Genomic DNA, 54,619 nt, shown 5'->3' with positions numbered 1-54,619 from the left:
CAATTTCACGTCGATGGCGAAACCGTCCTTCCGCCATGCCGCGATCCTTTCATGGATGGCGTTCAGCGGGACGCGATGAACCCGGATGTCCTCGCCCTCCACACCACCGCCTTCGCCGGTTTTCACCAGGTCATGCGCCCGGAACAAGCTGAAGCTCTCCGACACCATGCCGGGCGAGCTGTAATATTCGCCCAGATTTTCCAGACGGCCCGGACGGTAGCCGGTCTCCTCCTCCAGTTCCCGGGTAGCGGCCAGCATGGCTTCCTCGCCTTCTTCCTGGTCGCCCACCAGCCCGGCGGGCAGTTCGATGCAGCGGCGGCCCAGCGGTACGCGGAATTGGTCGACCAGCAGCACGTGCCGTCCATCTGCCGCCTCATCCACGGCCAGGATGACGGCGGCATGGATGCCCCGTGCCCTGCCCACATATTCCCAGCGCCCCCGCCGCTTGGCCGTGATGAATCTCCCCTCCCACATGATCTCTTCGGGGGAGGTTCCGTCATGTTCGCTCATAGTTCGATCAGCCTGTCGGGCAATTCGTTGGGATTGTCGCCGGTCGCGGGAAAATGTTCGGCCAGCACCCGGCCGACCTGCCGTACGGCTTCCGCCATGCCTTCAGCGGCGCGACCTGCCTGTGCACCATCCACTAGCGCGGCCATCGCCTTGCCCCAGACCTCGGGCGCGACCTTTTCATTGATCGCTGCATCCGCGACGAGTTCCGCCCGATGTTCATCCAGCGAGAGATAGATGAGCACGCCGGTCCGCCCGCGCGTTCGTCCCTGCGCAACGGCGCGGAACAGCGTAATGGCGCGGCGGCGCACACGGCGGGCCTTGGTGGCCTTTGGCGTCAGCGCCATGCGCAGCGGCATCCAGGCGAGCGCATAGCGGACGATCAGGAATTTGAGGATCAGCAGGCCCAGCAGGACCGTCAGCAGCTTCCAATCCTCGATCTCATGTTCCCAGCTTTGCAGCAGCCAGGAACAGAGGCGGCGAAATTGCTGCGGGAAGGCTGCCGCCACCGAAAGGGCAAGGAACACCACGCCTATCGCCCAGTGCAGTCCGGCGTCATGATAGGCGTCGGACCGGCGTGCCACGATGGTGACGATCTCACCATCGGTAGCCTTCTCCGCTTCGACGACGGCGGCCGTTACGTGGTCGCGATCGGCTTCGTTCATGATCAGGCGCATCACCAGTCTCCCGAGGCGCCGCCGCCGCCGAAGCTGCCGCCGCCGCCGGAGAAGCCGTCGCTTCCGCCGCCCCAGCCGCCCCCGCCCCAGCCCGATCCGCCCCCGCCGCCCCAGCCGGAATCGCCGGGCCCCCAGAGGATGATCGGTCCTGATCCACCCCGATAGCGGCGTCCTTTGCCTCGTCCGGCAAGCATGGCGACGATGATCATCGCGACGACGATGAGCCAGAATATCAGCATGAATGTCCCGCCATCGTCCGACGCGTCGCGTGCTTTGGCCTCGGCCTGCGCCGCAAGTGCCCTGGCTTCTTCAGGCGGCAGGCTCAGCAGCTTGCCAATCGCATCCACCCCTGCATCGATGCCGCCCGGCAAGTCGCCTGCCTTGAAACGGGGCGTGATGTCGTTCCGGATGATCTGGGAAGAGAGCGCATCGGTCATGATGCTTTCCAGACCGTAGCCGACCTCGATCCGGACCTTGCGCTCCTTGGGGGCAATGATCAGCAGTGCGCCGTCATTCCTGTCCTTGGAGCCGATGCCCCAGGCGCGGCCGAGCTGATAGCCATAATCGGATATGTCATAACCCTGGAGGTCCGGCAGGGTCGCAACCACCAACTGACGCCCGCTCTGCTTTTCCAGCGCAGCAAGCTTGTCGGTCAGGGCCTGTTTCTGCTGCGCGGACAGCAGGGAGGCGTCGTCCACCACCCGCCCTGTCAGCTTGGGAAAGGTCTGGGCCTGCGCGGCAGGCGCAATTCCCGCCATCCCCGCGGCAGGCAGGAAAGCCAGCAGCGCGAGGATCAGGAGCAGGCGGCGGAGCATCACCGGCTCAGTTGCCGAAATCGACCTTCGGCGCCTCTTCCGCGCCTGGCGTCGTGGCCTGGAACGGGGTCATGGGTTTGGCGCCATGGATGATCTTGGCGCCGATCGCATCGGGGAAGGTGCGGATGCGGGTATTATAGGCGCGCACCGCTTCATTATAGTCGCGGATGGCGACAGCGATGCGGTTCTCCGTTCCTTCAAGCTGCGACTGCAGATCAAGGAAATTCTGGTTGGTCTTGAGCTCGGGATAGGCTTCGACCGAAGCGAGCAGACGGCCCAGCCCTTGGCTCAACTGCGCCTGCGCCTGCTGGAACTGCTGCACCTTGGCTGGGTCGGACAGATCGGCCGCAGTGACCTGGACCGAAGTCGCCTTGGCGCGGGCTTCCGTCACCTTTACCAGCGTGTCCTGTTCCTGCTTGCCCGCGGCCTTCACCGTGGCCACGAGATTGCCGACCAGATTGGCCCGGCGCTGATATTGGGCCTGCACGTCGGCCCATTTGGCCTTGGCGACCTCTTCTGCGGCAGGGACGCTGTTGATGCCGCAGGCGCTGAGCGCAAAGGCGCCCAACAGAGGCAGGAGGAAAAGTCGGAACTGGCGCAGGATCGTCATGGAACATCCTCAGGCTTGTTTCGTGTGACGAAATAGGCGGTTGTTGAAGCCTGCGCAACGGTCCATGCTGTCAATATCGCAATCAGGACAAGGGGTTCGCCATGGGGCTGATTTCCGAATTCAAGACGTTCATCAATCGCGGCAATGTCATGGACCTGGCCGTCGGCGTGATCATCGGCGGCGCATTCGCAACCATCACCAAGTCGCTGACGGACGATCTGATCATGCCGGTCGTCGGCTATATCTTCGGGGGCGCCGACTTTTCCGGCTATTTCATCCGGCTGGGAGAGATTCCCGCCGGGTTCAAGGGCAATCCGAACAGCTATGCCGATCTGAAGGCCGCCAATGTCGCCATGTTCGGCTGGGGTGAATTCCTGACGGTCTTCGTCAATTTCCTGATCCTGGCCTTCATCATTTTCCTGCTGGTCAGGGCAGTGAACAAGCTGATGCCCAAGCCCGATGAGGCGCCGGCGGCCACGCCGGAGGACGTGCTGCTGCTGCGCGAAATTCGGGATTCCCTTAAAAAATAAGTCGTTTCTGCGACGAAAGGAGCCCGCGGCGGGAACCATATTTCCCGCGACCAGTTGATGGGCGTCAGGGTTCCGGGCATCCGGTCCCCTTGCCGAATGACGTCAGCCCATGGGGGCGCAACAGGAGAAAACGCCGTGAAAACCTTCGTATCAGTCCTTGGCCTTGCCAGCCTGATCGCACTTGCTGCGTGCGATTCCAAGCAGGAGAACAAGGTCGAGAACGCGTATGAGAATCAGGCGGACGCCATCGACAACCAGGCTGACAATATGGAAGCGATGGCCGACAATCTGAGCGGCAATGCCGAAAACGCCGCTGAAAACGCTGCCGACGCGCTGGAGAACAAGGCGGATGCCACCCGCGAAGCCGGCGAGAAGGCGGCCGACGCGGTTGAGAAGAACCAGGCGCACTGATCCAGGCTTTCTACCCGAGCCGCAGGGGGCGTCGCGACGGTCTGTCGCGGCGCCCCTTTCTTTTGCATTGCGGGATCGGTCCTCTTTAACGGGGATTTAACCACGGCTGCTTCATGGTCCGCCGCCTATCCATGAGGCGGTGGAATGGACGAGTTACTCCAGGAATTCATATCGGAAACGCGCGAGACGTTGGAAGCGTTGGCGGGGGAGGTCGTCGCCTGGGAAGCAGACCCTGGGGACCGCGATCGCCTGGATGCCATTTTCCGCTTCTTCCATACGGTGAAGGGGAGTTGCGGTTTCCTGAACCTGCCGCGCTTCGAACGGTTGAGCCACGCCGCCGAGGATGTTCTTTCGGAAATCCGGGCGGGCAAGCGGATTGCCGATCCTGCTACTGTCAGCGCCGTGCTGGGCATCATGGATCGCATCGCGGAACTTGCCGAGGCGGTGGCCATTGGCGCCGCGTTGCCGCAGGAGAATGACGATTATCTGATCGCGGCCCTGACCGGCAGGCTCGCTGAGACGGAACCCACCGTAACGGACGAGGAGATGTCGGCGCCGATTGTCATGCGGACTTCCGCGGGACAATCGGCGCCGCGTACGATCCGCTTGCCGCTGTCGCTGATCGACCAATTGATGAATGGCGTGTCGGACATGGTGCTGGCGCGGAACGAACTGTCGCGCAAGCTCCGAGAACGGTCGACTGATCCGGAACTGGAAAGCGCCTTCGAACGGCTGTCGACCTGCGTCGCTGACATGCGTGACGCCATTTCCAAGACTCGGATGCAGCGCGTCGATCGATTGTTCACTGCCATCCCGCGCATGGTTCGCGACCTCAGCAGGGAATTGGGCAAGCGCATTGACCTCAGCCTTGAGGGCGGCGATGTCGAAATGGATCGCGAAATGGTCGAGATGGTCGTCGACCCGCTTACCCATATCGTCCGCAACAGCATCGACCATGGCATAGAAGCGCCCGAAAAGCGCCGCGCGCTGGGCAAGCCCGAGGCGGGGCGGCTGAGGCTGGAGGCGCGTCAGTCGGGCAATCAGATCGTCATCGAGATTTCCGACGATGGGCAGGGCATCAATACCGGCCGCCTGGTCGACAAGGCGGTGGCGGCGGGTCGCCTGACGCCGGACGGCGCAGCGCGAATGAGCGAGGCGGAAAGGCTCGACCTGATCTTCCACCCCGGCCTTTCGACCGCGAACCAGGTCACGGCCATTTCCGGACGCGGCGTCGGCATGGACGTGGTCCGCGCGAATGTGGAGCGGATCGGCGGGGTCATCGCGCTCGACAACCGTCCGGGCTGCGGGCTGACCATAACCTTGCGGGTGCCGCTCACGCTGACGATCATTCCGGGACTGATCGTGCGAGCAGGCGACCTGCATTTCGCCATTCCGCGCGCTGCGGTCGTGGAAATATTGCATGACAACAATGAGATGCTGACCATCGCGGAAGTGGGCGGCGCCAAGATCGCGACGATCCGGTCGGTCCGCCATTCCATGATCGACCTGGAAGATGTGCTGGGCATGGAACGGGTCGCGCAGCCCGGACCGCGCGTATTGATGGTGGTGCGTTCCGCAACCGGCGTTCCCTTTGCCATGGGCGTGTCGGCGGTCGAAAATCACGAGGAATTGGTGATCCGTCCTGCCTCGCCGCTTGTGATGGCGTCGGGTGTCTATGCCGGCATGACCTTGCCCGACAATGGTAAGCCGATGCTGTTGCTGGATGCGGCGGGACTGGCCAATGCGGCGCGTTTGCCCAACATCGTCGACGACCAGGCGGAGGGCCGGGTGGGGCAAAAGGAAGAAGCGCAGGGCGTCGAGATGGTGTCCGCCTTGCGGTTCGAGGAATATTCGGGGGAGCGGCGACTGCTCAAGCTTTCGCTGATCGAGCGGGTGGAGGACATCGATGCCCGGCTGTTCGGCCAGTCGGGCGGGCGCGGCTTCGTGCGGCTGGACGGACGGCTGGTGCCGGTGGCCAATGGCCATCACGCCTTTGCCGGGGAGAAGGTCGCCGCGCTCCGCCTGCGCGATGGTACGCGGGAGGCCTGCTACCCGGTCGCCGCGGTTCTGGATATCGTGGAAATGCCTGCCGTGCCGGACATGGTGGCGATGCACGGCTTGTTGAGCGGCGTCGCCGTGATCGATGGCGAGCATCTGGAGGTGATCAACCCGTTCGCCCTCTTCGCTGGACTGCCGGAACAGCCGATGGTGGAGCGGACTGGGGGGCGCTGTCTGCTGGCCGACAGCGAGGATGGCTGGACCCGTGAAATATTGGCGCCGCTGCTTCGCCAGGCCGGGCATGAGGTGGTGATGGGCCTGCCCGCTGGCGAGGCGGTCGACCCGCAGGATGTGGTATTGTTCACCGGATCGGACACGTCGCCGGCCAACGAACTTCTGGGCTGCCGAATTGTCCAGTTGCGCGCGACGCCTCGTCCGACCGGCCCCCAGGACAGCAGCATCTATCGCTACGATCAGGACGCGCTGATGGCTGCGCTCGCTGGATCGGGGCGTCAGGCCGGGAGGACAGCCTAATGAACCAGCTTTACCTCTTCGCCACGTTGGCCGGTACGAGAATCGCGGTAGAGACCCGGGAGGTCGAGGCGGTGGTCAAGCTCACCGACATTTCGCCCGTGCCTGGCATGGGCGCACATGTCGCCGGCCTTTCCGCGCTGCGGAGCCGCGTGTTGACGGTCATCGACGTCGCGGCGCTGGTACGAGGGCGCAAGACACCCGCACAGCAGTGTGGCTTTGCGATCATCGCCGACATCAGTGGCCATAGCTATGGGTTGATGGTCGACGCCGTGCACGACATCTGCCAGGTGCCGGTGGGCGAATTGCCGCTGCGGGGCCAGTTGGACCCTGCCTGGATACCCTATGCTCGCAGCCTGGTGGAGCATGAGGGGCAACCCTATCTGCTCGTGTCGCTGAGCGGCTTCATTGAGGGCGGCTCGGTCACGCAGGCGGCATGATTTCGGATGGGCATGACGATCTCGTGCCGGCGTTTACCAAATCCTCGCCTTTGCTGATTAGGACTTGCACGGATGGGACGCAAAATAAGGGACGCATTATGAAAAACTGCCTGGTGGTGGATGATTCCAAGGTCATCCGCAAAGTCGCCCGCCACATATTGGAATCGCTCGACCTGTCGGTGAGCGAGGCGGTCGACGGCCGTGACGCCCTTACGCAATGCGAGACATCGGTCCCCGACGTGGTGCTGCTGGACTGGAACATGCCCGTGATGAGCGGAATGGAATTCCTCCAGGCGCTGCCGGATGCCAAGCTCTCCTCTCGGCCCAAGATCATCTTCTGCACCACCGAAAATGGCATCAGCCATATCAAGGCCGCGGTCGAAGCGGGCGCAGACGAATATGTCATGAAGCCATTCGATCGCGAAACTCTGGAAAGCAAGCTGACGATCGTCGGCGTCATCTAGGCGTCGCGTCCGGATCCGGTGCCCCCGCCGGCACTTCTTGCTTGTTCAGTTCGCCTTTGTTCAGAAAGACTTGCTTCGATGACCGTTCACGTGCCGATCATGGCCTTCAGCCGGGGTGAGGATGCGCCGCTGCGCACCCTCATCGTCGACGATTCGGTCGTGGTAAGGACGGTCATAGAGCGGATATTGAATGCCGATCGCAGATTTTCCGTCACGCACAAGACCAATAGCGCCGAACATGCGCTCGGCTATTTGCGGGACCATGAGGTCGACCTGATCCTGCTCGACATAGAGCTGCCGGGACAGAGCGGCCTCATGGCACTGCCGGCGATCCTGAAGACCAATCCGCGGGCCAAGGTCGTGATCCTGTCCGGTAATTGCGGGGAGGGGAGCGCCGCGGCAGTCGAAGCTCTGGCCCTGGGTGCCAGCGACATACTGGCAAAGCCAGGTAGCGGCAGTTTTGGCGAGCAGTTTCCGCAGGCGCTGATGGACCGGCTGTCGCGCCTGTTCAGCGGCAACGCCATGGCTGTCGCGGTTCAGCCGCCCCAGCATATCGGCCCGCAGCAGGTGACCCAGCCGCTCGCCTGCCTCGGCATCGGCGCATCGACCGGAGGCATCCACGCGCTGGGACGGCTTTTCGCGGGCCTGACTGATCCATTGGGCGTGCCGATCCTGCTGACCCAGCATCTTCCCGCCAGCTTCACCCATTATTTCGTCGAGCAACTGGGACGCATGACATTCCTGCGCGTCAAGGTGGCGGAACAGGGAGAAATACTGGTCCCTGACGTCGTCTATGTCGCGCCGGGCGACGCCAATCTCCAGCTTCGACCAGGTCTTTATGGCCGGGTTTCCGTGGTGCTGAATGCGCAGCGCACGCCCACCGGCAACCTGCCGGGCGTCGACCCGATGTTCGCCAGCATGGCCCAGGCCTATGGCGCCGGCGCGGCGGGCGTGGTGCTGACGGGCATGGGGCGGGACGGGACGGCGGGTGCGCGCGAAATCGTCGCGGCCGGCGGATGGATCGTGGCGCAGGATGAAGCAAGCAGCGTCGTTTGGGGAATGCCCGGATCGGTCGCCGGAGAAGGATTGAACTGCGCCCTGCTCGAACCCCATGCGATCATGGACTTCGTGGCGCGAAGAGGAAAGAACAGAAACTGATGGCATTGCCCCCTTCGGCCGACTCCCTTTCGTCCGGTGCCGCTTCGCCGGTCCCTGCGGCACGCGGCGCGGCGCGCATTTTTTCCGGCCTGCTGGAGGCGCGCACCGGGCAGGTTTTGTCCGAAAACCGGGCATGGCGGATGGAGACGGCGCTGAAGCCCGTGCTGCGCGCCCACGGCCTGGGTGACATGGATGCGCTGGCGGCCCGGCTGATCGCACATAAGGACGCGGCGCTGGAAAACGACGTGGTCAATGCGCTGCTGAACAATGAAAGCAGTTTTTTCCGCGACCTCCAGATTTTCGACATGATCCACCGCCATATCCTGCCGCGCATTCATGCCCAGCGATCCGACAGGACGCTGCGCATCTGGAGCGCAGGCTGTTCGACAGGGCAGGAAGTCTATTCGCTGGCGATCCAGCTCTGCAACGATATGGCGAAGTGGCGCGGCTGGCGGATAGAGATATTGGCGACCGATATTTCCACTGCGGCCATAGCCCAGGCAAAAGCAGGCATCTTCACCCAGATGGATGTGCAACGCGGCTTGCCGGTGGGCGACCTGCTCAAATGGTTCGATCCTGCGGGCGATGACTGGCGAGCCAATTCGGCTCTGCGGCAGATGATCGATTTTCGAACCGACAACCTGTTCGACGCACGCGCGCCGCTGGGGGAATATGACCTTCTGCTCTGCCGCAACGTGCTCCTCTACTTCACCCCCGAACGCCGGCAGTCCGTACTGCGCCTCCTCGCGCGGCACAGCCATTCCGGCTCGGTCCTGCTGTTGGGCGCGGGCGAGACGGTGATCGGCCACAGCGAGGACTTTGTGCCTCATGCGGAATTTCGCGGCGGCTATGGACGCCGCGCCGAGGCGGCGGGGCAGGGGAATGAAGAGCGGCGGCGGGCGATCTGATCGATCTGATAGCTGCCGCGGGAAAATGCCGCAGCCCGCTTGATTGGCCTGCCGCTGTCGGCCATGGTCTGTTCGCGCCCTATCGAGGCGTTGACGGACGAATGCGAGCGACGGGCCTCTGGCGATGAACGACTTTCCCATGATCGACACGCCATCACCCAATTTCGACGAACGCGGCCTGCCGGTTTCGATGCTGGTGCTGCACTATACCGGGATGGTGGATGCGGCGACGGCGATCAACTGGCTCGTCAGCCCGGAATCCAAGGTTTCCGCCCATTATGTCGTGACCGAGGACGGGCAGGTCATTCGCATGGTGGATGAAGAAAAGCGCGCGTGGCATGCGGGCCGGGCCCATTGGCGCGGCATTGACGATATCAATTCCGCCAGCATCGGGATCGAGATCGTCAATCCAGGCCATGAATGGGGCTATCGGCCCTTTCCGGACGCGCAGATGGGGTCGCTGATCCCGCTGATCCACCAGATCGTGCAGCGCCACAAGATCACCCGCGGCAATATCGTCGGGCACAGTGACGTTGCTCCGGCCCGCAAGCAGGATCCTGGCGAGTTATTTCCCTGGGCCCAGTTGGCGCGGCTGCGGCTGGCCCTGCCGCGCCCCACCAGGAATCTCATGGACCCGCATTGGAGCGACGGGGGCTTCATGCTGGCGCTCGAACGCTTCGGCTATGACATTGCCGAGCCGCGGGCGGCGGTGGTGGCGTTTCAGCGCCGGTTCCGGCCGGAACTGATCGACGGGATCATCGACGGAGAATGTCGCGCCATCCTGTTGGCCCTGCTGTTGCCGAAGCCGCAGGGCGACGATTGAGCGGAATGATGATGCAAAGGGATGACGAGCGCCCCTGACCTGTGTATAGGCGCCTCTGCCAGAGGGCCGGGCGGCCGCGGCGTGGCGGGTAACTTCCACGGCGAGGAAAGTCCGGGCTCCACGAAATGACGGTGCCGGCTAACGGCCGGCTGGAGTGATCCAAGGGACAGTGCAACAGAAAGCAGGTCGCTACAGCTTCGGCTCAGCGAAATTGAAAGGGTGCGGTAAGAGCGCACCGCGCCTCCGGCAACGGAAGGCGGCACGGTAAACCCCACCGGGAGCAAGACCGAATAGGGGCGGCGCGCAGTTTTAGGCTGCTAGGCCTGTTTCGGCTGAGACCGCCCGGGTTGGTTGCTTGAGGGACGGAGCGATCCGCCCCCTAGAGGAATGGTCGCCACCTCTCGCAAGAGGGGGACAGAACCCGGCTTACAGGCCCTCTGGCATTGGGATTCTCGCCATCCGACGATGGGGAGGATTTGAAATGAAGGCAATTTTCATCAGCAGCCGGGGTGGCGTTCCGCCTGCGGCCTGCCTAATTTGGAACCATGGCAAGAAGCAGCCGATCCAATGACTGGGGCTTTCCCCGCTGGCGCAGCTATGGCGCATCGCGTGAGGCGCAGCAGGTGCGCCTGTGCGACCGGCATGGCTGCGACCGGCCTGGCGACTGCCCCGCGCCCAAATCGCCGAACAGCCGCGAGCGCTGGTATTTCTGTACCGATCACGCGGCGGAATATAATCGCAACTGGGATTATTTTCAGGGTCTCGACCAGGAAGAACGCGATCAGCGCGAACGTACCGAGCGGCGTGATGCGGGCGGCTATCAGAACAGCGCCTACCATGGCTGGGGCGGGCCAGGAGACGGCACCCGTTCCCGTGACGAACTGCATGCGCTGCAGGCGCTGGAACTGGAGGACGACGCCGATTTCGATGCCGTGAAGAAAAGCTGGCGGCGTCTGGCCAAGGAATATCATCCCGATGTGAAGCCTGGCGATGCACAGGCCGCCATACGCTTCCAGACGATCCAGGCCGCCTATGAAGTGCTGAGGGCCGCGGAGGAGCGTCGGACATGGAAACCGCGGGGGCGGACGGATTGAAGGATCGCATCGGGTCGAACTGGGATCATGCGGTGCTTGTCTGCCGTAAATGTTCGAAGAAGCTGGACGGCGGCTTCGGTCCTGAGGGTGACGAGCGGCTCGCCAAGGCGTTGCGGCGGCATCTTTCGCTGAAGAAGGGACGCAAGGCGGCGGTGGGGATCGTGGAGGTGAATTGCCTGGGCGTCTGTCCAAAAGGGGCAGTGACGGTCGTCGACGGCGCGCAATCCCGTGACTGGTTGCTGGTGCGGGCTGGCGCTGACCTGAATGAATTGGCCGAGGCGCTGAATCTCGTCCCGGTGGGGGAAGGCTGAGTTCAGCCTCCGCGCATTATCCGGGCCGGTTCGATCAATCCGGCATCGGACAGCAGGGGCATCAGCAATCCTTCTTCCTGGTGCAGCCGATTCATGATGCTGGCCAATATCTCACGGGTTTCGCGACAGAAACCGGTCCATTCGCGTTCGATCCGGTCATCGCTCCATCGTGCCATATAGGCGGCAAAATCGCCGGCGATGGGAGCCATTTCGCTTTCGAGACGGGCGGCCGTGCTTCGCAGCTTTTCATGTCGCTGCCGCTGCATGTTGGGATAGAAAATCCGGTCTTCCAGTGCCAGATGCGCCATCAGCAGCCGCGCGAACTGCCAGCGCAGCGTACCCAGTCTTTGCGGAACATTGTCATCCGCGATCGCCTGACGAAAACGGACGGCCATTGCCTCTATCTCATCATGCTGTTTCTGCAAATTCTGCAAACTTTCGAGGTCCATGCGCTGTTCCCTCATCCCCGTGGGATATTCCCCCAAGCCGGGTTAAGAAACAGTTGTCGGGACTTCAAAGGTTCGAGGAGCGGGAGGCCCGCCGCGCACTGCGAGCGGCGGGCCTTCTCCAATCAGGCCGGCTGGTCGGCGCGGCTGACGCCTTGGCCGTCGAGATTCTGCGCGGCGAAGTCCCAGTTGATCGCTTCCTTGAGGACGCGGTCGGCATAGTTGGGACGTGCGTTGCGATAATCGATATAATAGGCATGCTCCCACACATCGAGGATCAGCAGGGGCTGGTGGCCCTCATGCGCGACGGGCGTGTCCGCATCATGATAGCTGGTGACTTCCAGCTTGCCGTCCTTCAGGATCAACGCAGCCCAGCCGCTGGCGAAATGACCCACCGCCTCGGCCTTCAGCTTTTCGATCAGCGCATCGACCGAACCGAAACCCTCATTGATGAGGTCCAGCAACTGGCCCGACGGCGCGGTCTTGGTGGGAGAGAGCGACTGCCAATAGAAGCTGTGGTTCCAGATCTGGCCAACCTGGTTGAACAGGCCACCCTTGCTGGACTTGATCAGCTCGACCAGCGACTTGCCCTGGAGAGAGGCGTCGGCCGCGACCAGTTCATTGGCCTTCACGACATAGGCATTGTGGTGCTTGCCATGGTGGAAGTCGAAGGTTTCGGCGGTCAGGATGTCGCCAAAGGCATCCTTGGGATAGGGCAGGGGGGGCAAAACAAAGGCCATGTCGGAACTCCTCGGGTTCTTGGATCGGATGGCCGCATAACGATGATGCGGCCGGAAGGCTCCCCGCCCCTAGCAGTGTTATCGATTGACGAAAAACAGGATATTTTCGTCTAAGATACGGAAATATCCATGTGACATCGGCGTAACGATCGCATAGCATCACGGGCCAGGCCGTCAGGAGAATGCGGCGGTCGGAACTTTGGGGGAAGGGTCCATGGCAAAATTCTTCGGCAATCTACATCTTGTCCTGGCTGCGGGGCTGCTGCTCGCGATCATAGTGATGTTCGGCGCGCATGCGGGGATGGTGGACGCGAACACGATCTTTCGATGGCTGCACCTGTTCTTCGGCATCACCTGGATCGGGCTGCTTTATTATTTCAACTTCGTCCAGATCCCCACCATGCCGAAAATTCCGGCGGAACTGAAGCCGGGCGTTTCCAAGCATATCGCGCCTGCGGCCCTGTTCTTCTTCCGCTGGGGCGCGGCCATGACGGTGCTCACGGGTCTGATCGTGGCCTGGCTGGCGGGTTATGTCGTCCAGGCGCTGACCTTGCAGCAGCCTTATCTGCTGATCGGCATCGGCATGTGGCTGGCGCTGATCATGGCGTTCAACGTCTGGTTCGTGATCTGGCCGAACCAGAAAAAGGCGCTCGGCATCGTTCCGGCAGAGGATGACGTGAAAGCGAAGGCGGCGACCACCGCGATGATGTTCAGTCGCATGAACACCCTGCTTTCGCTGGCGATGCTCTATTGCATGGTCAATTTCAGCTGATGCCTGATCAAGGGGGCGGGTGTCTGGTGACGCCTGCCCCAGAGCAGGTTTCGATCTGATCAGATCCACCAACCTTAGAGCGGGTTACGTAAATCCGAATCACGCAGCGCGCTCTATGCTTTTGATGTCGCATCGTTTTTGCGCAAAACCGGTTCCCACTTTTGCGCACGATGCTCTAGAGTATTTTTGTTTTAGTCGAAGGCATATCCTGAGTTTTCGATGTAGTTGCGGCATTCTGTAGGGCTGAAGGCGGGGAGCAAACGACCGATGGTATCCCACAGGGCGTCGCGGGTGCGAGCCGCCGCCTTTCGCAGAAGCGCCTTGAGTTTGGCGAACAATTGCTCAATCGGGTTCAGGTCCGGACTGTAGGGCTGAAGGTACAGGATGCTGGCGCCAACGGCGGTGAGGGCCTCACGAATGCCGGCGACCTTATGAGCCGGCAGGTTGTCGAGGACGACCACGTCGCCCGGCGACAGCGTCGGTGCCAGGAACTGTTCGACATAGGCGCGGAAGGTTTCGCCTGTCATGGGGCCATCGAGGACCATCGGAGCGATGATTCCGGTCGAACGCAGGCTCGCGATGAATGTCGTCGTTCGCCAATGACCGAATGGGGCAGCGTCGATCAGGCGCTCGCCCTTGGGACTCCAGCCATAGCGTCGAGCCATATTGGTGGTCGCGCCGGTTTCATCCAGGAACACAAGCGCGGCTGGGTCCATGAAGCGCTGCCACACCCGCCAGCGCTGACGATGATCGGCAACGTCAGGCCGATCCTGCTCGGCGGCCCTCAGCGACTTTTTTTATGGGACAGGCCAAACCGCTTGAGGGTTGACCAGATCGTCGAGAGCGAACCCGGCTGGATACCTCGTTCGACCAGTTCCGCCCTGATCTCGGCCAGCGTGATACCCTTCCGGGTGGACATCGGTTCACGCAACAAGGCCTCATGATCCGCCAGAAGCGGCCGACGATAACCGCCGATCCGGGCAGGCTCTGTACTACCGGTCTCCCGTGCTCGGCGCACGATGCTCACCGCCGCTGCCGGGCTCACCTGAAACCGGGCCGCTGCCGCGCGGGCAGAACTGCCTTCCGCTACAGCCGCGACAAGCCGTTTGCGCAAATCCTGGGATAAGGGTGCCGTCATCTCAGCCTCGCCGATTAACCGACACCTTCGAATCAGAACATATGACTCGGCGCAACCCGAAAATGCTCTAGCCCTGCGGCGGGGTCGTTTCGCCAACCTCGTCACTGTCGAGCGTTTCGCCCAGGTCGAGGCCGTGGCGCATCAGCATCGGGATGTTTGCGGCGGCGAACAGGACCGACACTATGGTAACGCCCCAGACTTTGACGGCGAGCCAGCTGTCGAAGCTCATCGTCCGGCGCATCACCTCATTGGCGAGCGCCATGGCCACGAAGAAGAAGGCCCAATTGCGCGACAGCTTTCGCCAGCCGGTCTCGGTCAGGCCGTCATAGGCGGCCTGGAGGAGATATTTGAGTAGCGCCTTGCCGCGCATCAACCCGGCAAACAGCATCAGTGCGAAGAAGGCGTAGATGATGGTCGGCTTGATCTGGATGAAGCTCTGGTCGCGGAAATAGATGGTGAGGCCGCCGAAGAAGAGGATCAGCAGAGCCGACAGCCAGAGCATGGGGGAGACCCGGCCGAGCTTCACGCGGGAGATGATCACGGCGATGACGATCGCAGCCATGAAGGCGGCCGTGCCGAACATCATGGCGGTGATCGGATTGCCCGGACCCCAGAGCCAGCCCGCTCCCTTGTAGGTCAGGAAGAAGACGAGGAGCGGGCCGAAGTCGAGCGCGAGGGACAGGTTGCCGTTGTGGGTGGTTTTTTTTCGATTATCCATTGTGCGCTTCCGTGCTCCTGCGAAGACAGGAGCCCAGGCCTGCCGTCTGAACTGGGCCCCTGCCTTCGCAGGAGCACGTTGTTGCCTTGGGAGGGGTCGGTTCACCGCGCATAGGCGGTTCCCGCTATCGCCCGCGCCATGTCGCCTGGATCGAAGGGGCGCAGATCCCCGATCTTCTCACCAACGCCAATGGCATGGATGGGCAGGCGGTATTTCTCCGCCGCCGCGACGAGTACGCCGCCGCGTGCCGTGCCGTCCAGCTTGGTCATGACAAGGCCTGTTACCTGCGCGAATTCCTTGAACACCTCGATCTGGTTCAACGCATTCTGTCCCGTCGTCGCATCCAGCACCAGCACAACGTCATGCGGCGCCGCCGGGTTCAACCGGCCGAGCACGCGGCGAATCTTCGCCAGTTCGTCCATCAGTTCGGTCTTGTTCTGGAGACGGCCCGCCGTGTCGACGATCAGCACGTCGATGCCGGTGGCGGTGGCCTGCTTGACCGCGTCGAAGACGATGCCGGCCGCGTCGCCGCCTTCCTTGCCCGCGACGATGGGAATGCCCAGCCGCTCGGCCCACACCTTGAGCTGGCCGATGGCGGCGGCGCGGAAGGTGTCGCCCGCCGCCAGCATCACGCCATAATCCTGCTCCAGGAAGAGGTTGGCGAGCTTGGCGATGGTGGTGGTCTTGCCCGATCCGTTGACGCCGATGACCAGGATCACCTGCGGACGGGGGAAAGCCTCTATCTCCAGCGGACGGGCAACGGGAGCGAGAACCTTCTCGATTTCCTCCGCGATGATCTCCCGCAGATAATCTTCGGTCAGTTCGCGATTGTAGCGGCCCTCGGACAGGCGGTCGCGCACGCGGGCGGCCATGGCGGGGCCAAGGTCGCTGATAATCAGCGCTTCCTCGATCTCGTCCAGCGTCTGTTCGTCCAGAGCCGCCTTGGTGAAGAGGCCGGTGAGATTTTCGCCGAGCTTGTCGGACGTGCGCTTGAGGCCGCCGAAGAGCCGATCGCGCCAGGATGTTTCAGCCATGTCTATCCACCAGCGTCATCCTCACCTGCGCGGGAATGAACGAAAAATTGTCTTTCACGCCGCCTCTTGCGCGATCAGCGCGCCATTCTCAAGGGCCGTGATGGTCGCAGGGACGATGGAGGAGGGCGATTGCGGCGTCGAAAATCGCACGGGCGCGAAATTTTCGGCATGGCCAGAAAGGCCGTTGCGCTCCACCAGCACGGATTGCCGGCTGCCGATCAGGCTGCGCAGCCAGCGTTCCCGTTGCGCCTCGCATGCCGAACGAAGGCGGGCGGCGCGGGCTTTTATCACGGCCCGGTCAACCTGCGGCATGCGGGCGGCGGGGGTGCCCGCGCGCGGGGAATAGGGAAAGATATGGCCATGGACGACGGCGCATTGCTCGATCAGCCTGACGCTGTTTTCGAACATGGCATCATCCTCTGTCGGAAAGCCGGCGATGATGTCTGCGCCGATGCTGATGTCCGGACGGGCAGCCTTGAGGCGTTCGACGATCGCTATGGCTTCGGCGCGGCTGTGACGGCGCTTCATGCGCTTCAGGACCATGTCGTCCCCGGCCTGGAGCGACAGATGCAGATGCGGCATCATGCGCGGCTCATGGACGAGGAGGTCGAACAGCCGTTCGTCGATCTCCACGCTGTCGAGCGAGGAAAGACGCAGGCGGGATAGGTCGGGCACGCCCTTCAGGATGCGTTCGACAAGCAGGCCGAGCGAGGGCGCGCCGGGCAGGTCCGGGCCATAGCTGGTGACGTCCACGCCGGTAAGCACGATTTCCCTGTACCCCGCGTCGACCAGTTCACGCGCCTTGTCGATCACCGCGCCTGCGGGCACGGAACGGCTGTTTCCCCGGCCAAAGGGGATGATGCAGAAGGTGCAGCGATGATCGCAGCCATTTTGGACTTCAAGGAAGGCGCGGGCATGTTCGGCGAAGGCGCTCGCCATATGCGGCGCGGTTTCGCGTACCGCCATGATGTCGGATACCCGGGCCTTCTCCGACGCGTGGGCCGTGTAGTGGGTGGGGTCCATCTTGTCGCGGTTGCCGATCACCGCATCGACCTCGGCCATTTTCGTGAAGGTTTCCGGCTCCGTCTGCGCGGCGCAGCCGGTCACCATGATTCGCGCATCGGGTCGGTCCCGGTGGGCGCGGCGGATGGTCTGGCGGGTCTGGCGAACCGCCTCGGCCGTCACCGCGCAACTGTTCACGACGATCAGGTCATCCTGTCCGTCCGCCATTTCGCGGCCGATAATCTCTCGAATCGCCTCGCTCTCCGCGATATTGAGGCGGCAGCCGAGCGTGATGATCTGCGGCCCGCTCATCTCAGAAGCGGGCCCAGTCAGCCTCGCCGTCGAAGACATGGGTGGCAGGTCCGGTCATCATGATATGTCCGCCCGGCGCCCAGTCGATCACCAGATCGCCGCCCGGCAGGCTCACCGTGGTCGGCCCGTTCACCAGCCTGCGCCGCACCGCCGCCACCGCCGTCGCGCAGGCGCCGGTACCGCAGGCGCGGGTCAGCCCGGCGCCGCGTTCCCAGACGACCAAGCGGATGTGATTTTCCCCCACGACCTGCGCGAAGTTCACATTCACGCGCGCGGGGAAGAGCGGATCATGTTCGATCAGCGGCCCCAGACGGTCGAAGTTCACACCGTCCAGACGGTCCACGAAGAAGATCACATGCGGATTGCCGACATTGACCGCGGCCGGGGCGGGCAGGTCTTCCCAGCTTGTCGGCATGGTCAGCGTGTCCATGGCATAGGTGAGCGGGATCGCGTCCCATTCCAGCCGCGGGGCGCCCATGTCGACGCTCGCGCCGCCATCGACGCCCTTCGCGTCGAGCAGGCCCGCCTTCGTCTCGATCAGCACGTCCCGGCCGACGAACAAGGGCACGCAACGGGTCGCGTTGCCACAGGCCTCCACCTCGCTGCCGTCGCTGTTGAAGATGCGCATCGATACATCGGCGCATTCGCTGTTGCCGATCAGGATGAGCTGGTCGCAGCCGATCCCGGCATGACGGTCGGCAATGGCCCGCGCGCGCGCAGGCGTCATGTCGATCGCGGCTTCCCGCGCGTCGATCACGACAAAGTCATTGCCCAGTCCATGCATCTTCGAAAAACGGCCCATAGTGCGCGCGCATGTAAGGCCTGCAAGGGCAAAAGGCCAGACTATCCTGCGTTCAGCGCGGCACGCCGGCGCCCATAGAGGAAATAGACCGCCAGACCGACGGCGTTCCAGATCAGGCAGGCGAGGATGGTCTTCACCGGCAGGCTGATGAACAGATAGGCGCAGCCCAGCACCGCGCCCAGACCGACCAGCGTGGCAGCAGGCGTGCGGAAGGGTCGTTTCAGGTCGGGCATCCGCCGCCGCAGGATCAACAGGCATGCACCCACCGCGGTGAAGGCGATCAGCGTTCCCGCATTGGCGAGCGCCGCGATCTCGTCAATGGGCAGCAGGCCGGCGATGATGGCGACGAGCATGGCGGTGACGGCGGTGATCCGGGCGGGCGTGCCGCGCCGGGAGATCAGCGCCAGCCTTTGCGGCAGGAAGCCGTCGCGCGCCATGACAAGGAAGATGCGGCTCTGGCCATAGAGGAAGCCGAGCAGCACCGTGGGCAGCGCGATCACCGCCGCGATGGCGACGATCCGCGCCACCTGCCCCTGGCCCATTTCGCGCAGGATGAGCGCCAGCGGTTCCGGGCTGTCGGCGAAGCGGGTGAAGGGCATCGCGCCGATCGCCGCCGCGGCGACGAGGACGTAGATGAGGGTGCAGACGACCAGCGATCCGACGATGCCGATGGCGAGGTCGCGATCAGGGTTCTTCGCTTCCTCTGCGGCGGTGGAAATGGCGTCGAAGCCGTAAAAGGCGAAGAAGATGATCGCGGCGGCCGCCATGACGCCCCGCTCGACGCCGTCCGGTCCCGTCGACTTGGCGAAGCCGAATGGCATGAAGGGGTGAAGATTCTGCGCGTCGAAGGCGGGCAGGGCGATGGCGACGAACAGGCTGAGCGTCGCGATCTTGATGAGGACGAGCAGGCTGTTCAGACGCGCGCTTTCATGCGTGCCCAGCATCAGCAGGCCCGCGACCACGGCGATGATGAAGATGGCCGGTGCGTTCAGGAGCCCGCCCAGTTCCGGCCCCCTGGTCAGCGACTCCGGAAAGCCCGCCGAGATCAGCAGTGGTGCGGCATAGCCCGACCAGCCCACCGCCACCGTCGACACCACCAGCGAATATTCGAGGATCAGGCTCCATCCGACGATCCATGCAATGCCTTCGCCCAGCACCGCATAGCTGTAGCTGTACGCGCTGCCGGCGGCGGGCATCATGGTGGAAAGCTCCGCATAGGCGAGGGCAGCACAGGCGCAGATCGCGCCCGCAATGGCGAAGGACAGCAGCACGGCGGGACCGGCCCGATCCGCGCCGACGCCGATCAGGGTCAGTATGCCAGTGCCGACGATCGCGCCGACGCCCAATGCCAGCAGATGCGGCCAGGACAGGGTGCGCGCCAGCCGGTGCCCTTCATGGCTGGGCATCATTGCTTCCATCGGCTTGCGGCGTGTCCAGCTCATTGGCCAAATTTCCTTTGTTCTTGGGCTATAGCCGCTCTGGGTGGGCAGCGGACTGAGAGCTTCTGGCTTGTCTTCACGACAAAGCGACGCTCAAGCGGTGTGTCACTTTGCGAGGATTGCGACCCGGATAGCGATAGCAAAGAAAGTCGGCGCAGCTAATATAAGGGCGACTAGAGGGGCACCAAAAGCACCAGGGCCATCATACGGCCCGCCGAGGATCCAATAAGCGCCCACGGCATAGGAGATAACCCACGGCAGCAACCACCTTGAGGGGACTAGTGCCGTCACGACCAGTGGCCCAAAAGCAATTGCTATAATTTTCAGTAATAGCAGGGTTGCAGCTGACATTGATTAGCCTGCCCAATTAGCATGAGTTGAAGTCATGGCTCTTCCGTAGCGAAGGATACTTATCCACAAGCCGAATGTCCGCAAGTGGCCGATTTCGAAGACGCGGTGGATGGTGAAAAATGATCGAAAGCCATCCTCCCCTGCGAAGATCGCGCCGGTTGCATCTCCCCGGTCGTTGCGCTAAAGGCGCCCTGCAATCGGGCGGTTTGCCGTCTGATACCCTGACAGATCCAGGACGCTCAAAATGGGGCATCGGATGGACGCTGGCCGGCGAGGTTTCGCCCGCCGGCGATTTTGTCGTTTGGCAGGGTAGGCACGATTTTCCGGGCCTTTCGGCCCATATGAGGTGATGATGTTCGATTCGCTAAGCGATCGTCTCGGTGGGGTATTCGACAAGCTGCGTGGGCGCGGTGCGCTGACGGAGGACGATGTCCGCGCCGCGATGCGCGAGGTGCGAATCGCGCTGCTGGAGGCCGACGTCGCGCTTCCGGTGGTCCGCCAGTTCGTCGATCAGGCGACGGAACGGGCCGTCGGCAGCGATGTGCTGCGTTCGGTCACGCCGGGGCAGATGGTCGTCAAGATCGTTTCCGACACGCTGACCGAGACGCTGGGCGCCGAAACTTCCGAACTGCTGATCGACGTGACCCCGCCCGCCGTCATCATGATGGTCGGCCTGCAGGGATCGGGCAAGACCACCTCCACCGCGAAGATCGCCAAGCGCCTGAAGGAAAAAGAGCGCAAGAAGGTGCTGATGGCGTCGCTCGACGTTCAGCGCCCGGCGGCGCAGGAGCAGCTGGCGGTGCTGGGTACGCAGACCGACGTTGCGACCCTGCCGATCGTGCCGGGCCAGCAGCCGGTCGATATCGCCAGGCGGGCGCTGCAGTCCGCGAAGCTCCAGGGCTTCGACGTGGTGATGCTCGACACCGCGGGCCGCCTGCACGTCGACCAGGCGCTGATGGACGAGATGAAGGCGGTCGCCGAAGTCTCCAACCCGGCGGAAATCCTGCTGGTGGTGGACTCGCTGACCGGGCAGGACGCGGTCAATGTCGCGACCAGCTTTTCGGCGCAGGTGCCGCTGACCGGCGTGGTGCTGACCCGAATGGATGGCGATGCGCGTGGCGGTGCGGCGCTCTCGATGCGTGCCGTGACGGGCCGTCCGATCAAGTTCGCGGGCACGGGCGAAAAGCTGGACGCGATCGAGCCTTTCCATCCTGCGCGCGTGGCGCAGCGCATCCTGGGCATGGGTGACGTCGTGTCGCTGGTCGAAAAGGCCGCCGAGACGATCGACGCCGAGGAAGCCGACAAGCTGGCCAAGAAAATGGCCAAGGGTCAGTTCGACATGAACGACCTGCGCGCTCAGCTCAATCAGATGCGCCGCATGGGCGGGCTGGGCGCGCTGGCGGGCATGCTGCCGGGCCTCAAAAAGGCGCAGCAGGCGATGGCGAACAGCGGTGCCAACGACAAGACGCTGATCCATCTGGACGCGATGATCGGATCCATGACGCCCAAGGAGCGGGAGAAGCCCGCCCTGATCAACGCCAAGCGCAAGATTCGTATCGCCAAGGGGTCCGGCACTACGGTGCAGGAAGTCAACCGGCTCCTGAAAATGCATCAGGAAATGGAAACGGCGATGAAGAAGATCCGCAAGATGGGTGGCCTGAAAGGGTTGGCCAAGATGTTCACCGGCGGCGGCATGGACAAGCTGATGGGCGGCGCGGGTGGCGCGCCGGACCTTGGCGGGCTTGGCGGATTGGGTGGTCTTGGCGGCGGCGGCAACATGCCGAACCTGCCGCCCGGTTTTCAGAATTTCATGAAGAAATAAACAGTTTCAACAGATTAGATTAGAGTAGAAAGGTCAATAACAACATGGCAACGTCCATTCGTCTTTCGCGCGGCGGTTCCAAGAAGCGTCCCTATTACCGTATCGTCGTGGCCGACAGCCGCGCACCGCGTGACGGCAAGTTCATCGAGCGCATCGGCAGCTACAACCCCGTCCTGCCCAAGGGCGACGAGAAGCGCGTCGTTCTGGACGTCGAGCGCGCGAAGCACTGGGTTGCCGCCGGCGCGCAGCCGACCGACCGCGTTGCCCGCTTCCTGGACGCAGCCGGCGTGAAGGAACGTGCCGCCCGCAGCAACCCGAAGAAGGCCGAGCCGGGCCAGAAGGCCAAGGATCGCGCCGAAGATCGCGCTGCCAAGGCCGCTGAAGCCGTTGAAGCTGCCGAAGCCGCAAAGGCTGCCGCCGCCGAGGCTGCTGCCGCTCCTGCCGAAGAAGCCGCTGCTGAAGAAGCCGCTCCGGCCGAAGAATCGGCGGAAGGCTGAGCCCCTTGACCGACAAGCCCGTCACTCTTGCCGTCATCATCGGCGCGCATGGAGTGGCGGGCGAGGTTCGCCTGAAACTGTTCGGGGAGGGGGCCGAGACGCTCAAATCCTATGACGGTTTCGATGCGGCCGGTGCCAGGCTGACGCTGAAGTCGGTGCGTCCCGGTCCGAACGGCGCCGTCGCCCGCTTTGCAGAGATCGGCGATCGCACCGCTGCGGAGGCCCTGCGCGGCACGGAACTGACCGTCCCGCGCGCGGCTTTGCCTCCCCTGGGGGAGGGCGAATATTATCATGCCGATTTGATCGACCTGCCTTGTTTTTCCAGCGATGGCGAAGGGTTGGGGCATGTCGTCGCGGTCGAGAATTTCGGCGCGGGCGACATCATCGAGGTGGAGCGGCCCAACGGCAAGCGCTTCATGGCGCCGATGCACGCTGTGACCATTGCCGAAGGACGGGCTGTCGTCGAGGCGGCGTTCGCTATTTGATTTTTCGGTTGGCGTGCTCTTGCGAAGGCAGGAGCCCAGTCCTGCCGTCTGAACTGGACTCCTGCCTTCGCAGGAGCGCGTTGTGTAGTTCGAGGGCGAACCATGCCGAAACTTCTTGCCGCTCTCTATCTGCTCCTGATGGTCGCCGCCGGCTGGCGCCTGTTCGGCATGGCATGGTCGCGCGGGCTGAAGATCGCGGCTGCGGCGGGGCTGGTCATTCCCATCCCCATGCTGTTCCTGCTGCCCGCGTTGATGCAGCCTGACCGGCCCTTTGCGGGCCTGCTGCGCGCCATCGGCATCGCGCTGATGCTGGGGGGCGCCGTATCGCTGCTGGGCGGCATGGCGGGCGCCTGGCTGAGGGCGCGGCGGGCGTGACCTTTCGCGCGCAGATATTGACGCTCTATCCGGAGATGTTTCCTGGGCCTCTGGCGGTGTCGCTCGCCGGGCGCGCGCTGGCGGAGGGCAAATGGGCCTGCGATCCCATCCATATTCGCGACTTCGCCACGGACCGGCATCGCACGGTGGACGATACGCCCGCGGGCGGCGGTGCGGGGATGATATTGCGCGCCGACATATTGGGCCTGGCGATCGATCATGCGCTGCAGAAGGCGCCCGACCTGCCGGTCATCGCCATGACGCCGCGGGGCGCGCCGATCACCCAGGGGCGGATTCGCGAACTCGCCGCCGGTCCCGGAGCGACCATCCTCTGCGGTCGGTTCGAGGGTTTTGACGAGCGGATTTTCGAGGCGCGGCCGGTCGAACAGATCAGCATGGGCGACATCATTCTTTCCGGCGGGGAAATGGGTGCCCTGATGCTGCTGGATGCTTGCATCCGCCTGCTTCCTGGGGTAATGGGCGCCGCTTCCAGTGGGGATGAGGAGAGCTTCGAAAGCGGCCTTCTCGAATATCCCCACTATACCCGGCCCGTCATATGGGAAGGGCGCGCGATCCCCGAAGTGTTGCGATCGGGGGATCATGCGAAGATCGCCGCCTGGCGGAAACAAAGGGCGGAAGAGGACACACGGCTAAGGCGGCCGGACCTTTGGGAACGCCATATCGGCGTTCGGGACCAGTCGCCCTCTGGTGCGCAACGCGAAGAGTAGGACTTGAAGTCATGAACCTGATCCAGCAGATCGAGGCCGAGAATATCGCGGCCCTCGCCAAGGATATCCCCGAATTCCGTCCCGGCGACACGCTGCGCGTCGGCGTGAAGGTCATCGAAGGTGACCGCAGCCGCGTCCAGAATTATGAAGGCGTGTGCATCGCCCGCTCGAACAAGGGCATGGGCAGCAACTTCACCGTGCGCAAGATTTCGTTCGGTGAAGGCGTGGAGCGCGTCTTCCCGCTCTATTCGCCGAACATCGATTCGATTACCGTCGTCCGCCGTGGCGTCGTGCGTCGTGCGAAGCTCTATTATCTGCGCGGCCGCACCGGCAAGCGCGCTCGCATCGCCGAGCGCCGCGATGTGCGCAGCGAGGATTGATCGCTTTTACGCTGGCTTGACAGTTGTAAAAAAGAGACAGGCGGCGCCCCATGCGGGCGCCGCCTTTTTTATGAATTTCAGGGATTTGACGGATGAGTCCGCACCCTTTTCGATTTCCATGGCGAAACGATTTTGGGCGGCAGCGGAAATTCGTTTTTCTCTGATGGCGGTTTTGTGTCAGCACTCCGTTTCCATATATTGCTGAATATTTCTGACGATCGGGCCGCGTGGTCTGACGTACCGGTTGTGCTTACCCAAGAAACGGGAAGAAGATGAACAAGGGAAAATAAGAAAATATCGGTTGGGAGAGGCTCTCTTCATTGGAAGCAAGGGGGCTGTTCATGAATTGCAAGAGTTTCGTTTCTCGCGCCGCCATGGTTGTCGCAATCTCGTCTCCGATGGCCGTTCTGGCCCAGACCAGCGACCCGCAGGCAGCCTCCGCCACGGATGGCGCCGCGATCATCGTCACCGGCACACGGGCGACCGGCGTCACTGCGGCGGAAAGCGCAGCGCCGATCAAGGTTCTCGACAGCGAGGCGCTGACCAAGGTGGGACAACCCAATCTCAACCAGGTGCTGACGCAACTCGTCCCCTCCTTCACCGCGGAAGCCTTTGGCGGAGATACCGCGAACCTGACGCTGGCGGCCCGTCTTCGCGGCCTCAGCCCCAATCATGCGCTGGTGCTGGTCAACGGGAAGCGGCGTCACGGTACCTCCAACCTGCATGTGTTGAGTGGCCCCTACCAGGGCGCGGCCTCGCCCGACCTCGACCTGATCCCGCCGGGTGCGATCGGCCGGATCGAGGTGCTGGAGGACGGCGCGGCCGCCCAATATGGGTCCGATGCCATCGCGGGCGTCATCAACATCATCCTCAAGGAAGACAAGGGCCTGATTTCCGGCAACCTGACCGCCGGGCAATATTATAAGGGCGATGGCGAAACCTATTCGGGCAGCGTCACCTTTGCGCCCGACATGGGACCGGACAGCTATCTGAATTTCACCATGTTCCACCGTTTCCACGATTTCTCGCAGAGGGGCGGCGTGGATCGCGGCATCTACAATCGCGACGGGTCGATCCGCACCGATATTTCGGCCGAGCATCAGGCGATGGCGGCCATCGGATTGCCGGGTGCGCCCTATACCAACCGTATCGTCGGGGATGCGCGATCGGAACTCACCACCATCGTCTACAATGCCGGTCATGATTTCGGCGGCGTGGAACTCTATGCCTTTGGCAGCTACGGCCGTCGCGATGCCAGCGCCTATGAAAATTATCGCCAGCCCTGGCGCGTGTCGCGGTCCCCGGTCCTGGGCGTCGCGGGCGAGCAGATCCTCTACAGCGCCGCCGGCTTCAGCCCGCGCGAGGCGATCAAGGAAGATGATTTTTCCAACACCGGCGGCATCAAGGGCGAGACGGCCGGTTTCCGCTGGGACATCAGCACCACCTATGGCCAGGACTATGCCAAGCTCTACACGCTGGGTTCGGCCAACCGTTCGCTGTTCATCGACACCGGGACCACGCCTGCCAACTTCTATGACGGCTTCCTGAAGGCGTCGGAATGGACCAGCAATATCGATATCGCGAAGGAGGTCGATCTGGGCATGGCCCAGCCGGTCAATATCGCCTTCGGCGGCGAATATCGGGAAAATCGCTTCCAGATCGGCAAGGGCGACTTCGGGTCGACCTATTTCGAGGGTGGCCAGTCCTATCCCGGCTTCCTGTCCACCGACGCGGGCAAGCACAAGCGGAACAACAAGGCGGCCTATCTGGACATCGCGATGAACCCGATCGAGATGTGGAAGGTCGATGGCGCCGTCCGCTATGAGGACTACAGCGATTTCGGTACCAAATGGACGTGGAAGGTGACCAGCCGCCTCGACCTGTCCGAACAGTTCGCGGTGCGCGGCACGGTCAGTTCCGGCTTCCGCGCGCCGTCGCTGCTGGAGGAATATTATTCCTCGACCAATGTCGGTCCGACCACGGCCTATGTGCAGTTGCCGCCCAACTCTGCCGCCGCCAAGCTGCTCGGCTATGAAGATCTGAAGCCCGAAACCTCGCAGAATTACAGCCTTGGCCTGGTCATCCGTCCCGTGCCCAAGCTGAACATCACCATCGATGCCTATCAGGTAAAGGTGAAGAACCGGATCGTGGGAACCGGATCGATCCAGGGTCTGGCCGGCGGTGTGGTCACCAACCAGGCTGTGCTGGATGCGATTGCCGCGCATGGCAATGTGCTCGATCCCTATGTCCTTCAGAACGGCGATGCGGGCATCAACCTGTTCACCAATGGCGCCGACACCCGGACCCGCGGCGTCGATGTAACCGCCAGCTACCCGACGCCGGTGGGCAGCGGTTCCATCCTCTGGTCGCTGTCGGCCAACTATAATAAAACCAAGATCACCAGGCTGCGCATTCCAGCAGCGCTGTACGCGGAAGATGCCCGTTCGACCCTGGAAGACGCATCGCCCAAATACAAGATCATTGGCGGGGCGCTGTTCACCATGGGCGGCCTGAGCATCAACCTGCGCGAGACGATCTATGGCAAATCGTCCGAGGTCGTGATTTTCGGCACGACCAATCCGACGGTCAGGGTGCCCGAGGCAGCCATCACCGATCTGGAAGTCGGCTATGACCTGAGCAAGGCGATCAAGCTGAGCGTGGGCGCGAACAACCTGTTCAACAAGAAGGCACCGACCATGCCCAATGATGCGAGCGATATGCCGATCGACGGCGCTCGCGTGCTGGACGCCCCGCTGTCCTTCACGCCTTATGGCATCAATGGCGGCTATTATTATGCCCGCATCAATTTCAGCTTCTGACGGGCCTGACGCGGCCGCCGGGCCTTCGGGTGCGGCGGCCCTGTCCTTTTTCATTGGACCTGACGGCGGGCCACCGCGATAGGGACGGCCATGCCGCTGAACCACAGACTTGCCACGCTGGCGGATGAAACCGCCCTGGGCGCCGTCATGACATTGGCGATCGACCGCCTCCAGTCCGATTTCCTCACCCCTGACCAGGTGCGGGCCAGCCACGGCTTCATGGGTCTCGACAGTCGCCTGATCGAAGACGGCACCTATTTCGTGATCGAGGATGGCGGCGCGATCGCGGGTTGCGGCGGGTGGAGCCGGCGCGCGACCGCCTATGGCGGCAACCATAGTGGGGGACGGGACGACCGGTTGCTCGATCCAGCGACCGACGCGGCCAGGGTGCGGGCGATGTACACCCATCCCGATCATGTGCGGAAGGGGGTGGGCACGCTGATCCTGTCGCTTTGCGAAGCGGCGGCGCGGGCGGAGGGCTTCGCGGCGCTGGAGCTGTCCGCCACCATGGCGGGCGTGCCGCTCTACCGCAGCTTCGGTTTTGTCGAGATGCGCGCCTTCGAGGACAGCGGCGTGCCGCTGATCCTGATGCGAAAGCCTATTGCCGGCCCCGATTCCGGCTGGTGAACCAGAGGCCGATCAGACTGAGCGCCGCCGCCGCCGACATATAGATGCCGACAAGCTCTACGCCCCGGACCTGGATGAGCCAGGTCGCGACGATGGGCGCCAGGGCGCCGCCGATGATCCCGCCCAGGTTGAAGGCGAAGGAGGCGCCGGTATAGCGAAGCTGCACGGGGAAGAGATGCGGCAGATAGGCGCCGAGCGGGCCGTAGACGAAGCCCATCAGGAACAGGGCGAGGCTGAGTATCAGGAAGATCGGCAGCAACTGCCCGGTGCCGATTGCGGGACCGAAGATGACGCCCATCGCCACCGTGCCGATGCAGCCCGTGGCCAGCACGCGCGTCGGGCTGCTCTTGTCCGCCCACCAGCCGGCAAGAATGATGCTGAGCGCCATGAACAGGATCGCGCCCAACTGGATCGCGAGGAAGGTCTCACGGTCGATCCCGAGCGTGGTGGTGCCGTAGCCGAGCGCGAAGGCGGTCGCGATATAATAGACGGCGAAGCAGGCCGCGCATGCGAAGGTGCCGGCGACCGCCGCACCCAGATGGCTCTGGAGCAGCGTGGCGAGCGGCACGGCGGGCGGCGGCGCTTCGGCGCGGGCGGCGGCGAATTCGGGCGTCTCGGTCAGCTTGAGGCGGATCCACAGGCCCAGCAGCACCAGCACGGCGCTACCCAGAAAGGGCAGGCGCCAGCCCCAGGCGAAGAAATCCTTGTCCGTCAGGAACATGCCAAGGACCAGGAACAGGCCGTTGGCGGCGAGGAAGCCGACCGGCGCGCCCAGTTGCGGGAACATGCCGAAACGCGCGCGCCATCCGGGAGGCGCATTCTCGACCGCCAGGAGTGCCGCGCCGCCCCATTCGCCGCCGAGCCCCAGGCCCTGGCCGAAGCGCAGCATGCAGAGGATCAACGGTGCCCACCAGCCGATGCTCTGATAGGTCGGCAGGAATCCGATGGCGAGCGTCGATCCGCCCATCAGCATCAGCGATGTCACCAGCGTCGCCTTCCGCCCGATGCGGTCGCCATAATGGCCGAACACCGCCGCGCCGAGCGGCCGGGCGAAGAAGGCAAGCGCAAGGCTGCCATAGGCCGCGAGCAACTGCGCCGAAGGGGAGGAGGCGGGGAAGAAGAGCGGCCCGAAGACCAGGCTGGCGGCCGTGGCGTAGATGTAGAAGTCGTAGAATTCGACCGCCGTGCCGATCAGGCTCGCCGCCAGTACCCGCTTGTGCCGCAGCATCGCACCGATGCCGCCCATGTCCCTCGCCCCTGCTTCCAAGGCCTGCGCGCCCCCCGATGCCATCATGTCCTCGCCCGTTTCTGGTTCAGCAATTCATAGGCCATGACCGCACAGGCGACCGCGGCGTTCAGGCTGTCCGCCTTGCCCAGCATCGGCATCTTGACCAGCAGGTCGCATTCGGCCTCATAGCTTTCGGGCAGGCCCTGCGCCTCATTGCCGACCAGCAGGAAGCTGGGGCTTTGATAATGGGGTTGCTGATAGTCGTGGCTGGCCTTCAGGCTGGTGCCGATCAGCTCGCCCGGCCCCTGGCGCAGCCAGTGCATGAATTCGCCCCATCGCGCCTGGGTGATGCTCTGGGTGAAAAGGGCGCCCATGCTGGCGCGCACCGATTCGACCGAAAAGGGGTCGACGCAATCGTCGATCAGGATCAGCCCGCCCGCCCCCACGGCATCGCCGGTGCGCAATATGGTGCCCAGATTGCCGGGATCGCGCAGCGACTGGGCGACGATCCAGATGTCCGCCTTGCCCCGGTCCAGCTTTGCCAGCGGGGTCAGCCGGTCGCGATAGACGCCGACGACGGCCTGGGCATTGTCCTTGCCGCTGATCTTCGAGAGGATGTCGGGCGTCGTTTCGATCACGTCGCCGCCTGCCGCCTCCATCGCCGCGATCAGCTCGGCGGCGAGGGGATGGGTGGAGCCGGCATGGAACAGCATTTCCGGCAGCACCCCTTCCTCCCGCGCTTCAGTCAGGATACGCAGCCCCTCCGCCAGGAAAAGGCCCTCCGCCTTGCGGAACTTCTTTTCGCGCAGGGAGCGGACGCGCTTCACCAGCGGGTTGGAAAATCCGGTGATTTCTCGCGCCACGATCCTGTCTCTTGCCCTTTGCCCGAAGGTCCGCCGAAACGGCCTCTCTATAGGGGGAGCGCGGAAAAGGGTAGGGGGCTTGGGCGGTGGATGCCAGGCCCCCTGACCCTTCAGAAGACCGTCGCCACCAGTTGCGCGAACGCGTCGGCGCGATGGCTCATGCCATGCTTTTTCTCCGGGTCCATCTCGCCAAAGCTGATGCTGTGGCCATGCGGCTGGAAGATCGGATCATAGCCGAAACCCCGGTCCCCGCGCGGCGGCCAGGTGATGGTGCCGTCCACGCGGCCTTCGAACGCCTCCACATGGCCGTCGGGCCAGGCGAGGGCGAGGGCGCAGATGAAATGGGCGCCATGGCCCGCTTCCGGCCCCTTCGCCTGGATATTGTCCCAGACAAGCTGCATGGCGAGGCCGAAATCCTTGGTCGGACCGGCCCAGCGGGCGGAGAAGATGCCCGGATCGCCGTTCAGCGCCTCCACGCACAGGCCGCTGTCGTCGGCCAGCGCCGGGAGGCCGGCAAGGTCCGCCGCCTGCATCGCCTTCAACTCCGCATTGGCGATGAAGGTGGTGCCGGTCTCCTCCGGTTCGGGCAGGTCCAGCGCGGCGGCGGACACCGTCTCTATGCCATAGGGCGCCAGCAATTCGCCGATTTCCCGCACCTTGCCGGGATTGTGGCTGGCGATCACCAGTCGTCCCGGACCCAGTTTGCGGATCGCCTGTTCCTGCCCGAAATCGTCGCTCATTCTGTAGTCCCATATCGTCGCTCGCCGGAAACGAGCGGAAGGAAGGATTATCTCCCGGTCGCCTTGTCCTGCGCCGCGAAAATCTGCGCGCAGCCGATGCGGGCGAGGCGCAGCAGTCGCAGCAGCTCCTCCTCGTCATAGGTCGCGCCCTCGGCCGTTGCCTGCACTTCCGCGAACTTGCCGTCGCCGGTCAGGATCAGATTGGCGTCCGCCTCGGCATTGCTGTCCTCCGCATAGTCGAGGTCCAGCACCGGGGTGCCGTTATAGATGCCGCAGCTTATCGCCGCGACCTTCTGCACGATGGGATCTTCGGCGAGCGCGCCGGAGGCCAGCAGCTTGTCGATGGCGATGCGCAGCGCGACCCAGCTTCCCGAAATGGCGGCGGTGCGGGTGCCGCCATCGGCCTGGATCACGTCGCAGTCGACGACGATCTGCCGCTCGCCCAGCTTCTGGAGGTCGACCACGGCGCGGAGCGACCGGCCGATCAGGCGCTGGATTTCCTGGGTGCGGCCCGACTGCTTGCCCTTGGCGGCTTCGCGGCTGCCGCGGGTGTGGGTGGCGCGGGGCAGCATCCCATATTCCGCCGTGACCCAGCCTGATCCCTTGCCGCGCAGGAAGGGCGGCACCTTTTCCTCGATGGAGGCGGTGCACAGCACGCGCGTGTCGCCGAAGCTGATCAGGCAGCTGCCCTCGGCATGGATGGTGAAGCCGGGCTCCATGGTGATTTCGCGCATCTGGTCGGGCGCGCGGCCGGAAGGACGCATAAATATTCTACTCCGAAGCGTTGTGTCGAGCGGGCTTAGCGTCGGGCGGCCCATCATGCCAGTGGCGATGCAGCCGAAAGATGCTAGAGAGCGGCCATGGGGACGAAAGCATTATCGATCGTGGCGGCCACGCTCCTGCTGGGCGGATGCGCCATGGAGCAGGCGGAACTGGAAAAGCCGACACTGGCGGGCGACACGATCAGATTTTCCGCTGGTCCCTGTTTTGGCGTCTGCCCCAGCTACACCTTGCGCGTGACCCCGGACGGGTCCGGCCTGATCGAGCCGCAGCGTTTCACCGCCATTCCCGGTCCGACCCGTTTCACCGTGACGCCGGCGCAATATCGCCGCTTCCGTGCGGCGCTGGCGCAGTTCCGGCCGGCGCAGGGCACGGCCAGGCGAATCGGCCAGGGGGAAAACTGCGTCCGCTTCGCCACCGACATGCCCGCCTATGTGATAGAATGGACCCGGGACGAGGCGCCGCCCACCCGACTGGAATTCCAGTCAGGCTGCATGGATGCCCGCTATGGCAAGCTGCGCGCCACCATTTCCGCGATTCCCAGGATGCTGGACGTCGGCCCCATGGTGAAGCCGACGAATGCGAAGGGTCGGTGACGGACGGGCTTGAGCCGCGATCGATGCTTGCCTAGATAAGGGTCATGGCGGTCACCCCGATCACCGAACTTAACGAACGCGCGCGCGACGTTTTCCGTCTGGTGGTGGAGAGTTATCTCGGCACCGGGCTGCCCGTCGGCTCGCGCACGATCAGCAAGATAGCCTCGCTCAGCCTGTCGCCAGCCTCGATCCGCAATGTCATGCAGGATCTGGAGGAACTCGGCCTGCTCGCCGCGCCGCATACGTCGGCTGGACGGATGCCGACGGAAACCGGCCTGCGGCTGTTCGTCGACGGCATGATGCAGGCTGCGGAACCCTCTTTCGAGGAACGGCGCGCGATCGAGGCGGGGATCAGCGAAGGTGGCCCGATCGAGGATGCGCTGTCCGCCGCGACCGCCGCACTGTCCGGCCTTTCGGCCTGCGCCGGTATCGTGATGGTGCCCAAGCGCGAGCCGGTGCTGCGGCAATTCGGCTTCGTTCCCCTGAACGACCGCCAGGCGCTGGCAGTGCTGGTGGGCCAGGACGGATCGATCGAGAATCGCGTCGTCGACCTGCCCGCGGGCGTGACGCCGATCATGCTGAACGAAGCGGCCAATTTCATGTCGGCGCGTTTCGGCGGGATGACGCTGGCGCAGGCGGGCGAGGCGCTGCGGCGCGAGGTGGAGGGCGATCGCAATGCCCTGCAGGGCGCGGCGCGGGTGCTGGTGGAGCAGGGCATTGCGCTCTGGTCACGGGATGCCGACGACCGGCCGGTGCTGATCGTGAGGGGGCAGGCGAACCTGCTGGACGACGGCACCGCCGCCGATCTGGAGCGCGTGCGCCAATTGCTGGAGCAGCTTGAAGGCAAGCAGGAGATTTCCCGGCTGCTGGAAGGCGCCCTGGCGGGCAGCGCGACCAAAATATTCATCGGTTCGGAAAACAAGCTCTTTTCCCTGTCCGGTTCTTCGGTCATAGCCGCGCCCTACCGGAGCGGTGACGGCCGGGTGGTGGGCGTGGTCGGCGTCATCGGCCCGACCCGCTTGAACTATGCACGGGTGATCCCCATGGTGGATTTCACCGCACAGACGCTGTCGAGATTGATGAGATGAGCGAAGACAAGCAGAATATCGAAAATATGGAAGTCGTGGACGAACTGCCCGAAGACGCGGCGCCTGCGGGCGATGCGGCGGCGGAACGGATAGCGGGCCTGGAAAACGAGCTGGCGGCCGCGAAGCAGGACGCGCTCTACGCCCATGCCGAAACGCAGAATGTGCGGCGGCGGCTGGAAAAGGAACTGGCCGATGCGCGCGCCTATGCCGCGACGGCCTTTGCCCGCGACATGTTGTCGGTGGCGGACAATCTGGGCCGCGCGCTGCAGGCGATCCCTGCCGATCTGCGCGAGGACGAGAAGTTCAAGGGCCTGGTCGCCGGGCTGGAAGCGACGGGCCGGGAGCTGGAGGCCGTGTTCGGCCGCAACGGCATCGAGAAGCTGGTGTCGGTCGGCCAGCCGCTCGATCCCAACAAGCATCAGGCGATGATGGAGGTGCCCTCCACCGACGCGGAACCGGGTACGGTTCTTGTGGAGATGCAGGCGGGCTATATGATCAAGGATCGGCTGTTGCGCCCGGCGCTGGTGAGCGTGGCGAAAAAGCCCGACTGATCGTTTTCGAAAACGCAATCAAGTGCCCGCCGGATCAGCGTCCGGCGGGTTTTTTCGTGCGCGAATGTCCGCCACGATCCCGTTCCCGATGCGGCGGGAACCTTCCACGGCCGGATCAGGCCGCCTGACACCCAATATCGGAACTCGAATAAAGATATATCGTAGATCTTGACGATTGCTGTTTTTAAGATATATCTCAAACTATCATGAAACAGTTTAGAGATTCGAATATGCATCAACATCATCATCACCGTGGACATCGCCGCTTCGGCCATGGCGCCATGTTTGGACCAGGGCGCCCGGAACGGGGCGGCTTCGGGGGCCATTTTGGCGAAGCCCCCCATGGCGGCGGAAGAGGCGGACATTTTGGCGGCGGCCGGGGCGGCGGGCGTCGACGCCTGTTCGGCAACGACGCGCTCAGGCTCATCCTGCTCAAGCTGATCGCGGACGCGCCGCGCCATGGCTACGACCTGATCCGGGAGATCGAAACCCTGTCGGGCGAGGTCTATGTGCCCAGTCCGGGCGTCGTTTATCCGACCCTGACCCTGCTGGCCGACATGGGCCTGATCGCCGAGCAGCCGGGCGAAAGCAGCCGCAAGCTGTTCGCGATCACCGAGGCGGGCGCGGCCCATCTGTCCGACCATGGGGAAGGGGTGGCGCTGGTCATGGACCGGCTGCGGTCGCTGGCCCGCAAGGCCGAGCGCACCGACGGTGCGCCGATCCGGCGGGCCATGCACAATCTGGGGATGGCGGTCCGGGCGCGCCTTGAAAAGGAGGGCGCCGATGCCGAAACCATGTTCGACGTCGCTGCATTGATCGACGATGCAGCCAGCAAGATCGAAAGGCTCTGACGATGACCTTGACCGCGGATGTGCCGACCGCGCATGCCAGCCGCTATCTCCAGCAGCTATGCAAGCATTGGAGTCACAAGTTCGAAACCGCTTTCGACGCGCAGCAGGGCAGCATCGCCTTTCCCATGGGACCGATCCGGATGACGGCCGGGGCCGACGCCCTGACCGTGACGATCGAACCGCAGGAGGGCGCCGATGTGGAGCGTTTCAAGCGAGTGGTCGCGGACCATCTCGACCGCTTCGCCTTCAGGGAAGCGCCCTTGGCCTTCGACTGGCGCTAGGGGATATTGGGAACAGGGCTGAGGCGGCGGACAGCAGTTTCGGCAGCCTGATGCGCGGGATTGGCGGATACGAGTATCCGCCAGCCCGATTGCCTCTCAGGCCACTTGCCGTCCGAAATCAGTGGACGCCGCGCGCAGGGTGGACAGCTTGCCTTCCACGCTCATGAAGCCGCGTTCCAGCTGGTCGATTTCGGAGGCCACCACTTCGGTATCCTGACGGATCGCGCTGATGGTCGACGACATGGAGTCGGCGGCCAGCGCGGTTTCGTCGACAGCCGCAGTGATCATCGTCACTGTCTGCGCCTGCGCGTCCATGGCGTGGCGGATGCGTTCCGCGCTGGCCTGCACTTCGCCGACCGTGTCGCGAATGCGTTCGTTGGTTTCCACAGACTGGCGGGTCGAGGCCTGGATGTCCGCGATCTTGCCGGCGATTTCGTCAGTGGCGCGGGCCGTCTGGTTGGCGAGGCTCTTCACCTCCTGCGCGACCACCGCAAAGCCGCGGCCGGCATCGCCTGCACGGGCGGCCTCGATCGTGGCGTTGAGTGCGAGCAGGTTGGTCTGACCGGCAATATCGCGGATCAGGCCAAGGATCGATTCGATCGATTTCGCATGATCGGACAGGGTGGTCGACATGGCCACCGCGTCGCCCGACTGGCGCGCCGCGCGCTGCGCCACGTCGGCTGCGCTCTCTACCTCCGTCCGGGCGTCCTCTATGGCGCGGATCAGCCCGGCCGAGGTCCGGGCGGCTTCGCGCATGGCAAGCGCGGATTGCTCCGCAGCGGCGGCGACTTCCGAAGCCTTGCCCAGCATGCCGCGGGTCGCGGCCGATGCGTCCTTTGCCTGCTCGCGCAGTGATTCGCCGAGCTGTGACGCGCCGTCGATTTCGCCCATGATCCGCTGTTCGAACATCGTGCCAAAGCGCTGGCGCTCGTTCCGCTGCGCTTCGGCCTCGTCGCCCGCCACCACATTCGCGATCAATCCGGCATCGACCATGCTGACCTGCATCATGATCTGCACCAGCCGGCGGCGGCTGGCTTCATCCTCGGCGCGTTCCCAGATGAGGTCGACCAGCTTCTCGTTGGCGATCGCGACCGGCATCAGAACGGCGCGCAGGGGCGAGCCGTGCTTGCGCGCATGGCGGACGCAGGCAACCGAGGAAAGAGCCCATTCCCCGGCCTCATAATGGCCCAGCTTGTGGCGCACATATTCCGTCGCCTGCGTCTCGATCTTGGCGAGGGTGGCGGGACTGAGCCTGGATCGCAGTCCGTTCTGCTCGACATAGACATCATAGAAGGTGCGCGCGGCCAGGGTCGCCTGTTCACCCAGCAGGTCGCGAATCTGGCGCAGACCCTGCGCCAGCTCTCCATGCGGGTCGATATCCCTGATCATGGCAAGCAGGGCGTTTTGGGACGTGGCGGCGGAATTCATGTGCGGCAAAACCCCGATCTGGTCTTATTGTCAGCTCGGGTGATAGCGCCATTTGGTTAATCACTTCTTAGGACCGACGGATATCGAACGCGCCTGACCGGCAGGAAGCCGCTGGTCCGCATCAGGCGGCGCAAAGTCGGCATTTGCAGTGGTCGGACGGCAAAATGTTCCGCCTGTTGTGGAACGAACGGTCGATCGCGCCTTCGGGGCGGCTTGCCCTCCCGGCATATCGCTCTTAAGGGGACGAGACTCGAGGGACAACATCAGGGACGTAGGGAAGATATGGCGCGAACCACGAGCCGGCCGCTCTCGCCGCATTTGACGATCTGGAAATGGGGGCCAGCCATGGCTGTTTCCATCATGCATCGCGTGACCGGCAACGGTCTGGCGACGGTGGGCGCGATGGGACTGGTGTGGTGGCTGATGGCCGCCGCCATCGGGCCGGATGCCTATGCGACCTTCGTCGCCTGCGCGACTTCGCCGATCGGCTATCTTGTGATGGCGGGCATTAGCTGGTTCTTCTTCCAGCATCTCTGCTCTGGGCTTCGCCATTTCGTGCTCGACCTGGGCGCGGGCTATGAGCTCAAGAACAACAAGACCTGGTCAGTGCTGACCTTCGTCCTCTCGACGCTCCTCACCGTCGCCTTCTGGGCGGCCATCTGCACGGGGAAATTCTGATGGGAACCGGAACCGGAATCGGCCGCGTCCGCGGTCTTGGATCGGCCAGGCATGGCGCGCATCACTGGCTGGCGCAGCGCTATACGGCCGTCGGCAACCTGGCTCTGGTGCTGTGGCTGCTGATCAGCTTGATCGCGCTGCCGGGCCTTGACTATCAGAGCGTCCATAACTGGATCGCGCAGCCGCTGGTCGCCGTGCCGCTGATGCTGATGCTGGTCAGCATCTTCTATCACCTGCGCCTGGGCATGCAGATCATGCTGGAGGACTATGTCCACGACAAGGGCCTCAGCTTCTTCTGCATTCTGCTGCTGAACTTCTATGCCATTGGCGGCGCGTCCGCGGGCATCTTCGCGATCGCAAAGATCGCCTTCACGGGGATCGTCAAATAATGAGCGAAGCCTACAAGATCATCGACCACAGCTATGACACGGTCGTCGTGGGTGCTGGCGGTTCCGGTCTGCGCGCCACCATGGGCAGCGCGGAAGCGGGCCTGAAGACCGCCTGCATCACGAAGCTGTTCCCGACCCGCAGCCACACCGTGGCGGCGCAGGGCGGCATCGCGGCCAGCCTTGGCAACAATTCGCCCGACCACTGGACCTGGCACATGTACGACACCGTCAAGGGGTCGGACTGGCTGGGCGACCAGGACGCGATCGAATATATGGTGCGCGAAGCGCCGGCGGCCGTGATCGAGCTGGAACATGCCGGCGTGCCGTTCAGCCGCAACGACAATGGCACCATTTACCAGCGTCCGTTCGGCGGCCACATGCAGAATATGGGCGCCGGCCCGCCGGTGCAGCGCACCTGCGCCGCCGCCGACCGTACCGGCCACGCCATGCTGCACGCCCTGTACCAGCAGAGCCTGAAGTATGACGCGGACTTCTACATCGAATATTTCGCCATCGACCTGATCATGGAAGACGGCCCGAACGGCAAGGAATGCCGGGGCGTCATCGCGATCTGCATGGAGGATGGATCGATCCACCGCTTCCGCAGCAAGGCGGTGGTGCTGGCGACGGGCGGTTACGGCCGCGCCTATTTCTCCGCCACGTCGGCGCATAGCTGCACCGGCGACGGCGGCGGCATGGTACTGCGCGCGGGTCTGCCTCTCCAGGACCTGGAGTTTGTGCAGTTCCACCCGACCGGCATTTACGGCGCGGGCGTGCTGATCACCGAAGGCGCGCGCGGCGAGGGCGGGTACCTCACCAACTCCGAGGGTGAGCGCTTCATGGAGCGCTATGCGCCGTCGGCCAAGGATCTGGCGTCGCGTGACGTCGTGTCTCGCTCCATGGCGATGGAAATGCGCGAAGGGCGCGGCGTGGGTCCGAACAAGGACCACATCTACCTGCACCTCGACCATATCGATCCCAAGGTGCTGGCGGAACGCCTGCCGGGCATCACCGAAAGCGGCAAGATCTTCGCGGGCGTCGACCTGACCCGGCAGCCGTTGCCGGTGACGCCGACCGTCCACTATAATATGGGCGGCATTCCCTGCAATTATCATGGGCAGGTGGTGACCAAGGTCGGCGACGATCCGGAAGTGGTGGTGCCGGGCCTCTATGCGGTCGGCGAAGCGGCCTGTGTCTCGGTCCATGGCGCGAACCGCCTGGGTTCCAACTCGCTGATCGACCTGGTCGTGTTCGGCCGCGCAACCGGCCTGCACCTCAAGGAAACGATCAAGCCCAACGGCACGCACCGTCCGTTGCCCAAGGATGCGGCCGATCTGGCGCTTTCGCGCCTCGACCACTACCGCAATGCCAAGGGTGGCTCGCCCACGGCGAAGATCCGCCTGGAAATGCAGCACACCATGCAGAAGCATGCTGCCGTGTTCCGCGACAGCGCGCTGCTGTCGGAAGGCGTGCAGAAGATGGTGCAGGTCAATGCCAGCATGCAGGATGTCGGCGTCAGCGACCGCTCGCTGATCTGGAACACCGACCTCATCGAGACGCTGGAGCTGGACAATCTGATGAGCCAGGCGGTCTGCACCATGGTCAGCGCGGAAAACCGCAAGGAAAGCCGTGGCGCCCATGCGCATGAGGACTTCCCGAACCGCGACGACGAAAACTGGATGAAGCACACCGTGAGCTGGTTCGAGGGCTGGGGCGGCACGGGCGGCAAGGTGTCGCTCGATTACCGTCCGGTGCACGATTATACGCTCACCGACGAGGCGGAATATATCAAGCCGAAGGCGCGCGTTTACTAAGGACGGATCGACATTCAGCCCTGACGGCCTGCAAATGGCGGCCTTTCGTGCTTCCGGAACTCACCTACTGGAAGTAGGCTGCGCGCCGGGTCACGAAAAACCACCATTTTCGGCGTGTCATCATCTGAACGTCGATCCGTCCTAAAGGGCTTTCCAGGCGATCGGAACGGTCGCGAGGGACCCGGCAAATCGCAATCGCTTGAAGCTGTTATGCGGAGAGGGCGGGCTTTACAGCTCGCCCTTTTCTTTCATGCGGATATTACTGTGCCGGAACGATGGTCGCCTAAGCTGCGCTTCTTCCGTCCATGATCAGGCGGGGCCAAGGCCTCCATTCCGTCCCATCAAGGCAGCGTTTCAGGTGGCGTGGGAGCTTCCGTGCCGCGCGACGGCGACGCGGTTCCGGCCGGAACGCTTGGCCTCGTAAAGGGCCATGTCCGCGACCGCCAGCCAGCTTTCGCCGGTCGGCCAGTCGCCGCGCAGTTCCGCTACACCGAAGCTGGCGGTTGCGCGCAGCGGCGGGGTGCCGGCTATTTCCGCGGCGGCGATCGCGTCGCAGAAGCGTTGCGCCGCCCTGGCGGCGTCCTCTATGGGCGTTTCGGGCAGCAATATGCCGAATTCCTCCCCGCCCAGCCGGCCGAGCGAATCGCTGGGTCGTTGCAGGCCGGTGCAGAGCTGGGCGATGCCGCGGATCACCTGGTCTCCGGCAGGATGGCCATAGGTGTCGTTGATATGCTTGAAATGGTCGATGTCGAACAGCAGCAGGCTGGCGGGCCGCTGATGACGTTCGAACAGGGCGATGGCGCGGTTCATTTCGCCCAGGAAAGCGCGGCGGCTGAGCGCGCCGGTCAGATGATCGCGCTCCGCGATGCGGCGCAGTTCGAGCTGTTCGACCACCAGCGCCGCGAGATTCCTGAGGATGGCGATCTGCGCCGGGTCGAACTCCCGCGGCACGGTGTCGATCGCGCAGAGCGAACCGATATTATAGCCGTCGGGCGTTTCCAGCGGGATGCCGGCATAGCTGCGGATATTGGGATCCCCCGTCACCAGCGGATTGTCGCGGAAGCGCTCATCCTCCTGGGCGTTGGCAATGATCAGCGGCGCCCGCTGGCGGATGGTGTGCGCGCAGAAGGCGACATCGCGCGAGGTTTGCGTTGCGTCGAGTCCGGCCAGCGACTTGAACCATTGCCGGTCCGTATCCACCAGCGAGACGGCGGAAATCGGCACGCCCAAAATGCTGCGGACCAGATCGGTGATGCGGTCGAAAGAGGGTTCCCGCGGCGTGTCCAGGACCTCATAGCGGTTGAGCGCGGCCAGGCGCGCCGGTTCGTCCATCAGCTTGGGATCGAGCATTGCCAACCGTCCTCAACCGGCGGCGCGCCCCTTCCGCGCACCGCGATTCTCGTTCGCCATTAATCTGTGATAGTCGTTTTTGCCCCGCCTGACAAAGACTTGACGGGTGCAGCCTGTCCTATTCCTCGCCGAATTTGTCTTCGACAAGGGTCACGAGCTTGCCCAGCGAATCGGCCGCCTCAGGCCCGCTGGCGCTGATCGTGATGCTGTCGCCCATCGCCGCGCCCAGCATCATCAGGCCCATGATGGAGGTTCCGGTGACCTCGCTGCCATCCTTGCGCACCGTGATCTGCGCGGGCAGGCCGCTGGCCAGGGTCACGAATTTCGCACTGGCCCGAGCATGCAGGCCGCGCCGGTTGCTGATCCTGACTTCCTGGCTGATTTCGCTCATGTGGTGCTGCCCAACAGTTCCGATGCGACGCTGATATATTTCTGACCTGCTTCCCGCGCGGCGGCGACGGCCTGGCGCACGTCCATGACCTTGCGCGCGCTTTCCAGGCGGATCAGCATCGGCAGGTTGATGCCCGCGATCACCTCGATCTCGCCGGCCTTCAGCAGCGATATGGCAAGGTTGGACGGGGTGCCGCCGAACAGGTCGGTCAGCAGGATGACCCCGGTTCCATCGTTCACGCGCGCCACCGCGTTGGCGATGTCGGTGCGACGCATTTCCATGTCGTCCTCAGGCCCGATGCAGATGGTTTCGATCTGCTGCTGCGGACCGACCACATGCTCCATCGCGACAACGAATTCCGTCGCCAGCGCCCCGTGGGTGACGAGTACCAATCCAATCATCTTGCTTGCGTGGCCCACCTGTTTTTCATGAATTACGCTTTCGGGCCTCCCGGTCCGCGCTTCTCCAGGGCGTCCTGGGGCGCTGATTCCATATTTCGGTGCGAGACCGTGGGCGAAAAGCCCGCATCTTGCAAGTATCTGGCGACGCGTTCGGCCACATGGACCGACCTGTGGCGGCCGCCCGTGCAACCGAACGCTACGGTAACATAGCTTTTTCCGCCCTCCGCGTAGCGGGGCAGCAGCAGGGCCAGCAATTGTTCGATGCGCCCGACCGCCTCCTCATAGGCGGGATCTTCCTTGATATAGGCGGCGACGTCGGGATCGAGCCCGGTCTTGGGCCGCAGCGCATCCTCCCAATGCGGGTTGCGCAGGAAGCGCATGTCGAACAGCAGGTCCGCGTTCAGCGGCACGCCGCGCGAATAGCCGAAGGACATGATCGTCAGCACCGGGTCCGACAGCCCCTCCTGCGCGAAGCGGTTGCGGATTTCCTGCTGCAGCCCGTTGCTGGTGAGGCTGCTGGTGTCGATCACCTGATTGGCCCAGCGGCGCAGCGGTTCCGTCAATTCCCGTTCGCGGGCGATGCCATGACGGGCGGGACGGTCGGTGGCCAGCGGATGGCGGCGGCGCGTCTCCGCGAAACGGCGCTCCAGTTCCTGGCCGGAACAGTCGAGGAACAGGGTGTCCACATCATGGCCATGGCGCGTCCGCAGCGCCTTGATCCGCTGGACGATGGCGGCCGCGTCAAAGCCGCGCGTCCGCGCGTCGATGCCCAGCGCCAGGGGACGGTCCGTCCCTTCCTCATGCCCCTCCGGCAAGGGCGTGTCGAGCAGCCGGTCGAGCAGGACGAGCGGCAGATTGTCGACCACTTCCCAGCCCATATCCTCCAGCGTCTTGAGCGCGGTCGTCTTGCCCGCGCCCGACAGGCCGGACACCAGCAGGATGGTCTTCGGCGCGATCCGGCTCACAATGGGTCCGCGCCTTTCAGGCCCAGCTTCCTGACGGCGAGTTCGACCTTGATCGGGGTGGAGGCTTCGAACGGGGCGAGGCGGACGACAGGGATGTCGACGCCCGCAATCGCGCGCTGCGCAGTCTCAAGCGGCATGCGCTCCACATCGTCGCTGAGGTCGACGGCCAGGGCAACGGGAGCATTGTCGGCATGGGGCATGCCGACCAGGCCCAGGCCCCGCACCTCCATCATGCCGGCGATCCGGTCAGGCGCGCGGGCGAACAGCTGTCCCTCTATTTCCAGCAGGCGGGTATAGTCGTCGCTCACCAGCACGGCGCCGCGATCGATCAGGCGCAGCGCCAGGTCGGACTTGCCCATGCCGCTGCTGCCGCAGAGCAGGACAGCCCGGCCGTCAATCGCCACGCTGGTAGCATGCAGGGTTTCGGAAGATTGTGTCGACGCCATATCGCCTTATCGCTTTGGCGCCATATTAGCCCCTGTTGACGCTGGTGGGAATCGAATTAACCGACACGTTCCCATTATGATGCAGTTGGCCCATTATGACGCAGTTGGCTCATTACGACGCAGTTGGTGGGGCGGATCGGCTCCCGCTTTGCATCCTTATTCCGATATGATGCCCGGATCGCGCTCGACCGCCATGGGCAGCCGCACGATGAAGCAGGCGCCGCTCTGCGCGTCCTGGCGGTCCGCAATGCTGATCTTGCCCTGATGCCCCTCCACGATGGAGCGGGCGATGGCGAGGCCGAGGCCCGAATGCTTGCCGAACGCTTCATTTTCCGGCCGCACGCTGTGGAACCGGCGGAAGACATGTTCGCGTTCCGACTTCGGGACGCCTGGCCCCTGGTCCTCGACGCTGACCAGCACTTCATTGTCCGCCACGGTCGCGACGATCTGGACCAGTCCGTCGTCGGGGGAGAAGGAGATCGCGTTGTCGATGAGGTTGTCGAGCACGCGGATGATCCGTTGTTCCTCGCCCAGCACCACGGCGACATTCTTGCGCGGACGGGCAAAGGCGAGGCCGACGCCGCGAGGCACGCCGCGCGCCTCGCGGGCAACGACCATCTTTTCGATCAACAGGCCAAGGTCGATCGGCTCGAACCGGGTGCGGGACAATTGCGCATCGATGCGGGACGCTTCGGCAATGTCGGTCACCAGTCGATCGAGCCGGAGCACGTCGTCCTGCGCGATCGCCATCAGCTGCGCCCGCAGATCCGGCTTGTCCACCCGGTCGAGCGCATCGAGGGCGGAGCGCAGCGAGGCGATGGGGTTCTTGAGCTCATGGCTGACATCGGCGGCGAAGGCGTCAGTGGCGTCGATCCGCTGGCGCAGCGCATGGCTCATGTCGGAAAGGGCGCGGGCGAGCATGCCGATCTCGTCCCGCCGGTCGGGCAGGCGCGGCACGGTTACCTCGCGCGCCCGGCCGAGCCGTACGCGCACCGCGGCGCGGGCGAGGCGCTGAAGCGGTTGCACGATCGTGCGCGCCAGGAACAGCGACAACAGGATCGAGGCCAGCACCGCCGCCGCCAGGACCATGCCCAGACGGAAGCGCTCTGCCCGGACAGTGCGGGTGATGTCGCGGGCATTTTCGGTCGCGAGCAGGCTGGTGCCGTCCTTCACGTTGACGGCGGCCGAAATCATGAATGTGCGATCGGGCGCATAGCGGTTCACCGCCTGTGTGTGGCCGCTGCCGCGCGCCGCCACCAGTTCGGGCCAGGCCTGCGCCCGATCGACCACCGGTTCCTCGAAATTGGGCGGCCGGTCGGCGGACACGACCCGATCGATCACCCTGTCGAGGAAGCGGGCGACATGGCGCTGCCATTCCTCCTCCTCCGGCAGGCGAAGACGATAGCGCGGCGCGTTCATGGTGAAGCTGTCCGCGATCAGCCGTCCGGCCGCGTCATAGCGGCGGACCCGGTCCTCCGTCTGCCGCGCATAGGCGGCGATCAGCGCATCCTGCCGGTCGGCCGGAGCGTTTTCCAGGCCGATGGCCAGCAGCTTCAATTCCCGCGCCGACTGCTGCAACCGGTCGTCGACGATGCGCGTGCGGTAGCTGTCCAGATAGAAGAAGCCGCCCGCCAGCAGCGCCAGCGCGAACACATTGACCGCCAGGATGCGCGGGGTCAGGCTGATCCGGCCGGACCAGCTCCACCCGGCGCCCGCGTCATGCTTCTTCGGAGAAACGGTAGCCGGCGCCATAGAGGGTGTCGATCGCGTTGAATTCGGGGTCGACTTCGCGGAACTTGCGGCGAAGGCGCTTGATGTGGCTGTCGATGGTGCGGTCGTCGACATAGACGTCGTCCTGATAGGCAGCATCCATCAACTGGTTGCGGTTCTTGACCACGCCGGGGCGGGCGGCAAGCGTTTCCAGGATCAGGAATTCCGTGACGGTCAGGGTCACGTCGCGGCCCATCCATTTGACCCGGTGGCGGGCGGGGTCCATTTCCAGCCGGCCGCGCACGATGGGTTCGGCGACCGGCTCGTCCGGTGTGGCGTCCACCTTGCGGGCCTCCGACCGGCGCAGGATCGCCCGGATGCGCGCGATCAGCAGCCTTTGGGAGAAGGGCTTGCTGATATAATCGTCCGCCCCCATGGCAAGGCCCAGCGCCTCGTCCAGCTCATCGGCCTTGGACGTCAGGAATATGACCGGCATATGGCTTTTCTCACGCAGCCGCCGCAGCAGTTCCAGCCCGTCCATGCGGGGCATCTTGATGTCGAACACGGCCAGATCGGCCGGGTTTTCGATCAGCGCCTTCAGTGCCGCTTCCGGATCCGAATAGAGGCGTGTCAGGAAACCTTCCGTCTGCAACGCGATGGAGACGGAGGTCAGTATGTTCTTGTCGTCGTCCACCAGGGCGATGGTTGCGGTCATGCTGCGTCCCGAAAATCGTCGGCAAGAGGAATGTCCCTGCGTTAGACGAACCCGGCTGCCCCCGCAAGGAAGGTCGGCAGGGGGGTTATGCGGTGTAGTCATGGGAATTCGGGATAAATGCAGCAGGCGTGAAGTTTTCGGGGGTTTGACGCGCTTTATGCAAAGGCCTATGCCCGATGCGTCTGCAGCAGACGGCGCCAAGCGGCAGGAAGATCGCGGCGTTGGGAGGCGGACCGATAATGATATTCAGGAGTATAGGCGTGCAGGCCAAATCCCCTTTCACCCTCGATCAGCAGGGTATTTCCACCGGCGCTGTTCAATATTGGAATCTGGGTACCGCGCCGCTGGTCGAAGCCGCGCTCGCCAATGGCGAAGGCATTTTGGCCAAGGACGGCCCGCTGGTCGTAAAGACGGGCAAGCATACCGGCCGGTCGGCCAGCGACAAGTTCATCGTCAGGGACGCGGAAACCGAATCCACCGTCTGGTGGGGCAAGACCAACGTCCCCATGACGCCGGAGCATTTCGCCGCTCTCAAGGCCGACTTTTTCGCGGCGCTGGGACAGAAGGACAAGCTCTACATCGCGGACCTGTTCGGCGGATCGCAGCCCGAGCACCGCGTCAATGTGCGCATCATCAACGAATTCGCGTGGCACAACCTGTTCATCCGCACGCTGCTGGTCCGTCCGGGCGCGGATGAGCTGGCGGGCTTCATGCCAGAATATACGATCATCGACCTGCCGACCTTCCGCGCCGATCCGGCGCGCCACGGCAGCCGCAGCGAAACCGTCATCGCGGTCAACTTCACCGAGAAGCTGATCCTGATCGGCGGCACCCGCTATGCCGGCGAGATGAAGAAGTCGGTGTTCGGCATCCTCAACTATCTGCTGCCCACGCGCGGCGTGATGCCCATGCACTGTTCGGCGAATATCGGCCCGAACGGCGACACCGCCGTCTTCTTCGGCCTGTCGGGCACGGGCAAGACCACCCTGTCGGCCGATGCCAGCCGCACGCTGATCGGCGATGACGAGCATGGCTGGTCGGACACCGCCGTCTTCAATTTCGAGGGCGGCTGCTATGCCAAGATGATCAACCTGTCGGCCGAGGCCGAGCCGGAGATCTTCGCCACCACCAAGCGTTTCGGCACGGTGCTGGAAAATGTCGTGATCGACGAGGAAACGCGCGAGATCGACCTGGACGACAACAGCCTGGCCGAGAACAGCCGCGGTTCCTACCCGATCGACTTCATCCCGAACGCGTCGGAGAAGAATCTGGGGCCGGTGCCGAAGAACATCATCTTCCTGACCGCCGATGCCTATGGAGTGCTGCCGCCGATTGCGCGTCTGACGCCGGACCAGGCCATGTATCACTTCCTGTCGGGCTATACCGCGCGTGTCGCGGGGACCGAGATCGGTGTGACGGAGCCTTCGGCGACCTTCTCCACCTGCTTCGGCGCGCCCTTCATGCCGCGCCATCCGTCGGTCTACGGCAATCTGCTGAAGGAGAGGATCAACAAGGGCGGCGTCACCTGCTGGCTGGTCAATACCGGCTGGACCGGCGGCAAATATGGCGTTGGCCAGCGCATGCCGATCAAGGTGACCCGCGCGTTGCTGAACGCGGCGCTGGACGGCAGCCTCAACGATGCCGAATTCCGCACCGACCCCAATTTCGGGTTCCAGGTGCCGGTGGCGGTGCCGGGCGTCGATAAGACCATCCTCGATCCGCGGGCGACCTGGAACGACAAGGCGGCCTATGACGAGACGGCGGGCAAGCTGGTAAAGCAGTTTGTCGACAATTTCGCCCAGTTCGAAAATCATGTCGACGCCTCCGTGCGCGAGGCGGCATTGACGGCCGCCTGACAGGCGCGACCCCTTTCGAAGGAGGCCGGTGGAGAGATCTTCCGGCCTCCTTCGTTTTCGGCCAACCTCTTTCGCTTTCGATCTGCCGGCCGCAATGCTATCCTGTGGCAAATCATTGGCGGGACATGAGCTATGGCGCTTTTTGACGATTTGATCGGAAATATGGGCGGACTGGAGGCGGTGGCCGCCAGGATCGGCCTTCAGCCTGAGCAGATGCAGGCCCTGATGAGCGAAATAGGCGGCAAGATCGGGGCGGGCGAAACCGATGTCGCAGCTCTTGCGACCACGGCTGCCGAGCATGGCGTGTCGGCCGACAAATTGCAGGAACTGTTTGCGCAGTTCGGCGGACCTGAAGCCATATTGTCGAAGATCGGCGGGCTGTTCGACCGGGACGGCGACGGCAATCCGCTCAACGAACTGGGCGGCCTTGCAAAGGGTCTCTTCGGCTGACAATTCGCGCGGCCTTCCCTGTCCAGGGGGCCGGGATCGCGATGGTAAGCGGGCATTTTCGACCGGCTTTTGCTGCCGATGGTGAAAGCATACCTCCGATGGGGTATGCTTTTGGATAGAGAATCCCTTATAAGCTGGCCCTGGGGATGGACGTGTCGGTGTCCCAAGCAGGGGAAGTCATCATGCCGGGGGGTCTGCTGCGCGGCGCCGCCATTGCCATGCTGTTGAGCGGCCAAGCGCAGGCGCATGGCCTATCTTCCTTCAGCGAGCGGATGCGGGACGGTGCCTGCATGCCCGCCTATCGTGCATTGCTTGGGCCGCGACCCGGCGATCCTTCCTGCTGTGTTCCCGGACGCCGGGCAGTGCCACCCCTTTGCCCGCGGTCCTGAACCGAGGCGGATGGCCATCAGCTTTCGCCCCGACAAGTTTTTTTCACCTTGCCTTGGAACGCCCCAGGGGGCATTCGCGCTGCATCGCCTATTGCGAAGCTGACGCAACTGACGCTCTTGCCCAGCGACAGTCGCCCTGAATCTGGCAGGGGAAAAGGTTTGAACGACGTGACGATCGAAAAGCCGGCATTGGAACCGACCGGCGCGCTTTCCGTGGAAACCGTGCTGTCGGTGCGGCATTGGAACGAGCATCTTTTCAGCTTCCGCATCACGCGGCCGGCCAGCTTCCGCTTCCGGTCGGGCGAGTTCGTGATGATCGGGCTGCAAGGCGATAATGGCAAGCCGTTGCTGCGCGCCTATTCCGTCGCCAGCCCCGCCTGGGACGAGGAACTGGAATTCCTGTCGATCAAGGTGCAGGACGGCCCGCTGACGTCCAGGCTGCAACTGATCCAGCCGGGCGACCAGATCTATCTTGGGCGCAAGCCGACCGGCACGCTCGTCACCGACGCCTTGTTGCCCGGCAAGCGATTGTTCATGCTGTCGACCGGCACGGGCCTGGCGCCTTTCCTCAGCCTGGCGCGCGATCCGGACGTCTACGAATTTTATGAGCAGGTCGTGGTCGTGCATTCGGTGCGCCGTGTCAGCGACCTTGCCTTTCATGACGAGCTGTCAGGCAAGCTGGCGGAAGATCCGCTGGTGGCTGAGCAGGCGGCAAACCAGTTTCACTATGTGCCGACCGTGACGCGCGAACCGTTTCGGAACAATGCGCGCATCGACAAGCTGATGGAAACCGGCACCTTGTTCGAAGGCATTCCGGGCGAGGCGAGGTTCAATCCGGAAACCGACCGGATCATGATGTGCGGCAGCATGGAGATGATCAAGCAGTTCGGCACCTATTTCGAGGAACAGGGCTTTGCCGAAGGCTCCAACGCCGCGCCGGGCGCCTATGTGATCGAGCGCGCCTTCGTAGGCTGATCGCACCGGGACGGACTTCCGTTCCGACGGACTGCAAAGGGCGGATTTCCACTTCCGGCGCTTGCGCGGCCTCCTATTGGCCGCGCGCGTGGAGGCGGTCTTGCGGCTGGCGCAGGAGCAGCTCAAGAGCGACAAGGAGCAGGCGGCGATCCGTGCTGCGGTCGAGGCGCAGCAATTTGCGGATACGGCCATTGGCGAGAGCCGCCAGCGCGCCGACGCCGACGCGCAGATGCAGGCTTCCACCGCGGCGGTCGCGCAACAGGATGCCGCAGCGGCCAATGCACGGGCCGAGGCCGCCGAGCGTGCAGCCACCATGTTTTGCGTGATGGAAAAGAGTGACCCGGAACAATCGCGGATGGCGCGCTTTTGCCACTTGCCGAATGCAAATCCGACCAGATGACAGCGAACGGCACCGCCGGCCTCCCTTCTATGGGACCGACCGGCCAGGAAATTACGGAAAGCCGAAAGTTCGCGCGGCGATCTGATCTGGATTAAGAAAATATCCGCTTTCCGCATGTCTGTTGCGCGCCGACCGCTCGGTGCAGCATGAGGGCGATGGATATTATCGTGCCGGGGTGACGATCCTTGCAACCATGCCGGACGCCGCCGGGAAGAGCCGGCTTTCCACTCCGCCTGTCGTCAGCAGTGGCTGGCACGGCTCCTGGAGGGCCCAGGCGACTGGCTGGCTGCCGAGGTTGAAGGCGCAGAGCAGCCGTTCATCCTCATGCGCGCGTTCGAAAAGGAGCAGGTCATCGGGAGCGTCCCGGAAATGGATGGCGCCCGCCCGCAATGCAAGCGACCCATTGCGCAGCGCCAGCACCCGTCGCGTCCAGTGCAGGAGGGAATCCGGCCGCGCCTCCTGCACGTCGACGGCAAGGGCGCGATGCGTTTCCCCCATCGGCAGCCACGGCCTGGCCTCGGAAAACCCCATATAGGGCGCATCGGACCGCCATGGCATCGGCGTTCGCGCGCCATCGCGGGATAGGGTCAGCGGCCAGTTGGCGATGGCTTCGGGATCCTGCAGATCCTCGAAGGCGATGTCGACCTGCGGCAGCCCCAGCTCCTCGCCATAATAAAGGAAGATATTGCCGCGCAGACAGGCCAGCAGCAGCATCTTCATCCGGCAATAGGCTTCCGCGTCCCTGTCCTTGGCCCAGCGCGAGATGGCGCGGGGAGCATCGTGATTTTCGAACGCCCAACTTGGCCAGCCCGCATGAGTCTGGGCTGGCCATTTGACAAGCGCCGTCCTCAGGAAATCGGCGTTCAGGTCCGGCGCATAGAGAAAATCGAAGCCATAAGCGGTGTTCAGCCGGCTATTTCCCTGGGTGAAGGCCTTCATTTCGATGTCGCTGTTTTCGCCGCCGACTTCGGCCACGGTAAAGTGGTCTTCATATTCGTCGAAGACTTTCCGGACCTTTTCCAGGAACAGTGGAATGTCGGGATGGCTCTGGCTGTATTTCTTGATCTGGAAATCAAAGGGGCGCGTGCGGACCTTGCCGTCTTCGGGGGCGGGCGGGTTGTCGCGCAGTCGCGGGTCGTGCATCGAATGGTTGATCGCGTCGATACGAAAACCGTCGACGCCCCGGTCCAGCCAGAAACGGATGATGTCGAACACGCTTTCCTGCACCTGAGGATGATGCAGGTGCAGTTGCGGCTGCTGCGTCAGGAACTGGTGCATATAATATTGGCCGCGCCGCGCATCCCAGGTCCAGGCCGGGCCTCCGAAAACCGACTGCCAGTTGTTGGGCGGCGTTCCATCCGGCTTTGGATCCGCCCAGACATACCAGTCCGCCCTGGCATTGTCGCGGCTTGAGCGGCTTTCGACGAACCAGGGGTGCTCATCGGACGTATGCGCCCAGACCTGATCGACGATGATGCGCAGGCCCAGTTCATGCGCCCGTGCCACCAGGGCGTCGAAATCCGCAAGCGTGCCGAAGATCGGGTCGACATCGCAATAGTCCGACACGTCATAGCCGAAATCGCGCATGGGGCTCTTGAAGAAGGGAGAAAGCCAGATGGCATCCACCCCAAGCGACGCGACATAGGGCAGATGCGCGGTGATGCCCGGAAGGTCGCCTATGCCGTCACCATTGGAATCGGCGAAGCTGCGGGGATAGATCTGGTAAATGGCGGCGCCGCGCCACCAGGGCAGTTTTTTCTCTGTCATGGGGCAGGACCACTCCACGCATTGATTGCATATATTGCCTTTCTGGATGGACTGTGGCGCTTTTCATAGGGGTCTTGATCGCCGCCCGCTTGGTCCGGGGTCCGCCAGCGGCTATCCAGCCCGATTGGAAGAGGGAGATATGCACCCGATGGAGATGTTCGAACTGGTGATCGTGATGCTGCTGGCGATCATCGTCCTGCATTATGCGGCCAACAGGCTGGGCCTGCCGCCGGCCGTCGCGCTGCTGGCCGGGGGCGCGCTGTTCGCCTTTTTGCCGGGCTTGCCGGTGATCTCGCTCGACCCGCAACTGGTGCTCGTGATCTTCCTGCCGCCGCTGTTGATGGATGGCGCCTGGTTCATCGCGCTGCGGCACCTTCGGCGGCATATGTTCGGCATAATGGCGCTTGCCCTGGGGGCGGTGGTCTTCACCACGGTCGTCGTGGCCGTGGTTGCGCACTGGCTGGTGCCGGGCCTGCCCTGGGCAGCCTGCGCGGCCCTGGGCGCCATTGTCTCGCCGCCTGACGCCGTGTCCGCCCGCGCCGTGTTGCAGCGTGTCCATTTGCCCCGTCGCCTCTCCATCCTGCTGGAAGGGGAAAGCCTGTTCAACGACGCCACGGGGCTGGTGCTCTTCCGCTTTGCCATAGCTGCGGTAGCCACTGGCGCCTTCAGCATGGTCGACGCCTTGCAGAGCTTCGTCATCCTGGCCGCGGGCGGCGCGCTGATCGGCATCGCCGTCGGTGCGCTCTGGGTGCTGGCGGTCAAGCGGCTGGACGACAAATATCTGATGATCGCTTCCTCGCTGCTGGCGCCATGGGCATCCTATCTGCTGGCGGAATCCATCCATGTCTCGGGCGTGATCGCGACCGTCACCACCGGCCTTATCTGCGGCTGGTACCAGCATGTCGTCTTCCCTGCCATGGTCAGGATGAACGGCACGGCCTTCTGGGCGGTGATGATCTTCCTGATGGAGGCCTTTGTGTTCCTCCTCATCGGATCGTCGCTGCGCGACGTGATCGAACGCGTCGGCGGTTTCGGGGTGGTGCTGGACGAGATGGCATTGCCTGTCCTGGCGATCCTGGCGGCACTGACCGTCGCCCGTTTCCTCTGGGTTTTCGGATCGGACGCGGTGATCGCCGGGCTGAGGGCGACCGGCCTGTGCGGTTATCGCCCTATGGGGTTCCGGGCGGCCACCATATTGAGCTGGGCGGGGATGCGCGGGGTGGTGACGCTGGCCGTGGCGCTCAGCGTCCCGGCGGACTTCCCCGGCCGCGACTTCATCCTGACGGCGTCTTTCGCTGTCATCATCGGCACCGTGCTGCTGCAGGGAACGACGCTGGGCGCCGTGATCCGGCTGGTGAAGCTGGAGGAACCGGAAAGCGACCGCCCGCGCATGACGATGAGCGAGGCCGAAGCCGCCATGGCACAGGCGCAGGTCGGTGTCGTGGAGCGGCACGCCTATGATGCGGAGGGCACGCTGCTTCATCCAAGGCTGCTCGAACGGTATCGGCGCCATGCCGAATTGTCGGCCGACTATGCCGGGCAGGAGGAACAGTTTTCGGAGATGCTCCACGCTCATTTCGATCTGGTGCTGAAGGCGATCGCCGCGGGTCGGGCGGAATTGCTGCGCCTCCACCGGACCGGAGAGATTGACGAAAAGACGCTTCAGGAACTGGAGCGCGACCTGGACCTGGAGGAACTGAGCGCTCTTTCGGCCAAGGCATGACCTGCCGGCACCTGGCCTCATGGCATAGGGCGGGCACATTCCCATAAGCGCCGCGCGGCTGCATCGTCCCTCGCCCGCATCTTTCCGGCTCGTCCCTTGCGCGCCCGATTGACAGGACGCGTCATCGGGACGAAAAGAACAAATAGGGAACATTATATGGCTGAGTCGGTGAAGACCCTTGCTGCCCTCAGGCGGCATATCGCATCGCTGGAGAGCGTTCCAGCCGCGCAGCCGCATGCGCGCGTGGAAACTGGATATGCCCCGCTCGACCAGGCGCTGGATGGAGGTTTGGCGCGGGGCCGGGTGCATGAATTCTTCGCCGCGACGGAGGAAATGGCGGCGGCGGCAGGCCTGGCCTCCATCCTCGCGAGGTTGGCGGCAGGAGAAGCGCCTTTGCTCTGGCTGCGCACGGCGGCGGCCGGTCGAGCCGGAGGGATGCTCTATGGCCCCGGATTGGCGGCATTGGGCATTGATCCGTCGCGGCTGCTGATCGGGGTGATGGTTGATGATGCCATGCTGTTGCGGGCGGCGGTCGATGCGCTGCGTTGCCCCGCCTTGGGATCGCTGGTGGTGGAATTGCGCGGTCCGGCGCCCTTGCTCGACCTGACGGCCAGCCGACGGCTGGCGCTGGCGGCGGAGGCATCCGGCGTCACGGCCTTCATGCTGCGCGTGGGCGGCGACCCAGTGCCCAGCGCAGCGGACACGCGCTGGCGCGTGGCGGCGGCGCCCTCACCGACCTTGCCGGGAGGCGGGCCGGGCAGAAGCGCCTTCGACCTGTATCTGATGCGGCGGCGGGCGGGGCGGGATGGGCTTGGCTGGCGGCTGGTCTGGGACAATGGCCTGGGCATGTTTGAACAGAGTGGAGGTGGGCGCGATGAACGCCATGACCTTGGAAAGGGCGCTTGGGAACAGGATGCCTGGGAACGGAATGGCAGCGGGCAGGATGCAGGCGGAAAGAACGGCGCAGGACGAGATCGGCAGGCGCCGCTATCTGGCGCTGTGGTTCCCGTTCCTGCCGATCGACCGGCTGCGGATCGCGCGGCCTGATCTCTGGACGGCGCAGGGCGAAGGGCCGGGCGTCGTCGTCGAGCAGGTGCGCGGCGCGATGCGGCTCGCGACGCTCGACGCGGATGCCCTGGCACTGGGCCTGACGCCCGGCATGACGCTGGCCGATGCGCGTGCGCGCGAGCCCGATCTGCGCGTGTTCGATGCCGATCCCCATGGCGATCAGGATTGGCTGGAGCGGCTGTGCGACGGTTGCGCCCGCTATACGCCGGTGGCGGCGCTGGATTCGCCCTTCGGCCTGATGCTCGACATTACCGGCTGTGCGCATCTCTGGGGCGGCGAGGAGATGTTGGCGCGCGAAGCGACAGAACGGCTGGAGCGCCATGGCATGCGGGTGCGTCATGCCCTTGCCGGAACGGCGGAGGGTGCGCACGCCCTGTGCCGTTTTCCGGTCGGGGCGACGGCGGATGAGGATGCGGCGCTGCGACGCCTGCCGGTGGAGGCATTGCGGCTGGAGGAGGGAAGCGCGGTGGCGCTGCGTCGTGCGGGGCTTCGTACCGTGGGCGATCTGGCAGCGCGACCGGCGGCGGTGCTGGCGTCGCGCTTCGGCGAGGAGGCTGTGGATGTGCTGAATAACCTGCTCGGCCTTGGCCGGCGGCCGCTCGCGCCCCGGCAGTTGCGCCCGGCGATCCGGATCGAGCGCCGTTTTGCCGAACCCATGGGCAGCACCGCCTTTGCCCTCAGGACGCTGGAGGAGATGGCGGCCGAGGCGGGGGATCGCCTCAGCGAACGCGGCCAGGGGGGGCGGCGCTTCGAGACGCTGTTCTTTCGCAGCGATGGCCTTGCCTTTCCATTGCGGGTGGAAACGGGCCTGCCGGTGCGCGATGCGCCTGCGATCATGCGATTGGTGCAGGAACGGATCGATGCGCTGTCCGATCCGCTCGATCCCGGTTTCGGTTTCGACATGTTGCGCCTCACGGTGCCGCAGACAGAACCGATGGCGCCGACGCAACTGGCGCTGGAGG

General features: G+C 64.0%; 59 protein-coding genes and 1 other RNA gene (2 of these 60 cut by a window edge). 35 read left to right on the top strand and 25 right to left on the bottom strand.

Features of this window, described 5'->3' with window-relative positions:
* The 4 genes in view from MRBLMC3_RS05865 to MRBLMC3_RS05850 are tightly spaced (at most 7 nt apart) and all read right to left on the bottom strand, a layout consistent with a single transcriptional unit that may run on beyond the window.
* On the bottom strand, positions 1 to 510 hold the 5' portion of the coding sequence (locus MRBLMC3_RS05865; RefSeq protein WP_363734404.1) for an NUDIX hydrolase. The gene continues 33 nt to the left of window position 1, outside the view; only the first 510 of its 543 coding nucleotides appear in the window; the start codon lies at positions 508 to 510; the stop codon falls past the left edge of the window.
* A complete protein-coding gene (locus tag MRBLMC3_RS05860; RefSeq protein WP_363734405.1) occupies positions 507 to 1,184 on the bottom strand; it encodes a TPM domain-containing protein in 678 nt (225 codons plus the stop codon). The genes MRBLMC3_RS05865 and MRBLMC3_RS05860 overlap by 4 nt, the downstream gene beginning before the upstream one ends.
* Complete coding sequence (locus MRBLMC3_RS05855; RefSeq protein ID WP_363826533.1) at positions 1,184 to 1,999, bottom strand: TPM domain-containing protein; 816 nt, start codon at positions 1,997 to 1,999, stop codon at positions 1,184 to 1,186. Before MRBLMC3_RS05855 ends, MRBLMC3_RS05860 begins: the two co-directional genes overlap by 1 nt.
* Before the next feature lie 7 nt (positions 2,000 to 2,006).
* Entirely contained in the window at positions 2,007 to 2,609 is a 603-nt protein-coding gene (locus tag MRBLMC3_RS05850; RefSeq protein ID WP_363734407.1) for a LemA family protein, read from the bottom strand.
* A 101-nt stretch (positions 2,610 to 2,710) separates the two neighbouring features.
* Between MRBLMC3_RS05850 and mscL the strand changes: the two genes are divergently transcribed.
* The 11 genes from mscL (at position 2,711) to MRBLMC3_RS05795 (ending at position 11,277) form a co-directional block, all read left to right on the top strand.
* Positions 2,711 to 3,139 (top strand): large conductance mechanosensitive channel protein MscL, encoded by a 429-nt coding sequence (gene mscL, locus MRBLMC3_RS05845; RefSeq protein WP_363734408.1) that lies wholly within the window; start codon positions 2,711 to 2,713, stop codon positions 3,137 to 3,139.
* A gap of 135 nt (positions 3,140 to 3,274) precedes the next feature.
* On the top strand, positions 3,275 to 3,550 hold the full coding sequence (locus MRBLMC3_RS05840) for a hypothetical protein (RefSeq protein WP_133654784.1): 276 nt from the start codon (positions 3,275 to 3,277) through the stop codon (positions 3,548 to 3,550).
* A gap of 144 nt (positions 3,551 to 3,694) precedes the next feature.
* A complete protein-coding gene (locus MRBLMC3_RS05835) occupies positions 3,695 to 6,082 on the top strand; it encodes a chemotaxis protein CheA (RefSeq protein WP_363826530.1) in 2,388 nt (795 codons plus the stop codon).
* Positions 6,082 to 6,519, top strand: a complete 438-nt coding sequence (locus MRBLMC3_RS05830; protein WP_363826527.1) for a chemotaxis protein CheW — start codon at positions 6,082 to 6,084, stop codon at positions 6,517 to 6,519. The genes MRBLMC3_RS05835 and MRBLMC3_RS05830 overlap by 1 nt, the downstream gene beginning before the upstream one ends.
* 98 nt (positions 6,520 to 6,617) lie before the next feature.
* A complete protein-coding gene (locus MRBLMC3_RS05825; RefSeq protein ID WP_133654787.1) occupies positions 6,618 to 6,983 on the top strand; it encodes a response regulator in 366 nt (121 codons plus the stop codon).
* Between the two features lie 78 nt (positions 6,984 to 7,061).
* The gene (locus tag MRBLMC3_RS05820; protein ID WP_363826524.1) at positions 7,062 to 8,141 is read left to right on the top strand and encodes a chemotaxis protein CheB; all 1,080 of its coding nucleotides are present in this window, start codon (positions 7,062 to 7,064) and stop codon (positions 8,139 to 8,141) included.
* Positions 8,141 to 9,049, top strand: a complete 909-nt coding sequence (locus MRBLMC3_RS05815; RefSeq protein WP_363826521.1) for a CheR family methyltransferase — start codon at positions 8,141 to 8,143, stop codon at positions 9,047 to 9,049. Before MRBLMC3_RS05820 ends, MRBLMC3_RS05815 begins: the two co-directional genes overlap by 1 nt.
* Positions 9,050 to 9,173: 124 nt before the next feature.
* Complete coding sequence (locus MRBLMC3_RS05810; protein WP_363826518.1) at positions 9,174 to 9,872, top strand: N-acetylmuramoyl-L-alanine amidase; 699 nt, start codon at positions 9,174 to 9,176, stop codon at positions 9,870 to 9,872.
* A 58-nt stretch (positions 9,873 to 9,930) separates the two neighbouring features.
* An RNA gene (rnpB, locus tag MRBLMC3_RS05805) (RNase P RNA component class A) lies at positions 9,931 to 10,317 on the top strand.
* A 100-nt stretch (positions 10,318 to 10,417) separates the two neighbouring features.
* Entirely contained in the window at positions 10,418 to 10,966 is a 549-nt protein-coding gene (locus MRBLMC3_RS05800) for a J domain-containing protein (RefSeq protein WP_133654790.1), read from the top strand.
* Positions 10,939 to 11,277, top strand: a complete 339-nt coding sequence (locus tag MRBLMC3_RS05795; RefSeq protein ID WP_363826515.1) for a (2Fe-2S) ferredoxin domain-containing protein — start codon at positions 10,939 to 10,941, stop codon at positions 11,275 to 11,277. The genes MRBLMC3_RS05800 and MRBLMC3_RS05795 overlap by 28 nt, the downstream gene beginning before the upstream one ends.
* Before the next feature lie 2 nt (positions 11,278 to 11,279).
* Here MRBLMC3_RS05795 and MRBLMC3_RS05790 read toward each other — a convergent pair whose 3' ends face one another.
* Complete coding sequence (locus MRBLMC3_RS05790; protein ID WP_363734415.1) at positions 11,280 to 11,726, bottom strand: hemerythrin domain-containing protein; 447 nt, start codon at positions 11,724 to 11,726, stop codon at positions 11,280 to 11,282.
* A 122-nt stretch (positions 11,727 to 11,848) separates the two neighbouring features.
* Positions 11,849 to 12,463 (bottom strand): superoxide dismutase, encoded by a 615-nt coding sequence (locus MRBLMC3_RS05785; protein ID WP_133654793.1) that lies wholly within the window; start codon positions 12,461 to 12,463, stop codon positions 11,849 to 11,851.
* Positions 12,464 to 12,677: 214 nt separating this feature from the next.
* On the opposite strand from MRBLMC3_RS05785, the gene MRBLMC3_RS05780 reads away from it, so the two are divergent.
* Positions 12,678 to 13,235: a urate hydroxylase PuuD gene (locus MRBLMC3_RS05780; protein ID WP_363734417.1), complete on the top strand. Its 558-nt coding sequence runs from the start codon at positions 12,678 to 12,680 to the stop codon at positions 13,233 to 13,235.
* 191 nt (positions 13,236 to 13,426) lie between these two features.
* On the opposite strand, the gene MRBLMC3_RS05775 is transcribed toward MRBLMC3_RS05780, so the two are convergent.
* The 6 genes from MRBLMC3_RS05775 to MRBLMC3_RS05750 form a co-directional block, all read right to left on the bottom strand.
* A protein-coding gene (locus MRBLMC3_RS05775) for an IS630 family transposase (RefSeq protein ID WP_414714627.1) occupies positions 13,427 to 14,373 on the bottom strand; the annotation gives its coding sequence in 2 pieces (ribosomal slippage) (positions 13,427 to 14,032 and positions 14,035 to 14,373; 945 coding nt in all).
* A gap of 67 nt (positions 14,374 to 14,440) precedes the next feature.
* Complete coding sequence (ispZ, locus tag MRBLMC3_RS05770) at positions 14,441 to 15,091, bottom strand: septation protein IspZ (RefSeq protein ID WP_363734418.1); 651 nt, start codon at positions 15,089 to 15,091, stop codon at positions 14,441 to 14,443.
* Positions 15,092 to 15,192: 101 nt separating this feature from the next.
* Complete coding sequence (ftsY, locus tag MRBLMC3_RS05765; protein ID WP_133654796.1) at positions 15,193 to 16,125, bottom strand: signal recognition particle-docking protein FtsY; 933 nt, start codon at positions 16,123 to 16,125, stop codon at positions 15,193 to 15,195.
* A 54-nt stretch (positions 16,126 to 16,179) separates the two neighbouring features.
* Positions 16,180 to 17,439, bottom strand: coding sequence for a tRNA (N(6)-L-threonylcarbamoyladenosine(37)-C(2))-methylthiotransferase MtaB (mtaB, locus tag MRBLMC3_RS05760; protein WP_363826512.1), 1,260 nt, complete (start codon positions 17,437 to 17,439; stop codon positions 16,180 to 16,182).
* A gap of 1 nt (position 17,440) precedes the next feature.
* On the bottom strand, positions 17,441 to 18,241 hold the full coding sequence (gene dapF / locus MRBLMC3_RS05755) for a diaminopimelate epimerase (RefSeq protein ID WP_363826509.1): 801 nt from the start codon (positions 18,239 to 18,241) through the stop codon (positions 17,441 to 17,443).
* Positions 18,242 to 18,282: 41 nt separating this feature from the next.
* Complete coding sequence (locus tag MRBLMC3_RS05750; protein ID WP_363826506.1) at positions 18,283 to 19,683, bottom strand: amino acid permease; 1,401 nt, start codon at positions 19,681 to 19,683, stop codon at positions 18,283 to 18,285.
* A 697-nt stretch (positions 19,684 to 20,380) separates the two neighbouring features.
* On the opposite strand from MRBLMC3_RS05750, the gene ffh reads away from it, so the two are divergent.
* From ffh to MRBLMC3_RS05710, 8 genes are all read left to right on the top strand, one after another.
* Entirely contained in the window at positions 20,381 to 21,853 is a 1,473-nt protein-coding gene (gene ffh, locus MRBLMC3_RS05745) for a signal recognition particle protein (RefSeq protein WP_363734423.1), read from the top strand.
* A 44-nt stretch (positions 21,854 to 21,897) separates the two neighbouring features.
* The gene (gene rpsP, locus MRBLMC3_RS05740; protein ID WP_133654801.1) at positions 21,898 to 22,350 is read left to right on the top strand and encodes a 30S ribosomal protein S16; all 453 of its coding nucleotides are present in this window, start codon (positions 21,898 to 21,900) and stop codon (positions 22,348 to 22,350) included.
* A 5-nt stretch (positions 22,351 to 22,355) separates the two neighbouring features.
* Entirely contained in the window at positions 22,356 to 22,835 is a 480-nt protein-coding gene (gene rimM / locus MRBLMC3_RS05735) for a ribosome maturation factor RimM (RefSeq protein ID WP_363734424.1), read from the top strand.
* 102 nt (positions 22,836 to 22,937) lie between these two features.
* Positions 22,938 to 23,210, top strand: a complete 273-nt coding sequence (locus tag MRBLMC3_RS05730; RefSeq protein ID WP_363734425.1) for a hypothetical protein — start codon at positions 22,938 to 22,940, stop codon at positions 23,208 to 23,210.
* Positions 23,207 to 23,938, top strand: coding sequence for a tRNA (guanosine(37)-N1)-methyltransferase TrmD (trmD, locus tag MRBLMC3_RS05725; protein ID WP_133654804.1), 732 nt, complete (start codon positions 23,207 to 23,209; stop codon positions 23,936 to 23,938). Before MRBLMC3_RS05730 ends, trmD begins: the two co-directional genes overlap by 4 nt.
* 11 nt (positions 23,939 to 23,949) lie before the next feature.
* Positions 23,950 to 24,318 (top strand): 50S ribosomal protein L19, encoded by a 369-nt coding sequence (gene rplS / locus MRBLMC3_RS05720; protein ID WP_022681436.1) that lies wholly within the window; start codon positions 23,950 to 23,952, stop codon positions 24,316 to 24,318.
* A gap of 341 nt (positions 24,319 to 24,659) precedes the next feature.
* The gene (locus MRBLMC3_RS05715) at positions 24,660 to 27,137 is read left to right on the top strand and encodes a TonB-dependent receptor plug domain-containing protein (protein ID WP_363826503.1); all 2,478 of its coding nucleotides are present in this window, start codon (positions 24,660 to 24,662) and stop codon (positions 27,135 to 27,137) included.
* 90 nt (positions 27,138 to 27,227) lie between these two features.
* Positions 27,228 to 27,764 (top strand): GNAT family N-acetyltransferase, encoded by a 537-nt coding sequence (locus MRBLMC3_RS05710; RefSeq protein WP_363826500.1) that lies wholly within the window; start codon positions 27,228 to 27,230, stop codon positions 27,762 to 27,764.
* Here the strand turns inward: MRBLMC3_RS05710 and MRBLMC3_RS05705 are convergent.
* The 4 genes from MRBLMC3_RS05705 to rph form a co-directional block, all read right to left on the bottom strand.
* Positions 27,736 to 29,055, bottom strand: a complete 1,320-nt coding sequence (locus MRBLMC3_RS05705; protein WP_363755272.1) for an MFS transporter — start codon at positions 29,053 to 29,055, stop codon at positions 27,736 to 27,738. The two genes, MRBLMC3_RS05710 and MRBLMC3_RS05705, sit on opposite strands and share 29 nt — an antisense overlap.
* A complete protein-coding gene (locus tag MRBLMC3_RS05700; RefSeq protein ID WP_363734429.1) occupies positions 29,055 to 29,855 on the bottom strand; it encodes a TrmH family RNA methyltransferase in 801 nt (266 codons plus the stop codon). The genes MRBLMC3_RS05705 and MRBLMC3_RS05700 overlap by 1 nt, the downstream gene beginning before the upstream one ends.
* Positions 29,856 to 29,965: 110 nt before the next feature.
* The gene (gene rdgB / locus MRBLMC3_RS05695; RefSeq protein ID WP_133654809.1) at positions 29,966 to 30,595 is read right to left on the bottom strand and encodes an RdgB/HAM1 family non-canonical purine NTP pyrophosphatase; all 630 of its coding nucleotides are present in this window, start codon (positions 30,593 to 30,595) and stop codon (positions 29,966 to 29,968) included.
* A gap of 47 nt (positions 30,596 to 30,642) precedes the next feature.
* On the bottom strand, positions 30,643 to 31,359 hold the full coding sequence (gene rph / locus MRBLMC3_RS05690; RefSeq protein WP_363826498.1) for a ribonuclease PH: 717 nt from the start codon (positions 31,357 to 31,359) through the stop codon (positions 30,643 to 30,645).
* A gap of 96 nt (positions 31,360 to 31,455) precedes the next feature.
* Between rph and MRBLMC3_RS05685 the strand changes: the two genes are divergently transcribed.
* From MRBLMC3_RS05685 to MRBLMC3_RS05665, 5 genes are all read left to right on the top strand, one after another.
* Positions 31,456 to 31,971 (top strand): DUF6438 domain-containing protein, encoded by a 516-nt coding sequence (locus MRBLMC3_RS05685; protein WP_363826495.1) that lies wholly within the window; start codon positions 31,456 to 31,458, stop codon positions 31,969 to 31,971.
* Between the two features lie 44 nt (positions 31,972 to 32,015).
* Positions 32,016 to 33,059, top strand: coding sequence for a heat-inducible transcriptional repressor HrcA (gene hrcA / locus MRBLMC3_RS05680; protein WP_363734433.1), 1,044 nt, complete (start codon positions 32,016 to 32,018; stop codon positions 33,057 to 33,059).
* Positions 33,056 to 33,610, top strand: a complete 555-nt coding sequence (gene grpE, locus MRBLMC3_RS05675; RefSeq protein WP_363755193.1) for a nucleotide exchange factor GrpE — start codon at positions 33,056 to 33,058, stop codon at positions 33,608 to 33,610. The genes hrcA and grpE overlap by 4 nt, the downstream gene beginning before the upstream one ends.
* A gap of 230 nt (positions 33,611 to 33,840) precedes the next feature.
* Complete coding sequence (locus MRBLMC3_RS05670) at positions 33,841 to 34,461, top strand: PadR family transcriptional regulator (RefSeq protein ID WP_363734435.1); 621 nt, start codon at positions 33,841 to 33,843, stop codon at positions 34,459 to 34,461.
* A gap of 2 nt (positions 34,462 to 34,463) precedes the next feature.
* On the top strand, positions 34,464 to 34,742 hold the full coding sequence (locus MRBLMC3_RS05665) for a DUF2218 domain-containing protein (protein ID WP_363826492.1): 279 nt from the start codon (positions 34,464 to 34,466) through the stop codon (positions 34,740 to 34,742).
* A gap of 96 nt (positions 34,743 to 34,838) precedes the next feature.
* On the opposite strand, the gene MRBLMC3_RS05660 is transcribed toward MRBLMC3_RS05665, so the two are convergent.
* Positions 34,839 to 36,170, bottom strand: a complete 1,332-nt coding sequence (locus MRBLMC3_RS05660) for a methyl-accepting chemotaxis protein (RefSeq protein WP_363734437.1) — start codon at positions 36,168 to 36,170, stop codon at positions 34,839 to 34,841.
* 345 nt (positions 36,171 to 36,515) lie between these two features.
* On the opposite strand from MRBLMC3_RS05660, the gene sdhC reads away from it, so the two are divergent.
* Genes sdhC through sdhA form a run of 3 tightly spaced genes read left to right on the top strand, consistent with a single transcriptional unit; the run spans position 36,516 to position 39,051 of the window.
* Positions 36,516 to 36,848, top strand: coding sequence for a succinate dehydrogenase, cytochrome b556 subunit (gene sdhC / locus MRBLMC3_RS05655; protein WP_414714622.1), 333 nt, complete (start codon positions 36,516 to 36,518; stop codon positions 36,846 to 36,848).
* On the top strand, positions 36,848 to 37,237 hold the full coding sequence (sdhD, locus tag MRBLMC3_RS05650) for a succinate dehydrogenase, hydrophobic membrane anchor protein (RefSeq protein ID WP_133654817.1): 390 nt from the start codon (positions 36,848 to 36,850) through the stop codon (positions 37,235 to 37,237). Before sdhC ends, sdhD begins: the two co-directional genes overlap by 1 nt.
* The gene (gene sdhA, locus MRBLMC3_RS05645) at positions 37,237 to 39,051 is read left to right on the top strand and encodes a succinate dehydrogenase flavoprotein subunit (protein ID WP_363734439.1); all 1,815 of its coding nucleotides are present in this window, start codon (positions 37,237 to 37,239) and stop codon (positions 39,049 to 39,051) included. Before sdhD ends, sdhA begins: the two co-directional genes overlap by 1 nt.
* Before the next feature lie 354 nt (positions 39,052 to 39,405).
* Here sdhA and MRBLMC3_RS05640 read toward each other — a convergent pair whose 3' ends face one another.
* The 7 genes from MRBLMC3_RS05640 to MRBLMC3_RS05610 all read right to left on the bottom strand — a co-directional run bounded on the left by MRBLMC3_RS05640 (position 39,406) and on the right by MRBLMC3_RS05610 (position 45,029).
* Positions 39,406 to 40,401, bottom strand: coding sequence for a sensor domain-containing diguanylate cyclase (locus MRBLMC3_RS05640; protein WP_363826489.1), 996 nt, complete (start codon positions 40,399 to 40,401; stop codon positions 39,406 to 39,408).
* Positions 40,402 to 40,519: 118 nt separating this feature from the next.
* Positions 40,520 to 40,792 (bottom strand): HPr family phosphocarrier protein, encoded by a 273-nt coding sequence (locus tag MRBLMC3_RS05635; protein ID WP_363734441.1) that lies wholly within the window; start codon positions 40,790 to 40,792, stop codon positions 40,520 to 40,522.
* Positions 40,789 to 41,193, bottom strand: coding sequence for a PTS sugar transporter subunit IIA (locus tag MRBLMC3_RS05630; RefSeq protein ID WP_363734442.1), 405 nt, complete (start codon positions 41,191 to 41,193; stop codon positions 40,789 to 40,791). The genes MRBLMC3_RS05635 and MRBLMC3_RS05630 overlap by 4 nt, the downstream gene beginning before the upstream one ends.
* 32 nt (positions 41,194 to 41,225) lie before the next feature.
* Complete coding sequence (gene rapZ, locus MRBLMC3_RS05625) at positions 41,226 to 42,158, bottom strand: RNase adapter RapZ (RefSeq protein WP_363826486.1); 933 nt, start codon at positions 42,156 to 42,158, stop codon at positions 41,226 to 41,228.
* The gene (locus MRBLMC3_RS05620) at positions 42,155 to 42,604 is read right to left on the bottom strand and encodes an HPr kinase/phosphorylase (protein WP_363734444.1); all 450 of its coding nucleotides are present in this window, start codon (positions 42,602 to 42,604) and stop codon (positions 42,155 to 42,157) included. The genes rapZ and MRBLMC3_RS05620 overlap by 4 nt, the downstream gene beginning before the upstream one ends.
* Before the next feature lie 156 nt (positions 42,605 to 42,760).
* A complete protein-coding gene (locus tag MRBLMC3_RS05615) occupies positions 42,761 to 44,356 on the bottom strand; it encodes a stimulus-sensing domain-containing protein (RefSeq protein ID WP_363826483.1) in 1,596 nt (531 codons plus the stop codon).
* On the bottom strand, positions 44,322 to 45,029 hold the full coding sequence (locus MRBLMC3_RS05610) for a response regulator transcription factor (protein WP_363826480.1): 708 nt from the start codon (positions 45,027 to 45,029) through the stop codon (positions 44,322 to 44,324). Before MRBLMC3_RS05610 ends, MRBLMC3_RS05615 begins: the two co-directional genes overlap by 35 nt.
* Before the next feature lie 260 nt (positions 45,030 to 45,289).
* Between MRBLMC3_RS05610 and MRBLMC3_RS05605 the strand changes: the two genes are divergently transcribed.
* The 4 genes from MRBLMC3_RS05605 (at position 45,290) to MRBLMC3_RS05590 (ending at position 49,099) form a co-directional block, all read left to right on the top strand.
* Positions 45,290 to 46,885 carry a phosphoenolpyruvate carboxykinase gene (locus MRBLMC3_RS05605; RefSeq protein WP_363826476.1) on the top strand — a complete coding sequence of 532 codons (1,596 nt, stop codon included), beginning with the start codon at positions 45,290 to 45,292 and terminating at the stop codon, positions 46,883 to 46,885.
* Between the two features lie 132 nt (positions 46,886 to 47,017).
* Complete coding sequence (locus MRBLMC3_RS05600; RefSeq protein WP_133654826.1) at positions 47,018 to 47,335, top strand: hypothetical protein; 318 nt, start codon at positions 47,018 to 47,020, stop codon at positions 47,333 to 47,335.
* 548 nt (positions 47,336 to 47,883) lie between these two features.
* Entirely contained in the window at positions 47,884 to 48,699 is an 816-nt protein-coding gene (locus MRBLMC3_RS05595) for a ferredoxin--NADP reductase (RefSeq protein WP_363826473.1), read from the top strand.
* A 100-nt stretch (positions 48,700 to 48,799) separates the two neighbouring features.
* Positions 48,800 to 49,099 carry a hypothetical protein gene (locus tag MRBLMC3_RS05590; protein WP_363826470.1) on the top strand — a complete coding sequence of 100 codons (300 nt, stop codon included), beginning with the start codon at positions 48,800 to 48,802 and terminating at the stop codon, positions 49,097 to 49,099.
* A 162-nt stretch (positions 49,100 to 49,261) separates the two neighbouring features.
* Here the strand turns inward: MRBLMC3_RS05590 and MRBLMC3_RS05585 are convergent, their stop codons facing one another.
* Positions 49,262 to 50,866 carry an alpha-amylase family glycosyl hydrolase gene (locus tag MRBLMC3_RS05585; RefSeq protein ID WP_363826467.1) on the bottom strand — a complete coding sequence of 535 codons (1,605 nt, stop codon included), beginning with the start codon at positions 50,864 to 50,866 and terminating at the stop codon, positions 49,262 to 49,264.
* Positions 50,867 to 51,005: 139 nt separating this feature from the next.
* Here MRBLMC3_RS05585 and MRBLMC3_RS05580 point away from each other — a divergent pair, with 139 nt between their 5' ends.
* The 3 genes from MRBLMC3_RS05580 to MRBLMC3_RS05570 form a co-directional block, all read left to right on the top strand.
* Positions 51,006 to 52,589 (top strand): Na+/H+ antiporter, encoded by a 1,584-nt coding sequence (locus tag MRBLMC3_RS05580; protein WP_363826464.1) that lies wholly within the window; start codon positions 51,006 to 51,008, stop codon positions 52,587 to 52,589.
* 156 nt (positions 52,590 to 52,745) lie between these two features.
* Entirely contained in the window at positions 52,746 to 53,636 is an 891-nt protein-coding gene (locus MRBLMC3_RS05575) for an ImuA family protein (RefSeq protein ID WP_363826461.1), read from the top strand.
* On the top strand, positions 53,533 to 54,619 hold the 5' portion of the coding sequence (locus MRBLMC3_RS05570; RefSeq protein WP_363826458.1) for a Y-family DNA polymerase. Its footprint extends 503 nt past the window's final position; 1,087 of the gene's 1,590 nt are visible here — the first part of the coding sequence; it begins with the start codon at positions 53,533 to 53,535; the stop codon falls past the right edge of the window. The genes MRBLMC3_RS05575 and MRBLMC3_RS05570 overlap by 104 nt, the downstream gene beginning before the upstream one ends.

Origin of the sequence: Sphingobium sp. LMC3-1-1.1 (assembly GCF_040676285.1) — a bacterium.
Lineage (GTDB): Bacteria > Pseudomonadota > Alphaproteobacteria > Sphingomonadales > Sphingomonadaceae > Sphingobium.
The sequence above is the reverse complement of the archived record's forward strand: the minus strand, read 5'-3'. Positions and strand labels throughout refer to the sequence as shown.

Excerpts from the sequence above, each read along its gene's own strand:
- MRBLMC3_RS05575 (WP_363826461.1), top strand. The coding sequence starts at position 52,746 with ATGGCTGAGTCGGTGAAGACCCTTGCTGCCCTCAGGCGGCATATCGCA.
- MRBLMC3_RS05730 (WP_363734425.1), top strand. The coding sequence starts at position 22,938 with ATGCCGAAACTTCTTGCCGCTCTCTATCTGCTCCTGATGGTCGCCGCC.
- ispZ (WP_363734418.1), bottom strand. The coding sequence starts at position 15,091 with ATGGATAATCGAAAAAAAACCACCCACAACGGCAACCTGTCCCTCGCG.
- mtaB (WP_363826512.1), bottom strand. The coding sequence starts at position 17,439 with ATGAGCGGGCCGCAGATCATCACGCTCGGCTGCCGCCTCAATATCGCG.
- MRBLMC3_RS05780 (WP_363734417.1), top strand. The coding sequence starts at position 12,678 with ATGGCAAAATTCTTCGGCAATCTACATCTTGTCCTGGCTGCGGGGCTG.
- sdhA (WP_363734439.1), top strand. The coding sequence starts at position 37,237 with ATGAGCGAAGCCTACAAGATCATCGACCACAGCTATGACACGGTCGTC.
- MRBLMC3_RS05790 (WP_363734415.1), bottom strand. The coding sequence starts at position 11,726 with ATGGACCTCGAAAGTTTGCAGAATTTGCAGAAACAGCATGATGAGATA.
- MRBLMC3_RS05660 (WP_363734437.1), bottom strand. The coding sequence starts at position 36,170 with ATGAATTCCGCCGCCACGTCCCAAAACGCCCTGCTTGCCATGATCAGG.
- MRBLMC3_RS05830 (WP_363826527.1), top strand. The coding sequence starts at position 6,082 with ATGAACCAGCTTTACCTCTTCGCCACGTTGGCCGGTACGAGAATCGCG.
- MRBLMC3_RS05825 (WP_133654787.1), top strand. The coding sequence starts at position 6,618 with ATGAAAAACTGCCTGGTGGTGGATGATTCCAAGGTCATCCGCAAAGTC.
- MRBLMC3_RS05860 (WP_363734405.1), bottom strand. The coding sequence starts at position 1,184 with ATGCGCCTGATCATGAACGAAGCCGATCGCGACCACGTAACGGCCGCC.
- MRBLMC3_RS05795 (WP_363826515.1), top strand. The coding sequence starts at position 10,939 with ATGGAAACCGCGGGGGCGGACGGATTGAAGGATCGCATCGGGTCGAAC.
- rplS (WP_022681436.1), top strand. The coding sequence starts at position 23,950 with ATGAACCTGATCCAGCAGATCGAGGCCGAGAATATCGCGGCCCTCGCC.
- MRBLMC3_RS05835 (WP_363826530.1), top strand. The coding sequence starts at position 3,695 with ATGGACGAGTTACTCCAGGAATTCATATCGGAAACGCGCGAGACGTTG.
- MRBLMC3_RS05585 (WP_363826467.1), bottom strand. The coding sequence starts at position 50,866 with ATGACAGAGAAAAAACTGCCCTGGTGGCGCGGCGCCGCCATTTACCAG.
- MRBLMC3_RS05640 (WP_363826489.1), bottom strand. The coding sequence starts at position 40,401 with ATGCTCGATCCCAAGCTGATGGACGAACCGGCGCGCCTGGCCGCGCTC.
- MRBLMC3_RS05620 (WP_363734444.1), bottom strand. The coding sequence starts at position 42,604 with ATGGCGTCGACACAATCTTCCGAAACCCTGCATGCTACCAGCGTGGCG.
- MRBLMC3_RS05815 (WP_363826521.1), top strand. The coding sequence starts at position 8,141 with ATGGCATTGCCCCCTTCGGCCGACTCCCTTTCGTCCGGTGCCGCTTCG.
- ffh (WP_363734423.1), top strand. The coding sequence starts at position 20,381 with ATGATGTTCGATTCGCTAAGCGATCGTCTCGGTGGGGTATTCGACAAG.
- MRBLMC3_RS05820 (WP_363826524.1), top strand. The coding sequence starts at position 7,062 with ATGACCGTTCACGTGCCGATCATGGCCTTCAGCCGGGGTGAGGATGCG.
- MRBLMC3_RS05855 (WP_363826533.1), bottom strand. The coding sequence starts at position 1,999 with ATGCTCCGCCGCCTGCTCCTGATCCTCGCGCTGCTGGCTTTCCTGCCT.
- dapF (WP_363826509.1), bottom strand. The coding sequence starts at position 18,241 with ATGGGCCGTTTTTCGAAGATGCATGGACTGGGCAATGACTTTGTCGTG.
- grpE (WP_363755193.1), top strand. The coding sequence starts at position 33,056 with ATGAGCGAAGACAAGCAGAATATCGAAAATATGGAAGTCGTGGACGAA.
- sdhD (WP_133654817.1), top strand. The coding sequence starts at position 36,848 with ATGGGAACCGGAACCGGAATCGGCCGCGTCCGCGGTCTTGGATCGGCC.
- MRBLMC3_RS05810 (WP_363826518.1), top strand. The coding sequence starts at position 9,174 with ATGAACGACTTTCCCATGATCGACACGCCATCACCCAATTTCGACGAA.
- rdgB (WP_133654809.1), bottom strand. The coding sequence starts at position 30,595 with ATGAGCGACGATTTCGGGCAGGAACAGGCGATCCGCAAACTGGGTCCG.
- ftsY (WP_133654796.1), bottom strand. The coding sequence starts at position 16,125 with ATGGCTGAAACATCCTGGCGCGATCGGCTCTTCGGCGGCCTCAAGCGC.
- MRBLMC3_RS05670 (WP_363734435.1), top strand. The coding sequence starts at position 33,841 with ATGCATCAACATCATCATCACCGTGGACATCGCCGCTTCGGCCATGGC.
- MRBLMC3_RS05785 (WP_133654793.1), bottom strand. The coding sequence starts at position 12,463 with ATGGCCTTTGTTTTGCCCCCCCTGCCCTATCCCAAGGATGCCTTTGGC.
- MRBLMC3_RS05615 (WP_363826483.1), bottom strand. The coding sequence starts at position 44,356 with ATGGCGCCGGCTACCGTTTCTCCGAAGAAGCATGACGCGGGCGCCGGG.
- hrcA (WP_363734433.1), top strand. The coding sequence starts at position 32,016 with ATGGCGGTCACCCCGATCACCGAACTTAACGAACGCGCGCGCGACGTT.
- MRBLMC3_RS05705 (WP_363755272.1), bottom strand. The coding sequence starts at position 29,055 with ATGGCATCGGGGGGCGCGCAGGCCTTGGAAGCAGGGGCGAGGGACATG.
- MRBLMC3_RS05630 (WP_363734442.1), bottom strand. The coding sequence starts at position 41,193 with ATGATTGGATTGGTACTCGTCACCCACGGGGCGCTGGCGACGGAATTC.
- MRBLMC3_RS05750 (WP_363826506.1), bottom strand. The coding sequence starts at position 19,683 with ATGAGCTGGACACGCCGCAAGCCGATGGAAGCAATGATGCCCAGCCAT.
- MRBLMC3_RS05800 (WP_133654790.1), top strand. The coding sequence starts at position 10,418 with ATGGCAAGAAGCAGCCGATCCAATGACTGGGGCTTTCCCCGCTGGCGC.
- rph (WP_363826498.1), bottom strand. The coding sequence starts at position 31,359 with ATGCGTCCTTCCGGCCGCGCGCCCGACCAGATGCGCGAAATCACCATG.
- MRBLMC3_RS05715 (WP_363826503.1), top strand. The coding sequence starts at position 24,660 with ATGAATTGCAAGAGTTTCGTTTCTCGCGCCGCCATGGTTGTCGCAATC.
- MRBLMC3_RS05685 (WP_363826495.1), top strand. The coding sequence starts at position 31,456 with ATGGGGACGAAAGCATTATCGATCGTGGCGGCCACGCTCCTGCTGGGC.
- MRBLMC3_RS05580 (WP_363826464.1), top strand. The coding sequence starts at position 51,006 with ATGCACCCGATGGAGATGTTCGAACTGGTGATCGTGATGCTGCTGGCG.
- rpsP (WP_133654801.1), top strand. The coding sequence starts at position 21,898 with ATGGCAACGTCCATTCGTCTTTCGCGCGGCGGTTCCAAGAAGCGTCCC.
- MRBLMC3_RS05600 (WP_133654826.1), top strand. The coding sequence starts at position 47,018 with ATGGCGCTTTTTGACGATTTGATCGGAAATATGGGCGGACTGGAGGCG.
- MRBLMC3_RS05665 (WP_363826492.1), top strand. The coding sequence starts at position 34,464 with ATGACCTTGACCGCGGATGTGCCGACCGCGCATGCCAGCCGCTATCTC.
- sdhC (WP_414714622.1), top strand. The coding sequence starts at position 36,516 with ATGGCTGTTTCCATCATGCATCGCGTGACCGGCAACGGTCTGGCGACG.
- mscL (WP_363734408.1), top strand. The coding sequence starts at position 2,711 with ATGGGGCTGATTTCCGAATTCAAGACGTTCATCAATCGCGGCAATGTC.
- MRBLMC3_RS05850 (WP_363734407.1), bottom strand. The coding sequence starts at position 2,609 with ATGACGATCCTGCGCCAGTTCCGACTTTTCCTCCTGCCTCTGTTGGGC.
- MRBLMC3_RS05610 (WP_363826480.1), bottom strand. The coding sequence starts at position 45,029 with ATGACCGCAACCATCGCCCTGGTGGACGACGACAAGAACATACTGACC.
- MRBLMC3_RS05635 (WP_363734441.1), bottom strand. The coding sequence starts at position 40,792 with ATGAGCGAAATCAGCCAGGAAGTCAGGATCAGCAACCGGCGCGGCCTG.
- MRBLMC3_RS05710 (WP_363826500.1), top strand. The coding sequence starts at position 27,228 with ATGCCGCTGAACCACAGACTTGCCACGCTGGCGGATGAAACCGCCCTG.